48 protein-coding genes and 1 tRNA gene are annotated in these 50,348 nt (G+C 57.6%); 29 read left to right on the top strand and 20 right to left on the bottom strand.

Annotated elements, in window-relative coordinates; all coding sequences use genetic code 11:
• Positions 1-135: 135 nt before the first annotated feature.
• A complete protein-coding gene (locus tag ACLBXN_RS19005) occupies positions 136-2,523 on the top strand; it encodes a membrane-bound PQQ-dependent dehydrogenase, glucose/quinate/shikimate family (RefSeq protein WP_447613174.1) in 2,388 nt (795 codons plus the stop codon).
• A gap of 167 nt (positions 2,524-2,690) precedes the next feature.
• Here ACLBXN_RS19005 and ACLBXN_RS19000 read toward each other — a convergent pair whose 3' ends face one another.
• Positions 2,691-3,461, bottom strand: coding sequence for a DsbA family protein (locus ACLBXN_RS19000; RefSeq protein ID WP_447613173.1), 771 nt, complete (start codon positions 3,459-3,461; stop codon positions 2,691-2,693).
• Positions 3,462-3,606: 145 nt separating this feature from the next.
• Between ACLBXN_RS19000 and ACLBXN_RS18995 the strand changes: the two genes are divergently transcribed.
• Both ACLBXN_RS18995 and mnmH read left to right on the top strand, forming a co-directional pair.
• Positions 3,607-4,149 carry a retropepsin-like aspartic protease family protein gene (locus ACLBXN_RS18995; protein WP_043003794.1) on the top strand — a complete coding sequence of 181 codons (543 nt, stop codon included), beginning with the start codon at positions 3,607-3,609 and terminating at the stop codon, positions 4,147-4,149.
• 329 nt (positions 4,150-4,478) lie between these two features.
• On the top strand, positions 4,479-5,534 hold the full coding sequence (gene mnmH / locus ACLBXN_RS18990) for a tRNA 2-selenouridine(34) synthase MnmH (protein WP_447613172.1): 1,056 nt from the start codon (positions 4,479-4,481) through the stop codon (positions 5,532-5,534).
• Between the two features lie 39 nt (positions 5,535-5,573).
• Here mnmH and ACLBXN_RS18985 read toward each other — a convergent pair whose 3' ends face one another.
• Complete coding sequence (locus ACLBXN_RS18985) at positions 5,574-6,101, bottom strand: N-acetyltransferase family protein (protein WP_447613171.1); 528 nt, start codon at positions 6,099-6,101, stop codon at positions 5,574-5,576.
• Between the two features lie 9 nt (positions 6,102-6,110).
• Positions 6,111-6,728, bottom strand: coding sequence for a LysE family translocator (locus ACLBXN_RS18980; protein WP_043003791.1), 618 nt, complete (start codon positions 6,726-6,728; stop codon positions 6,111-6,113).
• Positions 6,729-6,862: 134 nt separating this feature from the next.
• Here ACLBXN_RS18980 and ACLBXN_RS18975 point away from each other — a divergent pair, with 134 nt between their 5' ends.
• A complete protein-coding gene (locus tag ACLBXN_RS18975) occupies positions 6,863-8,350 on the top strand; it encodes an aminotransferase-like domain-containing protein (RefSeq protein WP_447613170.1) in 1,488 nt (495 codons plus the stop codon).
• A gap of 101 nt (positions 8,351-8,451) precedes the next feature.
• Positions 8,452-9,243, top strand: coding sequence for a hypothetical protein (locus ACLBXN_RS18970; RefSeq protein ID WP_447613169.1), 792 nt, complete (start codon positions 8,452-8,454; stop codon positions 9,241-9,243).
• A 7-nt stretch (positions 9,244-9,250) separates the two neighbouring features.
• Here the strand turns inward: ACLBXN_RS18970 and ACLBXN_RS18965 are convergent, their stop codons facing one another.
• The gene (locus ACLBXN_RS18965) at positions 9,251-9,586 is read right to left on the bottom strand and encodes a cupin domain-containing protein (RefSeq protein ID WP_447613168.1); all 336 of its coding nucleotides are present in this window, start codon (positions 9,584-9,586) and stop codon (positions 9,251-9,253) included.
• A 482-nt stretch (positions 9,587-10,068) separates the two neighbouring features.
• Here ACLBXN_RS18965 and ACLBXN_RS18960 point away from each other — a divergent pair, with 482 nt between their 5' ends.
• From ACLBXN_RS18960 to ACLBXN_RS18940, 5 genes are all read left to right on the top strand, one after another.
• A complete protein-coding gene (locus ACLBXN_RS18960; RefSeq protein ID WP_447613167.1) occupies positions 10,069-11,055 on the top strand; it encodes a Bug family tripartite tricarboxylate transporter substrate binding protein in 987 nt (328 codons plus the stop codon).
• 1 nt (position 11,056) lies between these two features.
• Positions 11,057-12,343, top strand: coding sequence for a CaiB/BaiF CoA transferase family protein (locus ACLBXN_RS18955; protein ID WP_447613166.1), 1,287 nt, complete (start codon positions 11,057-11,059; stop codon positions 12,341-12,343).
• Positions 12,328-12,720 carry a cupin domain-containing protein gene (locus ACLBXN_RS18950; RefSeq protein ID WP_003075812.1) on the top strand — a complete coding sequence of 131 codons (393 nt, stop codon included), beginning with the start codon at positions 12,328-12,330 and terminating at the stop codon, positions 12,718-12,720. The genes ACLBXN_RS18955 and ACLBXN_RS18950 overlap by 16 nt, the downstream gene beginning before the upstream one ends.
• Positions 12,721-12,802: 82 nt before the next feature.
• Entirely contained in the window at positions 12,803-13,966 is a 1,164-nt protein-coding gene (locus ACLBXN_RS18945; protein WP_019042041.1) for an acyl-CoA dehydrogenase family protein, read from the top strand.
• Positions 13,967-14,823: 857 nt separating this feature from the next.
• On the top strand, positions 14,824-15,741 hold the full coding sequence (locus ACLBXN_RS18940) for a LysR family transcriptional regulator (protein ID WP_447613165.1): 918 nt from the start codon (positions 14,824-14,826) through the stop codon (positions 15,739-15,741).
• A 57-nt stretch (positions 15,742-15,798) separates the two neighbouring features.
• Here ACLBXN_RS18940 and amaB read toward each other — a convergent pair whose 3' ends face one another.
• From amaB to ACLBXN_RS18865, 15 genes are all read right to left on the bottom strand, one after another.
• Positions 15,799-17,319, bottom strand: a complete 1,521-nt coding sequence (amaB, locus tag ACLBXN_RS18935; protein WP_447613164.1) for an L-piperidine-6-carboxylate dehydrogenase — start codon at positions 17,317-17,319, stop codon at positions 15,799-15,801.
• A gap of 34 nt (positions 17,320-17,353) precedes the next feature.
• On the bottom strand, positions 17,354-18,442 hold the full coding sequence (locus tag ACLBXN_RS18930) for a saccharopine dehydrogenase family protein (RefSeq protein WP_447613163.1): 1,089 nt from the start codon (positions 18,440-18,442) through the stop codon (positions 17,354-17,356).
• Between the two features lie 258 nt (positions 18,443-18,700).
• The gene (locus ACLBXN_RS18925; protein ID WP_447613162.1) at positions 18,701-19,033 is read right to left on the bottom strand and encodes a cupin domain-containing protein; all 333 of its coding nucleotides are present in this window, start codon (positions 19,031-19,033) and stop codon (positions 18,701-18,703) included.
• A 4-nt stretch (positions 19,034-19,037) separates the two neighbouring features.
• Positions 19,038-19,934: a 3-hydroxyisobutyrate dehydrogenase gene (gene mmsB, locus ACLBXN_RS18920; protein WP_407713335.1), complete on the bottom strand. Its 897-nt coding sequence runs from the start codon at positions 19,932-19,934 to the stop codon at positions 19,038-19,040.
• 72 nt (positions 19,935-20,006) lie between these two features.
• Positions 20,007-20,426: a DUF488 domain-containing protein gene (locus ACLBXN_RS18915; protein WP_447613161.1), complete on the bottom strand. Its 420-nt coding sequence runs from the start codon at positions 20,424-20,426 to the stop codon at positions 20,007-20,009.
• A gap of 18 nt (positions 20,427-20,444) precedes the next feature.
• Positions 20,445-20,960 (bottom strand): TfoX/Sxy family protein, encoded by a 516-nt coding sequence (locus ACLBXN_RS18910; protein WP_447613160.1) that lies wholly within the window; start codon positions 20,958-20,960, stop codon positions 20,445-20,447.
• Positions 20,961-20,991: 31 nt separating this feature from the next.
• On the bottom strand, positions 20,992-22,158 hold the full coding sequence (locus ACLBXN_RS18905; protein ID WP_447613159.1) for an acyl-CoA dehydrogenase family protein: 1,167 nt from the start codon (positions 22,156-22,158) through the stop codon (positions 20,992-20,994).
• Positions 22,159-22,214: 56 nt separating this feature from the next.
• Positions 22,215-22,643, bottom strand: a complete 429-nt coding sequence (locus tag ACLBXN_RS18900; RefSeq protein ID WP_447613158.1) for a lysozyme inhibitor LprI family protein — start codon at positions 22,641-22,643, stop codon at positions 22,215-22,217.
• A gap of 59 nt (positions 22,644-22,702) precedes the next feature.
• Positions 22,703-23,176 (bottom strand): lysozyme inhibitor LprI family protein, encoded by a 474-nt coding sequence (locus ACLBXN_RS18895; RefSeq protein ID WP_447613157.1) that lies wholly within the window; start codon positions 23,174-23,176, stop codon positions 22,703-22,705.
• A gap of 82 nt (positions 23,177-23,258) precedes the next feature.
• Positions 23,259-24,782, bottom strand: a complete 1,524-nt coding sequence (locus ACLBXN_RS18890; RefSeq protein WP_019042050.1) for a CoA-acylating methylmalonate-semialdehyde dehydrogenase — start codon at positions 24,780-24,782, stop codon at positions 23,259-23,261.
• A 292-nt stretch (positions 24,783-25,074) separates the two neighbouring features.
• Positions 25,075-25,743, bottom strand: coding sequence for a hypothetical protein (locus tag ACLBXN_RS18885; protein WP_211456636.1), 669 nt, complete (start codon positions 25,741-25,743; stop codon positions 25,075-25,077).
• A gap of 386 nt (positions 25,744-26,129) precedes the next feature.
• The gene (locus ACLBXN_RS18880; RefSeq protein WP_447613274.1) at positions 26,130-27,104 is read right to left on the bottom strand and encodes a Bug family tripartite tricarboxylate transporter substrate binding protein; all 975 of its coding nucleotides are present in this window, start codon (positions 27,102-27,104) and stop codon (positions 26,130-26,132) included.
• Between the two features lie 136 nt (positions 27,105-27,240).
• Positions 27,241-27,885, bottom strand: a complete 645-nt coding sequence (gene maiA / locus ACLBXN_RS18875) for a maleylacetoacetate isomerase (protein WP_447613155.1) — start codon at positions 27,883-27,885, stop codon at positions 27,241-27,243.
• Positions 27,886-27,897: 12 nt separating this feature from the next.
• Positions 27,898-28,605, bottom strand: coding sequence for a fumarylacetoacetate hydrolase family protein (locus tag ACLBXN_RS18870; protein WP_447613154.1), 708 nt, complete (start codon positions 28,603-28,605; stop codon positions 27,898-27,900).
• Positions 28,606-28,746: 141 nt separating this feature from the next.
• Complete coding sequence (locus ACLBXN_RS18865; protein WP_447613152.1) at positions 28,747-29,874, bottom strand: cupin domain-containing protein; 1,128 nt, start codon at positions 29,872-29,874, stop codon at positions 28,747-28,749.
• A gap of 273 nt (positions 29,875-30,147) precedes the next feature.
• On the opposite strand from ACLBXN_RS18865, the gene ACLBXN_RS18860 reads away from it, so the two are divergent.
• From ACLBXN_RS18860 to ACLBXN_RS18840, 5 genes are all read left to right on the top strand, one after another.
• Positions 30,148-30,696, top strand: coding sequence for a MarR family winged helix-turn-helix transcriptional regulator (locus ACLBXN_RS18860; protein ID WP_447613273.1), 549 nt, complete (start codon positions 30,148-30,150; stop codon positions 30,694-30,696).
• Between the two features lie 23 nt (positions 30,697-30,719).
• Positions 30,720-31,622 carry a LysR family transcriptional regulator gene (locus ACLBXN_RS18855; protein WP_050871650.1) on the top strand — a complete coding sequence of 301 codons (903 nt, stop codon included), beginning with the start codon at positions 30,720-30,722 and terminating at the stop codon, positions 31,620-31,622.
• A gap of 283 nt (positions 31,623-31,905) precedes the next feature.
• Positions 31,906-32,226: a heavy metal-binding domain-containing protein gene (locus ACLBXN_RS18850; RefSeq protein WP_043373436.1), complete on the top strand. Its 321-nt coding sequence runs from the start codon at positions 31,906-31,908 to the stop codon at positions 32,224-32,226.
• A gap of 123 nt (positions 32,227-32,349) precedes the next feature.
• Positions 32,350-32,426 (top strand) — tRNA-Gln (locus ACLBXN_RS18845).
• Between the two features lie 766 nt (positions 32,427-33,192).
• Entirely contained in the window at positions 33,193-33,669 is a 477-nt protein-coding gene (locus ACLBXN_RS18840) for an Lrp/AsnC family transcriptional regulator (RefSeq protein WP_043003769.1), read from the top strand.
• A gap of 120 nt (positions 33,670-33,789) precedes the next feature.
• Here ACLBXN_RS18840 and selD read toward each other — a convergent pair whose 3' ends face one another.
• Positions 33,790-34,860: a selenide, water dikinase SelD gene (selD, locus tag ACLBXN_RS18835; RefSeq protein WP_447613151.1), complete on the bottom strand. Its 1,071-nt coding sequence runs from the start codon at positions 34,858-34,860 to the stop codon at positions 33,790-33,792.
• Between the two features lie 522 nt (positions 34,861-35,382).
• Here selD and ACLBXN_RS18830 point away from each other — a divergent pair.
• The 14 genes from ACLBXN_RS18830 to ACLBXN_RS18765 all read left to right on the top strand — a co-directional run.
• Positions 35,383-36,222, top strand: coding sequence for an ABC transporter permease (locus ACLBXN_RS18830; protein ID WP_447613150.1), 840 nt, complete (start codon positions 35,383-35,385; stop codon positions 36,220-36,222).
• Positions 36,219-36,890, top strand: a complete 672-nt coding sequence (locus tag ACLBXN_RS18825; protein WP_447613149.1) for an ABC transporter ATP-binding protein — start codon at positions 36,219-36,221, stop codon at positions 36,888-36,890. Before ACLBXN_RS18830 ends, ACLBXN_RS18825 begins: the two co-directional genes overlap by 4 nt.
• On the top strand, positions 36,887-38,017 hold the full coding sequence (locus tag ACLBXN_RS18820) for a chain-length determining protein (RefSeq protein ID WP_447613148.1): 1,131 nt from the start codon (positions 36,887-36,889) through the stop codon (positions 38,015-38,017). Before ACLBXN_RS18825 ends, ACLBXN_RS18820 begins: the two co-directional genes overlap by 4 nt.
• A 22-nt stretch (positions 38,018-38,039) precedes the next feature.
• Complete coding sequence (locus ACLBXN_RS18815) at positions 38,040-39,761, top strand: polysaccharide biosynthesis/export family protein (RefSeq protein ID WP_447613147.1); 1,722 nt, start codon at positions 38,040-38,042, stop codon at positions 39,759-39,761.
• Between the two features lie 7 nt (positions 39,762-39,768).
• Positions 39,769-40,290 (top strand): hypothetical protein, encoded by a 522-nt coding sequence (locus ACLBXN_RS18810; RefSeq protein WP_447613146.1) that lies wholly within the window; start codon positions 39,769-39,771, stop codon positions 40,288-40,290.
• Positions 40,242-41,015: a rhamnan synthesis F family protein gene (locus tag ACLBXN_RS18805; protein ID WP_447613145.1), complete on the top strand. Its 774-nt coding sequence runs from the start codon at positions 40,242-40,244 to the stop codon at positions 41,013-41,015. Before ACLBXN_RS18810 ends, ACLBXN_RS18805 begins: the two co-directional genes overlap by 49 nt.
• Before the next feature lies 1 nt (position 41,016).
• Complete coding sequence (locus ACLBXN_RS18800) at positions 41,017-42,255, top strand: hypothetical protein (protein WP_447613144.1); 1,239 nt, start codon at positions 41,017-41,019, stop codon at positions 42,253-42,255.
• A 5-nt stretch (positions 42,256-42,260) separates the two neighbouring features.
• The gene (locus tag ACLBXN_RS18795; RefSeq protein ID WP_447613143.1) at positions 42,261-44,129 is read left to right on the top strand and encodes a rhamnan synthesis F family protein; all 1,869 of its coding nucleotides are present in this window, start codon (positions 42,261-42,263) and stop codon (positions 44,127-44,129) included.
• 10 nt (positions 44,130-44,139) lie between these two features.
• Complete coding sequence (locus ACLBXN_RS18790; RefSeq protein WP_447613142.1) at positions 44,140-45,951, top strand: hypothetical protein; 1,812 nt, start codon at positions 44,140-44,142, stop codon at positions 45,949-45,951.
• 40 nt (positions 45,952-45,991) lie between these two features.
• The gene (locus ACLBXN_RS18785; protein ID WP_447613141.1) at positions 45,992-46,654 is read left to right on the top strand and encodes an acylneuraminate cytidylyltransferase family protein; all 663 of its coding nucleotides are present in this window, start codon (positions 45,992-45,994) and stop codon (positions 46,652-46,654) included.
• On the top strand, positions 46,654-47,352 hold the full coding sequence (locus tag ACLBXN_RS18780) for an inositol monophosphatase family protein (protein ID WP_447613140.1): 699 nt from the start codon (positions 46,654-46,656) through the stop codon (positions 47,350-47,352). Before ACLBXN_RS18785 ends, ACLBXN_RS18780 begins: the two co-directional genes overlap by 1 nt.
• A gap of 1 nt (position 47,353) precedes the next feature.
• Positions 47,354-48,898: an N-acetylneuraminate synthase family protein gene (locus ACLBXN_RS18775; RefSeq protein WP_447613139.1), complete on the top strand. Its 1,545-nt coding sequence runs from the start codon at positions 47,354-47,356 to the stop codon at positions 48,896-48,898.
• A gap of 24 nt (positions 48,899-48,922) precedes the next feature.
• Positions 48,923-49,993: a dTDP-glucose 4,6-dehydratase gene (rfbB, locus tag ACLBXN_RS18770; protein WP_447613137.1), complete on the top strand. Its 1,071-nt coding sequence runs from the start codon at positions 48,923-48,925 to the stop codon at positions 49,991-49,993.
• The coding region (locus ACLBXN_RS18765) for a sugar nucleotide-binding protein (protein ID WP_447613136.1) at positions 49,990-50,348 on the top strand (359 nt) is incomplete at its 3' end. The genes rfbB and ACLBXN_RS18765, both read left to right, overlap by 4 nt.

Here is a 50,348-nt window from a genome sequence, read left to right as displayed (position 1 = left end):
CGGTGCGTCTTTTTTTGCGCGCGCGAATTCGCGCTTGTAGTCCTGAGGCTGGCGTGCAAACCCTCGAAAGTATGTCGATGTGTATCGGCGTTAAGGCGTGCAATACACAAATGGCAATTAATTTCAGGTGAGGCTATGGCTCCTTCATCCAATGACGGGCGCTGGTACTGGCTTGTGGTGGGGCTGCTGATGCTGCTGATGGGTCTGTACATGACCATAGGCGGCGGCATTCTGCTCGGCAAGGGAGGCAGCTGGTACTTTGTGCTAATGGGGCTGGCGCTGCTGGTCTCGGCGGCATTGCTGCTGGCGCGGCGCAGGGCCGGTGCCCATCTCTATGCGCTGGCCTTTGTGCTGACCCTGATATGGGCCTGGTGGGATGCGGGCTGGGAGTTCTGGCCGCTGGTTTCGCGCCTGATGGTGTTTGCCGTGCTGGGCCTGCTGGTGGCCCTGGGCTATGCACAGCTTGAAGCGGGCAAGCTGGTCATGAATGACTATGGACGCCTGGGCGCTGCCGTATCGGTGGTGGTGCTGGGCCTGGCCATCATCGCGACGGCCGTCAGCGCTTTCTCGCCCAAGGGCGTGATCGCCCCCGAGGTCACCGAGCTGCCATCGCTCGGCTCCATGGAGATCAAGGCCTCGGACTGGACGGACTGGGGGCAGGGCCCCGCAGGCCAGCGCTTCGCAGCCGTCGAGCAGATCAGCCGCAACAATGTCGACAAGCTGGCCGTGGCCTGGACGGCACGCACCGGCGATGTGCCCCAGAGCACGGGCTCGGGCGCCGAAGACCAGAACACGCCGCAGCAGATCGGGGACCGCTTGTATGTCTGCACGGCCTACGGCAAGGTGCTGGCGCTGGATGTGGACACGGGCGAGGAGAAGTGGAAATTCGACCCCGAGGCCAAGTCGCCCAACTGGCAGCGCTGCCGAGGCCTGGCCTACTTTGACGGTAACGAGGCCGCGCCCAGGGCATCGGGCGCGTCCGGCAGGTCCGGTGATGTCGCTGCGGGCTGCCGACGCCGGCTGTTTCTGCCCACCATCGATGCGCGGCTGATTGCGCTTGATCCCGATTCGGGCAAGCCATGCACCGACTTCGGCAAGGACGGTGTGGTGGATCTGACCCAGGGCATGGGCGAGGTCAAGCAGGGCTGGTATCAGCAGACCTCGGCACCGCTGGTGGCCGAGAACCTGGTGATCGTGGGCGGCCGCGTGGCCGACAATTTCTCGACCGACGAGCCCTCGGGCGTGGTGCGCGCTTTTGATGTGCTCAGCGGCAAGCTGGTCTGGGCCTGGGATCCGGGCAATCCCGACATCACCGGGCAGCTGCCGCAGGGGCAGACCTATACGCGCAATTCGCCCAATGTCTGGGGCGGCATGTCCTACGACGCCAGATTGGGCCTGGCCTATCTGGGCACGGGCAATGCGACGCCGGACTTCTATGCGGCCCAGCGCACGCCGGAGATGGAGAAGAACAGCTCCGCCATCGTGGCCATGGACATCAGGACCGGCAAGCCGCGCTGGCTCTACCAGACCGTGCACCACGATCTGTGGGACTTCGACATTCCGTCCCAGCCCGCTTTGGTCGATGTGACCAATGCCCAGGGCGGGGTGGACCCCGCGCTGCTGCAGGTGACCAAGCAGGGCATGATCTTCATGCTCAACCGCGAGACCGGCGAGCCTCTGGCAGAGGTGCAGGAGCTGCCCGTGCCGCAAGGCCATGTACCCGGCGAGCGCTATGCGCCGACCCAGCCACATTCCACGGGCATGCCCAATATCGGCAACCAGACCCTGAAGGAGTCCGATATGTGGGGCGCCACGCCCTTCGATCAGCTGCTGTGCCGCATCGCCTTCAAGGACATGGATCATCAGGGCGTGTTCACGCCGCCGGGCATGGGGCCGACGCTGCAGTTCCCGGGTTCGCTGGGCGGCATGAACTGGGGCAGCGTCTCCATAGACCCGATCACCCAGACCATGTTCGTCAACGATATGCGTCTGGGCCTGGCGAACTACATGATTGCACGCGCTGATATGAAGCCCGGCGCCAGTGGCATCGAGATGGGGGCCGTGCCCCAGGAAGGCACGCCGTTTGGTGCCATGCGCCAGCGCTTTCTGTCGCCGCTGGGCATTCCCTGCCAGAAGCCGCCTTTCGGCACCATGACGGCCGTGGATCTGAAATCGCGCCAGATCAAGTGGCAGGTGCCCGTGGGTACGGTGCGCGACACCGGCCCTCTGGGCATTCCCATGTGGCTGACTATTCCCATCGGCATGCCCACGCTGGGGCCTTCCATGGTCACCAAGTCGGGACTGGTGTTCTTCGCGGGCACGCAGGACTTCTATCTGCGTGCCTTCGACAGCGCCAACGGCAAGGAGATCTGGCGCTCGCGCCTGCCCGTGGGCAGCCAGGGCGGGCCGATGAGCTATGTCTCGCCCCGAACCGGCAGGCAGTATGTGGTGATCACCGCCGGTGGCGCACGCCAGTCGCCCAAGCGCGGTGACTATGTGATCGCCTATGCCCTGCCGCAATAGCGAAGGCAATGGCGACAGGGTGCGGAGTGGTGGGCAGATGGATTAAAAAAAGATAGCTGCTTGCGCTTGATAGATAAGGAATTCAGGTTGAATAATGCCTGAAATCTTTAAATAGCAAGCGCTTTGAGCTATGAATAAAAGAGTATCTGCCACGCTGGCCGCGCCGCTCAGCGCGGTGGTAGCTCGCAGCCGTCGGGGCCGCAACTGGGGTCGCCACTGGCGTCGGTATCGCCGGCCTGCTGCTGGTTGAGCTCGGCAATCTGCTCGGCCCAGTCGGCCAGCTGCTGCTTCCAGCCGTCGACATCGCCCAGCCATTCGCCGATCTCGATGCGCTGCACGGCGCGTTGGCCAGCCTGCTCGGGGTGGTCGAACTCCAGCGCCAGGGTGGGGAAGCCCTGGCCCTGCACCATGCCCAGCCATTCGCGGCTTTCGGCGATATGCTTTTGCGTGGCCGCGCCGCTTTGCTCGGCGTAGGCCGCGTCATAGGCTGCGCTGTCCAGACCGATGCCGGCTGCCAGTTCGCGCAGCACGGCGGGCTCGCTGATGCGGCGGCCCTCCACGTAATGGGCTTTCTGCTCGGCAGCCAGCATCTCCAGGCCCTTGCCGGCCAGCGCTTCGGCGGCCAGCAGGGCCGTGGTCGGGGGCTCGGAATCCAGCGGCGCGCCGATGTCATTGAGCAGGCCGTTGAGATAGGCATCGCCAAAAGGCTGGCCCGTCATTTCGGCAATGCGCTGGTCGCTGGGCATGACTTTGTCGCGCCAGTCTGCGGTGATGGTGCGCGTGTGGGCACCGGTCAGCATGCCGCCAGCATGCCATTGCACGGCGATGCCGGGCACTTCGCGCGCGGCCTTGACCAGCGGGGCGGCGGCATAGCACCAGCCGCACAGGGGATCGAAAATATAGTGCAGCACCAGAGCGGGCAGCTGGGATGTGTTCATGGTTGGACGACCTGCAAGGCCGTTGGATTTTGCAAACAAGCTTCAATGTAAGCGCTGCTCGGGCCGCAGTGTCGCAACCCGGGGGATGACCTTGGCGCCGGTCTTGGCAAAATGGCTGCATTGTCCTCAGCTTCTTTGCCTGTCCATGCGCCTGAATGTCACGCCGCCGCCCCAGTCCTCGCCAGAGTCCGAGCCTTCCCCGCAATCCGTGGCACGGCGCAGCACCATGCTGTTTCTGCTGTTCTGGCTGGTGGTCATGGCCGCGATGTATCTGGCCATGCAGCATTTCCTCAAGCCGGCCCAGGCCAAGGTCCTGGCCGATGGCACGGTGCGCATAGAGCGCGGCATGGACGGGCACTTCCGTGCCAAGGGCTACGTCAACGATCAGCCAGTCACCTTTCTGGTCGATACCGGGGCCACCTCGGTCAGCGTGACCGATGCGCTGGCCGAGCGTGCCGGGCTGGAAGGCGGCGAGAAAGTGCGTTTTCGCACGGCCAACGGCGAACGTGACGGCCGCATCGTCACGGCCGACGAGGTGCGCATTGCCAGCCTGCGTGTGCGCGATGTGCGCGTGGGCACGGGCTACACCGGCGACGACAGCGAAGACGCCTTGCTGGGCCAGAACTTTTTGCGCTTCTTCGATGTTCAGATGAGCGGCGACGAAATGCTGCTGCGTCCGCGCAAGTGAGCAGCGTCAGAGCTGGATTCGGTCCAGGCCCGGGTGCGCCGGGTTTTGCTTGCCGGCGCTGAAGCAGGTCGCCACATCTGCGAAAATGCAGCACACAGGGAATGACCGCAGCGGGCAAGCTTGCCGCAGCGGTTGTGCGTATCGAGGCTCGATCCACGCCCATGCTTCGTGGCCTGCCGGGCTCCATCGTTGGATGAGGCGGCAGGTTTTTCATGTTGCCGAGCCTCAAGTCGAATCGCAGCCCATCGCGATTGCCGCTTCACGCCCGAGCACACGCCATTTGCCCGGCGGCCATGCAGGCCGTCAGGCGCAGCCATGGATAGTCTGCCGTGTCCCACCGCCAGCCCGTTCGCGTTCCTGAACGCCACCAGTTCGATGCCCTGATCGATGCCCGCTCGCCGGCCGAGTTCGCGCTTGACCATATTCCGGGCTCCATCAACTGTCCGGTACTGAGCAATGCCGAGCGCGCCGAGATCGGCACCATTTACAAGCAGGTCAGCCCCTTCGAGGCCAAGCGTCTGGGCGCAGCCTATGTGTCGGCCAATCTGGCGCGCCATCTGCGCGAAACCTTTGCCGACAAGCCCGCCAACTGGAAGCCCCTGGTCTATTGCTGGCGCGGCGGCCTGCGCAGCGGCTCCATGGTGACCTGGCTGCGTCTGGTCGGCTGGGATGCCCAGCAGCTGGCCGGCGGCTACAAGGCGTTTCGCGGCCATGTGATCGCGCAGATCGAAAGCCTGGTGCCGCAGCTGCAGATGCGGGTGCTGTGCGGCGCCACCGGCTCGGCCAAGACGCGCGTGCTGCATGCGCTGGCCCAGAGCGGCGAGCAGGTGCTGGACCTGGAGGGCTATGCCAGCCACAAGGGCTCCTTGCTGGGCGGTCTGCCCGGCATAGAGCAGCCCAGCCAGAAGCGTTTCGAGACCCTGATTGCCGAGCAGCTGGAGACCTTCGATCTCTCGCGCCCCGTCTATGTGGAAGGCGAGAGCGCCAAGATCGGCCGTGTCGGCTTGCCGCTGGTGCTGGTGCAGCATCTGCACAAGGCGCCGGTCATCGAGGTGCGTGCCACGGCTGCCGCACGGCTGTCCTATCTGCTGCGCGACTATGCCTATCTGGGCGACGATCCCGAAATGCTGGCCACCAAGCTGGGCTGGCTCAAGGAGCTGCAGGGCAAGGAGGCCGTGGGCCGCTGGCAGCAATGGGCGCGGGCCGGGGAGCTGTCTGCGCTTTTCGAGGAACTGATGCAGCGCCACTATGACCCGCACTACGAGCGCTCCCAGTCGAATCACTTCGAGCAATGGCCCAAACGCCAGGTGCTGGAGACCGACCAGCTCTCGGACGAGGCCATCGCCGGTCTGGCGCAGCAGATCATTGCGATGCAGGCCCGCTGAGTCAGGTCGCCTGTTCACTGCAAGCGGCTTGACCAGCCGTCAGGGGCTGGCCTGAGGCTGGCTCAGCTCCTGCACCATCAGCACTTCGTCAAAGTACTCGCCGCCCACATAGAGGGCCGCAGGCTCTAGCCCGTAGGCGCGAAAGCCCGCTTGTTCGTACAGGCGCAGCGCCTTGTCGTTGCCAGCATTGCAGCCCAGCATCAGCTGGCGCAGCTTCAGCACTCTGCCGTGGGCCACGGCCACCTCTAGCAGATCGCGGGCCAGGCCCCGAGCACGCGCCGGTGCAGCCACATACATGGCAAAGAGATGGCCTTTGTGCGCGGTCTTCTCTCCCTGGTCGCGATGCAAGCCCAGGCTGGCGCAGAGTCTGCCGTCTGCATCAAAGCCTCCCCACATGGCTTGGCCCAGGGCGCCGCTGAAGCGGCTCAGCAGCTGCGCATCGCCGAGTGCCTGCTCGGTTGCGGGCGTGGCGCCGAAGGCTTCGGGGTATTCGGTCAGAGCCTGCAGTCGCAGGGCTCGATAACTGCAAAGATCGGACTCGCTCAGCTGGCGTATGGCATAGGACATGGGCCGAGTTTAGACATGCTCGGCAAAGATGGGCACCAGCGACAGCAGCAGCAGGCCGGCCATCACGCCGTTGAACATGCGCAGGGCCTGTGGCGTGCGCAGTGCGCGCCCCACGGTGCTGCCGAACAGGGTCCAGACGCTGATGCTGGGGTAGTTGACCAGGCCCAGCACCAAGGCCGACAGCATCAGATTGACAAAAAAGCCTTCGCGCGGCGTGTAGGTTGCGACCACACCCACTGCCATGATCCAGGCCTTGGGGTTGACCCACTGGAAGGCAGCGGCCTGCCAGAAGCCGAACGGACGGTTGCCCGACTGGCCCTGGTCCACGCCGCCGGCACGGGCGATTTTCCAGGCCAGCCAGATCAGATAGGCCGCGCCCACATATTTGAGCAGGGTGTAGATGCGCGGCTCGGCCTCGAACAGCTTGCCCAGGCCCGCGCCGATCAGCAGCACCATGATGACCACGCCCAGGCAGATGCCCAGCATATGCGGCACGCTGCGGCGGTAGCCGAAAGTGGCCCCCGAGGCCGTCAGCATCACATTGTTGGGGCCGGGCGTCACGGAGCTGACAAAGGCAAACATGGCCAGTGGCAGGATGAAGGCTGAGGATTCAGGCAGGAATGACATGGTGAACCTTGGGGCGACAGAAGCGTTGTGCCTCTATGCTAAGCTTGGATATCAGTACACTATCAGTGCACTTTTGCAGGCCAGTTGATGAGCTGGCCTGCTCTAATTGACCTGACACTTTGAGAAAGCGCCCGATGCTGGATGCACAGATCGACGGCGGGGCAGCGGCCCCGGCAACATTGCCCGTGGCCGGGACGGGATCCATGGGCTGGCAACCCATGCGCTCCAGTGCGGTGGGACTGGTGGATCAACTGGTCGAGCATTTCGGAGGCCTGATCCGCAACCATGGCCTGCGCGTGGGCGTGCGCCTGCCTTCGGTGCGGGCGCTGGCGGAAAACGCCGGTGTCAGCCGCGACACCGTGGTCCAGGCCTATGACAAGCTGGCGGCCCAGGGTCTGCTGCAGTCGCGGCGCGGCAGCGGCTTTTATGTGGCGGCCCAGCGCCGTGTGATGGAGCCTGCGGCCGCCGCTGCAGCGTCGGCGCAGCCGGCGGACTTTGACACCGCCTATCTGCTGCGCGGCATTTTTCGCGACGATAGTGCGGGCACCGGAGGCGCGGGCTGTCTGCCTTCGAGCTGGATGGATCAGGGTCTGATCACCGGCGCCATGCGCGCCATCACCCGCAACAATGCGCGCGCCGAGCAGAGCTTTCTCAGCTATGGCCACCCACAAGGCTTTTTGCCGCTGCGTCAGCAGATCGCCTCGAATCTGCAAGCCCACGAGGTGCCGGCCCATCCCGAGGCCAATCTCATGACGGTAGGCGGGGTGACCCATGGCCTGGATCTGGTCGTGCGCTGTTTTCTCAAGCCCGGCGATACCGTGCTGGTCGAAGACCCGGCCTGGTTCCTGATCTTCGGGCGGCTCAAGTACATGGGCGTGAATGTGGTCGGCGTGCCGCGCCTGCCCGGCGGGCCCGATGTGGCGGCCCTGGCATCGCTGGCCCAGAGCCACAAGCCAAAGCTCTTCATCCTCAACACGGCGGTGCACAACCCCACGGGGCTGAGCCTGTCTGCCGGCGTGGCCCACGAGGTGCTGCGCATTGCCGAGCGCCATGATTTCCTGCTCGTCGAGGACGATACCTATGCCGAGTTTCTGGGCGCCATGCCGCTGCGGCTGGCGGCCATGGACAGATTGCAGCGCGTGATTCTGGTGGGCGGCTATTCCAAGACCTTGTCGGGTGGCCTGCGCGTGGGCTATATCGCGACCAAGCCCGAGTATGTGCACCGGCTCACCGACATGAAGCTGCTGGCGGGGCTGACCTCTTCGCTGCCGGCGGAGCAGATCGTCCACCATATTCTGGCCGACGGTTCCTTTCGCAAGCATGTGGACCGGTTGCGTGAGCGCGTGGACCGTGCGCGCGGGCGCTGTCTGCGCAAGCTCGAAGCGCTGGGCTGTCATGCGGAGTACGAACCCGTGGCCGGCACCTTTGCCTGGGTGGACTGCGGCGTGGATACCGAGGTGCTGGCGCGTCAGGCGGCGCTGAGCAATCTGCTGCTGGCACCGGGCCTGCTGTTTTCGCCGCAGCAGGCAACGAGCAGCAAGCTGCGCGTGCCCGTGGCGATGGCCGACCAGGCCGAGCCGTGGCGGGTGCTGGAGCAGATCCTCAGGCAGCTACGCAAATAGCGTCCTGGCCGGTGAGCAGGCCCGGGCCTTGTTCACGATTGATAACAATCGCGCGCCTTCGGCGTGACTGAGCCGGCAGCATCTGCTGTTATGTTTGTAGCATGACAGCAGCACGAGCTTTGCCCCTTGCCGCCGCAGGCCACTGCACGCGCGATCCTCAGCGCGGCGGCTCGCGCATGGGGCTGCGGCTGCTGTCAGGGCTGGTGCTGTGCAGTCTGGCTGCTTGTTCCAGTGCCCCCACGAATCATGGCGAAGTAAAGGGCGAGAACTTTCACTCGCGCGAGCTGCTGCAGTCCGACAGCAACCGCATGGCGACGCTGGCCATGAAGGAGAACCTGGAGAGCCTGTTCCTCATCATGGACAAGCTCTACCGCCGCAATCCCGCCGAATGGAGAAAGACCGCCTCCAGCCGGGAAGCGGCCATGACCTATGTGCGCATTGCCGTCATGGAGCGCCAGCCCTGGCATGAACTGCAGGACAAGCGCGACGTGGCGGCGCTGTCCCTGGCCTTGCAGCCCGAGTTTGCCGGGGACCGGGTCGCGGCCTTCGTACATGCTGCCGCCGATATGCTGATCACCGCGCATGGCGGGCGAACCAGCTTCACGCTGATCGACGGGCTGGACCCGCAGCATGTCTTCAATGCGGCGCGCAATCTGGAGATTGCCAACTGGATCCTCAACTCGCGCAAGGCCCCCGGCGGAAAGCCCTTGCTGCTATCGAACCAGATAGCAGAAGAGGGGCGCAATCTGAGCTTCGAGCGCGAGATGGGCAAGATCATCGGCCGGCTGGATCTGGTGGCGGACTACACCACCGAGCGCTACCGGCGCTCCGTCATCGGCTATGCCCAGGGCCTGCTTGCCGGCCCGTTCATGCAGTTTTTGCCTGTTCGATAGAAATTCTTCAGGCCTCACAGAGCACGATGGTGGCAATCGCAGACGAGTCTTCCATGGCACGCACGGCGTGGGGCATATTGGCTGGCAGATGTATGAGTTGCTTGGGGCCCAGTTCATGTACGGTCTGACCGATGAGAACCTCGAGCCGACCTTCCAGGCATTGCAGGCTGACGCTGCCAGGTACGCGATGCGGCGGCAGCGACTGGCCCGAGCGCAGCACGACGCGAATGACTTCCAGATCTTCCGCCTTGAAGAGCACGCTCGAGTGAGCGGCTGAAAGCCTGGCTCCGTAAGGAGCGACATCCAGAGCTTGGTGGGTGGGCGTGGAGTGGATATGGTCCATGACAGCACCTGAGCGAAAGCGGTAATAACGCATTCTCCCCCGAGCGTGGCCCAAGTTCAATCACCGTTTTGTGACAGCGCTGTAGGGCATCAGGCCTTATCGCCTCGCTTCGTTGCTCATCAGCGCTGGTCAGTGCATATCACCCAGGTCCGGGGGCGCTCGCTGCGATCATGCAACTGCCGTAGATTCTCTGCAGGCATGGGACTGAAGCCCGATCTAGCATTGATCGCAGGCCGAGCACGGGTTGCTGCGGCCACCCCAAAGGCATAAGGGCTGCGGACGCAGGTACGGATCCGGCTCATTTCGCCCCGGAAGGGGAAGCGAAGCGCCGCGTCCAGCGGGAGCGAATGCACAGCAGGAGTGAGTGATTGGCAAATCGAATCATTCACTCTGTTTAAACAATTGGACTTGAATGCTTGAACGCCTCAGCATGCACAGCAGGCACCGGATACAGGTGCCGCAGCCTGAACAAGGAGACAAGCATGAACAAGCGATTCTTACTGCGCGCCTGTGCCAGCGCAGCCCTGGCAGCCACCATGGGCATTGGCCTTGCGGGGACGGCGCTGGCGCAGGAGGGCTATCCGGCGGCCCCCATCACGCTGGTGGTGCCGTTTGCCGCGGGCAGCGGCACCGATGCGGTGGCCCGCGTGGTGGCCAACAAGCTGGGCGAGCGGCTCAAGCAGCCCGTGGTGGTGGACAACCGGGCCGGGGCCAATGCCCAGATTGCAGCCGCGCATGTGGTCAAGGCCAAGCCGGACGGCTATACGCTGTTCATGACCACCAACACCTCGCATTCGGCCAACCCCTGGCTGGCCAAGGGCCTCAAGTACGACCCCATCAAGGACTTCACGCCCGTGGCTCGCGTGGGCGAGCTGCCATTCGCGCTGGTGGTCCATCCCTCGGTGCCTGCAAAGACTGTGGCCGAGCTGATTGCCTATGCCAAGTCGCATCCGGACAAGCTCTCCTACGGCACGCCCAACAGCACCTCGCTGGTGGCTTCGGAAACCTTCAAATACATCACCGGTACGCAGATCACCGGCGTGCCCTACAAGTCCAGCCCGCAGGCATTGACCGATGTGATGGGCAACCAGATCCAGATGTATGTGGCCGACCTGGGTTCGGCCTGGGGCACGCTCAAGACCGAGCGCGTGCGCACGCTGGCCGTGACGGCGGCCAAAGGATCGCAGCTGCTGCCCAATGTGCCGGCCATCGGCAAGACGCTGCCGGGTTTCGACATCACCTCGTGGAATGGCATCTTCGGCCCGGCCGGCATGCCCAAGGCCATAGCCGAGCGCATCAACGGCGAGCTGCAGCTCATTCTCAAGGACAAGGCCGTGCAGGAGCAACTGGCCCAGGTCGGCTTTGAAGTCTGGCCCACGGCCACGCCCGACGAGTTCGCGCTCTATGTGAAGGAGCAGCTGGCCAAATGGGGGCAACTGGTCAAGCAGGCCGGCATCGAGGCGCAGTGATATGACGAGCATGCACAGCGATAGCCGTCAGGCTGTGGGTACTTCAGCCGGGCCATTGGCAGGCGTCAGGATCGTGGACATGACCTCGGTGATCATGGGGCCGTTTGCCACGCAGATTCTGGCCGCCCTGGGCGCCGATGTGATCAAGGTGGAGTCACCCGAGGGCGACAACATGCGCCATGTAGGCCCCATGCGAAACCCCGGCATGGGCCCCATTTTTCTGCAGGCCAACCAGGGCAAGCGCTCGGTGGTGCTGGATCTCAAGCAGGCCGAAGCGCGCCAGGCGCTGCTGCAACTGCTGGCCGATGCCGATGTCTTCATCAGCAATGTGCGGCCTCAGGCCATGGCCAGACTCGGCCTGGACTGGCAGACACTGGAGCAGAGCCATCCGCGGCTGATTCATGTGAGTTGCTGCGGCTTCGATCAGGCCGGCCCCTATGCGGCCAAGCCGGCCTACGACGACCTGATCCAGGGCGCGACTGGCGTGCCCTGGCTGGCCCAGCAGTACGGCGGTGGCGAGCCGTCCTATGCGCCCATGACGCTGGGCGACCGGGTCACGGGCCTGCATGCGGTCTATGCGGTCACGGCTGCGTTGTATGCGCGCGAGAAGAGCGGCCAGGGCCAGGCGGTGGTCGTGCCCATGTTCGAGGCCATGACGCAGTTCATCCTCGGCGATCACATGGCGGGGCTGAGCTTCGAGCCGCCGCTGGGCGATGCCGGCTATGCGCGGCTGCTGACACGCCATCGCAAGCCCTACCGCACCAGCGACGGCCATCTCTGCGTGCTGATCTACAACGACAAGCACTGGCACAGCTTCTTCAACGCCATAGGGCAGGGCGAGCGCATGCGTGAGCCCATGTTTGCCACCCACGGCCAGCGCGCAGCGAATATCGATGCCGTCTATGCCGAGGTGGCAAGCCTGATGCGCGAGCGCAGCACGGCCGAGTGGCGCGCGCTGCTCGATGCGGCCGACGTGCCGAATATGCCCATGGCCTCGCCCGAGGACTTGCTGGCCGACCCCCACCATGCGGCCACGGGCTTTGTGCGCGAGATCGAGCATCCCAGCGAGGGGCGGCTGCGCACCACGGCCAATCCCACGCAGTGGAGCGCAACGCCCCCGGGCCGCGAGGCCAGTGCGGCGCCGCAACTGGGCCAGCACACGCTGCAGGTGCTGCGTGAAGTGGGTCTGGACCAGACGCAGATCACCGCGCTGCAGGCCAGCGGTGGCTGCATGCAGGCTTCATCATCCAACGATAAAAGAGAGACAGACATATGCCCCGCTATCTGATCCGCGAGCAGGACGTACAGGGATACAGCCCCGCCAACCACCACGGCACGGTGAACCGGCGCCTCGTCAGCCAGGCCAATGTCGGTGCGCAGCATATGGAAGTGGTGCTCGGAACGCTGGAAAAAGGCGGCGGTGCGCTGCCGCATGCCCACCCGGGCATGGAGCAGGCCTGCTATCTGCTGGACGGCACGGCCGAGGTGGAGGTGCAAAGCCAGGGCCAGACCGAGCGCTTTGCCATGCAGGCGGGCGATACCTGCTTCTTCCCTGAGGACTGCATGCATGTGTTTCGCGTCACCAGCGACACGCCCGTGCGTCTGCTGGTCATCTACAGCCCGCCCTATGGCGAGAATCCGGCACGCGTGCGCCGGCCTGATTGATAAAAATAATAGCTGATAGCGCTTGTACGACGGGCGTTTGAGGCGGATTTCATTGAAATTTAACCGATAGAGAGAAGCCGCCATGGATTTTTTATGGAGCGCCGAGCAGGAACAGATCCGGGATGCCGTGCAGCGGGCCTGCGCGCCTTTCGACGATGACTACTGGCTGAAGAAGGACAGGGACGGCGGCTTTCCGCACGACTTCCACCAGGCCCTGGCCGAAGCCGGCTGGCTGGGCATTGCCATGCCCGAGGAGTTCGGCGGCGCGGGTCTTGGCATTACCGAAGCGGCGCTGATGATGCACACCATCTCGGCCACGGGTGCGGGCCTGTCGGGCGCATCGGCCGTGCACATGAATATCTTCGGTCTGCACCCGGCCGTGGTCTTCGGCACGGACGAGCAAAGACAGCGCTGGCTGCCGCCGCTGATCGCGGGCCGGGACAAGGCCTGCTTCGGCGTGACCGAACCCAATGCCGGACTCAACACCCTCAAGCTGCAGACCCGTGCCGTGCGCGAAGGCGATGTCTATGTGGTGCACGGGCAGAAGGTCTTCATCTCCACGGCCCAGGTGGCCAACAAGATATTGCTGCTGGCTCGTACCAGGCCCGTGGAGGAGTGCAAGGGCACCGAGGGCCTGTCGCTGTTCTACACCGACCTGGACCGCAGTCGCATCGCCGTGACCGAGATCGAGAAGATGGGTCGCAAATGCGTGGACACCAACCAGCTCTTCATCGACGGTCTGCGCATCCCGGTGCAGGACCGCATTGGCGAGGAGGGCAAGGGCTTTTCGTACATCTTGCACGGCCTCAACCCTGAGCGCATCCTGATCGCGGCCGAAGCCGTGGGCCTGGGCCGTGCGGCCCTGGCGCGTGCCACACAGTATGCGAACGAACGCGTGGTCTTCGACCGGCCCATAGGCCAGAACCAGGGCGTGCAGCACCCGTTGGCCCAGGCCTGGATGGGCCTGGAGGCCGCACACCTGATGGTGCAGAAGGCCGCCTTCCTCTACGACAAAGGCTTGCCCTGCGGCGCCGAGGCCAATGCCGCCAAGTACCTGGCCGCTGAAGCCTGCGCCAAGGCCTGCGAGACCGCCATCTTCACGCACGGCGGCATGGGCTATGCCAAGGAGTTCCATGTGGAGCGCTATATGCGCGAGTCGTGGATTCCGCGCCTGGCGCCCGTGAGCCCGCAGCTCATCATGTGCTTTATTGCGGAGAAGGTGCTGGGATTGCCCAAGTCGTATTGATGGGCCGAGCGGCAGGGGATGGAGGGTCGAGCCAATGACCCGATTGACCTTTCTTCGCCAAAGTCAGAGGGCGGGTCTCGGCCCGCCAGCCGCCTCACTTTCTTGCTTGTGACGGAAGGCCGCCCCCAAGAAAGTAAGCAAAGAACACAGCCCCGCTGCCCCGTCCCTGCGGGCAACCTGCGTCGTCAAGCTCTTGCGGCTGTGCGGCCCAACTCGCTGCGCGTGCCTTGCACGCTTCGCTCAGACAGACGGCCGCAGATTGGATGACGATGCAGCTGCACTCTGCGGTGCAACTGGGCGCCGCAAGAGCTTGTCGTTGCAGGCGTGGGCACAAGGGGCGAGACCAACAACCGGCTTCGTCCCAATTCTTACAGGCCGCCCGTATCCACCCGTGTGTCTGCGCCTGCGGCACGCGGTTCAGGCTGCGGGCAACACTGTCGCAGGACAGCGTTGCATCGTGAACTGGCTTGCCGCCGTCTGTCTGAGCGAAGCGGGGTGCCGCGCGGCGAGTTGGGCGGCACCGCAGCCTGAATGGCGTGACGCAGGTTTGCCCGCAGCGAAGCGCAGGGACGCTGACGGTAGGGAGGCGCTCTTTGCTTACTTTCTGACGCGTCAGAAAGTAAGTCGCCCGCCGGGGCGAAATCCCGGCGTGGCTGGCAAGGCTCTGTCGTTGGCGACAAATCTGCTGGCTGTTTTGATAGCTGCTTGCGCAAGCTGTGAAAGGGCTAGAGGCTGAACTGAATTTTCTATTGCAGCTACATGACCGCAGGAGATGGTGAGCGAGACACATGACCCACCGAGGCGAACTCCCGGTGTCTTGCCGCATCGAGTATGGTCTTGGCCAAACTTTGCGAATCATGATGAAAACCCATTTGCTGCGTTACTTTGTGGTTCTGGCCGAGGAGCTGCACTTCGGCCGGGCCGCCCAGCGCCTGTGCATCACCCAGCCGCCGCTGAGCATGGCGCTCAAGGCGCTGGAGCAGGACCTGGGCACGGTACTCATGGAGCGCGACGCCAAGAACGTGAAGCTCACGCCGGCAGGCGAGGCCTTTTTGCATGAGGCGCGCAAGGTGCTGGCCCAGCTCCAGCATGCGGCCGAGGTGGTGCGCGGTGTGGCCCAGGGCTTGCAGGGGCGGCTGGACATCGGAATCACGGGGTCCATGGTCTACCGGCAGGTGCCTGGGTTCTGCCGGGCCTTTCGCGCCGAGCGCCCGCTGGTCGAGCTATGCCTGCACGAGATGTCGACGCGCGACCAGCTGCAGGCCATTGCCAGCGGGCAGATCGACTGTGGCTTTCTCAACATCGGCACGCCGCACGACGATATGCGCACGATGTCCATAGGCGAGGAGCCTTTTGTCTGCTGCCTGCCCAGCGACCATGCGCTGGCCCAGCGCGGCGAAATCGATCTGCGCGAACTGGCCCAGGACACTTTTGTCATGTTTGCGCGCGAGGTGGCGCCGGCCAACTACGACAACGTCATCGCCTGTCTGCAGCAGGCCGGCATCCATCCCCATACACGCCATGCCGCGCGCCAGTGGCTGACCGTCATGGCTCTGGTTTCGGCCGGGCAGGGGGTGGCCCTGGTGCCTGCCTGCATGCAGACCGTGGGCATGAACGGCGTGCGCTTTGCGGCGCTGCGCGGCAGCCGGGTGACCACGCCGGCCGTGCTGGCCTGGCGGCCACAGGGCATGCCGGCCGTGCTCGAGGCCTTTGTGGCCAGTGTTCAGAACCTGGTGGAAGCCGGGCAGCCAGGACTCTTGAACGGAGTCCGTTAACCCCGGAATCCGCGTTGCATGGCCTCCCTGGCACTCAAGGGCTGCGGTACCTGTGGTTCACCCGAATTGAATGCCCTGGGCCAGCGGCAGCTCGCGCGAATAGTTGATGGTGTTGGTCGTGCGGCGCATGTACTGCTTCCAGGCGTCGGAGCCGCTTTCGCGATCGCCGCCAGTCTCTTTTTCACCGCCAAAGGCGCCGCCGATCTCGGCACCGCTGGGCCCGATATTGACATTGGCCATGCCGCAGTCCGAGCCGGCCGCGCTCAAGAACAGCTCCACCTCGCGCAGATCGTTGGAGAAGATGCAGGACGACAGGCCCTGAGGCACATCGTTGTTGAGCGCAATGGCCTGCTCCAGCTCGTCGTAGCCCAGCACATAGAGCAGGGGGGCGAAGGTCTCGTGCCGAACGATGCCGGTCTGGGCCGGCATGTCCACAATGGCCGGAGCCACATAGAAGCCCTGTGGAAACTGCTGCTCCAGCTGGCGCTGGCCGCCCGTCAGCAAATGACCTCCGTCTTTCAGTGCCTGGCTCAGCGAGTGCTGCAGCGCTTCAAACGATGCCTCGTTGATCAGCGGGCCGACCAGGGTATCCGGCTGCAGCGGGTTGCCGATGCGCAGGCTGCGGTAGGCCGGCAGCAGCCTGTCCAGCAGCGGCTGTTTGACATCACGGTGCACGATCAGGCGGCGCAGCGAGGTGCAGCGCTGGCCGGCCGTACCCACGGCGCTGAAGACGATGGCGCGCACGGCCAGATCCAGATCGGCTGCGGGCGTGACCACCATGGCATTGTTGCCGCCCAGCTCCAGAATGCGCTTGCCAAAGCGCGCTGCGACCTTGGGGCCCACGGTGCGGCCCATGCGGCTTGATCCCGTGGCCGAAACCAGCGCAATCCGGGGGCTGTCCACCAGCGCCTCGGCGGCAGCTGCGCCGCCCAGCACGATCTGCGCCAGACCTGCCGGAGCCCGGTCGCCAAACCGGGCAATGGCCCGCTCCAGCGCCTTGAAGGTGGCGAGGCCCGATAGCGGTGCCTTGTCGGAGGGCTTGAAGATCACCGGATTCCCGCAGACCAGGGTAATCGCCGCGTTCCATGCAAACACGGCACTCGGAAAATTGAAGGCTGTGATGATGGCCACGGGCCCCAGCGGATGGTATTGCTCCATGATGCGGTGGCCGGGACGCTCGGAAACAATGGTCTTGCCATGCAACTGGCGCGACAGTCCCAGCGCAAACTCGCAGATGTCCACGCCTTCCTGCACCTCGCCAAGGCCCTCCTGCACGATCTTGCCGACCTCGCAGCAAATCACATGGCCTATATCGGCCTTGGCGCGGCGCAGCTCCTCGCCCCAGAGCCGCACCAGCTCGCCGCGCACCGGGGCGGGCACCAAGCGCCATTGCTTGAAAGCCTGCACCGCGTGGTCTATGACCGGCGGAATCTGGGCACCAGGCAGGGCGGCAAGACTGGCCAGTTCCGTGCCGTCGATGGGCGAGTGCACTCTGATGTCCTTGCCCTCAAGGGCCTGCAGCACTATGCCGCAGCGGCTCAGCACGGTCTGGAAGTCTGTTGCGGAGATGGCAGTCATGGCGTTCCCTCCTGATGGGTGTGAGATACAGGCCTCAGCCGAGCAGGCCTTCGAAGTAGGGGGCCTCGCGGGTGCTCGAGAGTGCGGCCAGCGTGCATTGCTCCTGGCGCACAAAGCCCTGTTGGGGCAACTGGCCCGTGGCGAACAGCTCCACGGCGGCCAACATGCCGGCCGAGGTCGTCAGCTCTATGGCCGTGCGCTGCTTGCCGCGCAGTGCAGCGCCAAAGACACGGGCGCCGCGCGTCAGCTGCTCGAGCCGGCCCGCGCGCATGCCGCTGGCCATGGCGGCAATCACCACCATGTCCTCGCGGCTGTGGGGCACCGCGCCTTCCAGCACCTGACGTAGCAGATCGCGTCGCTCGATCAGGCGCAGTCCATGCAGCAGCAAATGCATGGCATCGCGGTGTCCGGGGTGGCGTATGGTCTTGTAGTTGAGGTTGCGCACGCGGCCCAGCAGCGTCTCGCACAGCGTGCCCAGGCCGCCCGAGGTGTTGAAGGCCTCGAAGTTCTCACCGTCCAGAATCAGGGGCTCGACCCCCTCCAGCGGCGGCACCAGCATGGGCTGTCCGTTGACGATGGTGTTGCAGGGCTTGCAGTACTCGTTGATGACGCCGTCCACGCTCCAGGTGAAGTGGTAGCGCAGCGCATTCGTCGCATGGCGCGTGAGCGCGCCCACGCGCAGCTGCAGATCGAACAGCTCGTCGAACTGCTGGGCCAGATGGCCGCCCAGCATGCCGATCAGACCCGGCGCCAGTCCGCACTGTGGCATCAGCACCGAGCGCGCCTGCGCCGCCATCTCCTGTATGGCGCGCATGGCCGCCACATCCTCGGTCAGATCGAAGTAATGCACGCCCTGCCGCGCCGCAGCCCGGGCCACGCGCTCGGCACAGAAGAAAGGCAGGGCATTGATGACCAGCGAGTGCTGCTGCAGTGCGCGGTTCAGAGCCGTATCGTCGTCGATGTCCAGCTGCAGGGGGCGGATCTGCGGGTCGCTGCCGGGCGGGGGCTGCATATCGGCCAGTGTGACGGTGGCTTCATGCAGCTCGGCAGCCATGTCGGCGATCGTTGAGCCGATCTTGCCGGCGCCGAGGATGAGAATGTTGTGTCCAGTCAGCTTCATCATGGAGAACTCCTTGAGAGCAACGCAGCGATCACTTCCTCTGGGGCCATCTTAAACACAGGGCAGCGATTTGCACCACTGTGGCAAGCGTCAGCAGGAGTCGATTTGCGTGGGCAGACAAGAAGTCTTCTGACTTCAGAAACAATAGCCGCCAGCGCTTGCCGGATAGGCGCTGTCAGCTTGACGCCCTCATGCCAGAGGCTGGCGCAGACATCCGCCGGGGCCGAGCGGGGCTGGACGGTCGGCTGCGGCAGCCAGCAACTAGTGGCTGTGCAGCACGATGGTGATCAGGGCCGAGGAGTCGAACTCAGCCTCGACCTCATGCATGGTTTGGGCGGGCAGAAACAGCAACTGCCCCGCGCTCAATGTCTGGCGGCTTGCGCCCTGAATGACGGTGAGCTGCCCCTCCAGACATTGAATCGTCAGTTCGCCTTGCACCTGATGCGCAGGCAGGCGCTTGCCTGCCATCAACACCAGACGTATCACTTCCAGGGTGTCGGACTTGAACAGTGCAGCGGTCTTCTGGTTTCCCAGCGAAGTGCCGTAGGGCTGCACTTCGACGGGAACCCCGGGCTGAGCGTGGGGCAGGGCCATGGCCTCAGGCCTTTTTCTGCAGCATCTTGATGATGCTGGAAAAGTCTTCGCCGCCGTGGCCGGACAGGCTGTGCGCCGCATAGATGGAGCGCGCCATGCCGCCCAGCGGCGTGCTGGCGCGATTGGCCGTGGCATTGTCCTGCGCCAGGCCCAGATCCTTGAGCATCAGGTCCGTGCCAAAGCCGCCTGCATAGCCCTTGCTGGCCGGTGCGTTCTCATGCACGCCGGGGAAGGGGTTGTATTTCTCCAAAGCCCAGTTGCCGCCCGAGCTGCGGCGCATGATTTCGGACAGCACTTTGGGGTCCAGGCCATTGGCCACGCCCAGTGCAATCGCTTCGCTGGTGCCCACCATCAGAATGCCCAGCAGCATGTTGTTGCAGATCTTGGCCGTCTGGCCCGCACCCACAGCGCCAGCGTGGAAGATATTGGCGCCCATTTTTTCAAGCAAAGGCTGGGCGCGTGCCAGCTGCGCATCGCTGCCGCCCACCATGAAGGTCAGCGTGCCGGCAATCGCACCGCCGGTGCCGCCCGAGACCGGGGCGTCGATAAAGTCGATGCCTGCCGCCTGAGCCGCCTGCGCCACCTTCTGGCTGGTGGCTGCGGCGATGGTGGAGCTATCGATGACCAGTGTGCCCTTGGCGATATGCGCGAGCAGTCCGGCCGCGCCCTCGCGGCCCAGGAACAGGCTCTCCACATGCTGGCTGGCGGGCAGCATGGTGATGACGGCTTCGGCGCCTTGTACGGCATCCTGAGCACTGGAGGCTTGCTGGGCACCCGCGGCCACGACCTTGGCGATGGCCTCCTGGCTCAGGTCAAAGGCCTTGACGCTGTGGCCGGCCTTGGCCAGATTGATGGCCATGGGTGCTCCCATATTGCCCAGGCCGATAAAAGCGATTTGCATGTCTGTCTCCTTGCTGTTATTGAATTGATAGCGTCTAACGCTTTATCCATAAGCGATTGATCGGTTTTTCGCTTAATCCTTGAGAGTTGCCCCTCTGTCCGCGAGCAGGCTGCGCAGGATGCTTCGGTGGCAATGCGCCTCGTCGTCGCAGTAGCAGCCCAGAGAAAAGGCGCAGCTATGCGACAGGGCCGCAAGCAGGCCCAGTGTGCGATCGGCGGCGGGCTCGGCCAGTTGCTTGCGAAACTGCTTTTCAAACTGCTTCCAGAGCTTGTCGGCCTGTGCCTCCTGGCCTGCCTTGCGCAGCTTGATGGCTTCCAGGGCCTGCTGCATCAGCTCTGCCTCGGGCGAGAGCTCGGGATACCAGCAGTCGTAGTAGTTGCGGCTTGCGAACTCGGCCTTGGGCACGCCGCGCGGCGGTCTGCGCACCGTACCTATGCGCAGGCCCTCGTCGGGGGCGCGTTCGCTGCCTAGCTGGACTATGCGTATGGCCATGAGGTCGGTCCTTTGTGCTTATTCGCTGTCGAAAATGGGGTGCTTGCGGGGGGCGTTGGTATCCAGCGTCTTGGGCGACGGCTTTGAGCGCTTGCGTGCGCTGCTCGCGCGTGGAACGCCAGGGCTTTCTTCGGCGGCTGGCTTCCTGCTATCGGCCTTGTTCGCGGCCTTGCTGGCTGTCTTGCGTTTTGGCGTGGCCTTTGCCAGCGGGTTGAAGGCCAGGGCCTCGCCTATCCAGTACAGCCATTGATCGCGCCTGGCATAGGCCGTGGGGCCGACGAGAAAGTAGCCGTCCATCAGTCCGCGCGAGGACAGCGGACGCACGCCCGGCATCTCCGCAATCTGCGCATGACTGGCGGGGGGCAGGCGTACCAGCAACTCGTCGTTTTCCACGCCCAGGCACATCTTGCCGTCGACCATGAACACATGGCAGCCGAACATGGTCTTCTCTTCCACGGCTGTGCAATCGAGCAGCGCATCGCGCACGGCGTCTATGAGCTGCAGGGTTTCAGGGGCGATGGGTTTGGCGGGCATGGCAGTCCTTGCTTGATATGACAGCTGCAGCTTAGCGAATGAGCTCCGGTGCATCGCCCTCCAGCATGCGCCTGGCAATGATGACGCGCATGATTTCGTTCGTTCCCTCCAGGATCTGGTGCACGCGCGCGTCGCGCATCAGGCGCTCCAGCGGGTATTCGCGGATGTAGCCATAGCCGCCATGCAACTGCAGGGCCTCGTTGCAGACCATGAAGCCGGCGTCGGTGGCAAAGCGCTTGGCCATGGCGCAATAGGTCGAAGCGTCGCGCGCGCCGGCGTCCAGCTTGGAGGCCGCCAGACGTACCATCTGGCGTGCCGCGACCAGCTCGGTCGCCATGTCTGCCAGCTTGAACTGCAGGGCCTGGAAGCTCGCAATGGCCTTGCCGAACTGCTTGCGCTCCTGCATGTACTGCTGCGCCTGGGTCAGCGCACCCTGGGCAGCGCCCACCGAGCAGGTGGCGATATTGATGCGACCGCCATCCAGGCCCTTCATGGCGATCTTGAAGCCTTCGCCTTCGCGGCCCAGCAGGTTGTGCGCGGGAACGCGCACATTGTCGAAGCTGATGACACGCGTGGGCTGGCTGTTCCAGCCCATCTTCTCTTCCTTTTTGCCATAGCTCACGCCGGCCGCATCGGCAGGCACGGCAAAGGCCGAGATGCCCGAAGCCCCGGAGCCGGCATCGCCGGTTCTTGCCATCAGCACCAGCACATCGGTGCTGCCCGCGCCGCTGATGAAGGCCTTGCTGCCGTTGACGATGTACTCGTTGCCCACCAGCTCGGCGCGGGTCTTGAGCGAGGCTGCATCCGAGCCTGCGCCGGGCTCGGTCAGGCAGTAGCTGGCCAGCTTGCTGCCGCTGGTCAAGGCCTCGCCCCACTGGGCGCGCACGGTATCGGTGGCCCAGGTGCCCAGCATCCAGGTCGCCATATTGTGGATGGTGATGAAGGCCGTGGTCGATGGGTCGACGGCCGCCATTTCCTCGAAGACCAGGGTCGCATCGAGTCGCGGCAGGGCCAGGCCGCCGATGCTCTCCGGAGCATAGAGACCGCAAAATCCCAGCTCGCCTGCCTTGGCAATGGCCTCGCGCGGGAAGATATGCTCGCGGTCCCACTCTGCCGCATGCGGCGCCAGCTCGGCCTGCGCAAAAGCACGGGCGGTATCGGCAAAAGCGCGTTGATCTTCGCTGAGTTCAAAGTCCATTTCATGTCTCCTTTTTTGTTCTATGCGCCGGCTGGCCCTGCTGGTGCAACCGGCTCTCAGTCCGGTGGACCCTGGTGCAGCCAGCGCTTGAGCACCGCATCGCGGGCCGTGATCTGCTGCACCAGACAGCCGTGGTAGCGGCTGGGCCAGTCGGGCTGCGCTTCAAAGGCCTTCGTGGCCTGCTTGCAATGGGTGACGCGATGGCGGCTCCATTCGCCTTGCTCCTTGCGCAGGGAGGGGCGCTCATGGGCCGATAGCGCACGCATCACATCGCCGTAAAGAATCTGGTGGTCGGTGTCGGCCTGCTGAAAATCCTTGATGGCGCAGGCATTGGTCTGGGCCGTGGTGCCGCCGGGCACGCAGTCGGCACCGGCCTGGGCCAGTGCGTGCTGGCTCAAGCTGGCTGCCATCAAAAGAGCTGCAAGCGATTGGCTGGCAACGGCTGCAGGCCATGTGCGCCTGCTTTGGGGAGTGCGGATCGTCATGCCCGCATCATCGCAGCCCATTGGGGGCTGCAGGCGCTGTCGATGTGGAATTGCCCGGTTCATGGCTGCTCGCCGCCTTGCGCGTTTTTGGCCAGCGGATGCCACTGGTTCTTGAAGACCACGACCCGACTCAGGGCCATGCCGATGCGGCAGGCAGCCATGTCTTCTGCCTCATGGACATAGCCATTGGGCTGGCAGCGTCGGTCGCGCTCCTTTGTCCAGTCTTCCTGCTCGGTCTGCAGAGCCTGGGCGCTGGCCTGCGGCAGCCGGCCCTGCAAAGACAGATAGAGCACCTGCATGCTGCGTTCTATGACCTGGGCCTGCTGCTGCAGGCAGGCAAGCGACAGCGGCTGGCCGGATGGGCAATGCGGTGGGGTCTGATCGCCATCCTGGGCTGCAGTTGCAGGCAGATGGATGAGCAGCAGGCTGCTGACGGCCAGGGCGCAGAGCCGGGCCAGCGGCCGGGCGGCAATGCCGGCTGTGCCGATGGCAGAATGCAGAGATGGGAAACGGGACAATTCTTGAACGTACATGCCTGCCATCATCGGCAAAGCCGCCCAGTGCAGCCCGGGCCTGGCAAGAGGCAGGGCTGCACTGTCGGGTTTCATGGCCGGCTTACTTCAGGCTGATGGTGGTGTTCACGCCGTGGCTGGTGGTGCTGTCGTCGAACCAGCGCGCCGTGATGGTCTTGGTCTGGGTGTAGAACATCACCACCTGCTTGCCGTAGGGGCCCAGATCGCCCAGCTTGGAGGCTCGGCTGCCCGTGAACGAGAACAGCGGCACGGGCACGGGAATGGGCACATTGATGCCGACCTGGCCCACATCGATGTCTTCCTGGAATTTGCGCGCGGCCGCACCCGACTGGGTGAAGATGGCCGTGCCGTTGCCATTGGGGTTGGCATTGATGAACTCGATGGCCTGATCGATGTCCTCGGCCGCGACCAGACACAGCACGGGGCCGAAGATTTCCTGCTCGTAGATGCTCATGCCGGGCTTGACGCCGCTGAAGATGGTGGGGCCGACAAAATTGCCCTTGGCATAGCCGGCCACCTCCGGTTTGCGGCCGTCCAGCTCCAGCGTGGCGCCGTCGGCCAGGCCGCGCTCGATCAGGCCTTCGACACGCGACAGGGCCGCGCAGCTCACCAGCGGGCCGACATCGGTGCCGGGCTCGGTGCCGCCATTGACCTTGAGGGTCTTGGACTTGGCCACCAGATCGGGAATCCAGTTGCGGGCTTCTCCCACCAGCACCGCCACGGAGACCGCCATGCAGCGCTGACCGGCAGCACCGAAGGCCGCTCCCAGCAGTGCGTTGAGCGACTGTTCCTTGTTGGCGTCGGGCATGACGATGGCGTGGTTCTTGGCGCCCATCATGCATTGAACGCGCTTGCCGTTGAGGCTGGCGCGGTTGTAGACATGGGTGCCGACCTTGGTCGAGCCCACGAAGCTGATGGCTTTGATATCGGGGTGGTCGCAGATGGCGTTGACCACGTCTTCGCCACCGTGGATCACATTGAGCACGCCGGGAGGCACGCCGGCTTCCAGTGCCAGCTCGGCCAGGCGCATGGTGACGATGGGGTCCTGCTCGGAGGGCTTGAGGATGAAGGTATTGCCCGTGGCGATGGCCATGGGGAACATCCACAGCGGAATCATGGCCGGGAAGTTGAAGGGAGTGATGCCTGCGCACACGCCCAGCGGCTGGTTCAGCGTATAGGTATCGACGCCGTTGGCCACATTGTTGGCCAGCTCGCCCAGCTGCAGCGTACCGATATTGGCCGCATGTTCCACGACTTCTAGGCCGCGGAAGACATCGCCTTCGGCGTCGGGCAGGGTCTTGCCCTGTTCGGCCGTCAGCAGGGCGGCCAGCTCCTTCATGTTCTCGCGGATCAGCTGCTGCAGCTTCAGAAAGATGCGCGCACGTGCGCCGATGGGGGTCTTCTTCCAGGTCTTGAACGCCTGCTTGGCATTGGCCACGGCAGCGTTGACCTCGTCGGGCGTGGCGAACGGCACGCGCGCCAGCACTTCCTGGGTCGCAGGGTTGACCACATCGCGCCACTGAGTGGTTTTGGATTCGACCATCTGCCCGTTGATGAGCAGCTTGACCGTGGGCGCCAGAACCTTGGCGGAAGTCGGTGCGTTCATGAGGTGTCTCCGTTGGTGAATTTGTTCCTCATGGTAGGTGTGCGGATTTGCTCTAGCAATAGCAAACACTGCACATAGGGTGTGCAAATGTGCACGAGTGGATGCTATGTCTGCCAGCGCTTTGGGGCTTGTGCTGCAGGCATGGCTGCCGCGCCTGCGGGGGCAGAATGCAAAACGGCCCGGCCCCGCCCCAGGCATTGCTCCAATGCTTGCGGGTGGGCCGGGCCGCGAAGGCCGAGCCGCGGAGGCCGGGCCACATCAGACTGAGCTCTTTCGCAGGGCTCGGACGCTCTTAGAGTTCGCTGAACATCTCGTCAAAGGCTTCGCTCGCGAAGTCGTTGCGCCATGCCTTGTCCTTGTCCTTGGGCACCATGCCCAGAGACAGCGTGCCCTCGTAAGTGTGGTTTGCGGGAACCGAGTAGGCAGCCTGCAGCTTCTTGAGCTCGCCCTGAACCTGATCTACGCTGAGCTTGTTGCGCGCCATGCGCTGAATGCCTTCGGCCCAGGTCTCGGGAGTCTTGACCAGCTGGCAGCTGAACTTCACCTCGGTATTGAGCACGCCATGCTTGTCAAGCTTGGGCTTGCTGGCGGAGACGGTCTTGCACTGCGATTGCTGGCGTGTCTTTTGCACCGTGCTCATCAGGCTTTCCACGGGCGCGCGCAGGGCATTGCGCTGAGCTTCGGGGAACAGTGGCAGGGCCACATCGGCGATTTCGCGCGGGAAGTCCTTGTCGGCCTCTTTCAACTCGGCTGCATTGGCATAGTCCGCGCTGCGGCCCGAGCGCAGGCGGTCGGGTCGCAGATAGTCATTGAGCTGGCTGATGGCCTGCTCGTCGTGATTGACCAGGGTGCGGATGTACAGCTCGGCCGCAGCAATGGGCGAGGGCGGCTCGGCAGCCTGTGAGGCTGCAGCCAGAGGCAGCAGCAAAAAGGCGATGGCTGTCTTGATGGAATTGTTCATCTTTTTATAACGATTTGAAGGGTCTGAATCGCGTGGAGTCACGTGAAAACAGAAAGAAGCCCGGCGCTGCGGCCTGGGCGGGAAGCTGCCTTGAGAGCGGGCCTGCCGCGGATCGGCTGCAGCCTCTTGGCATGCGGGCGCTCCAGAGTCTGGATGCAAGTCCGTGGGAGCGCCTCGCAACAAGTGTAACCCCGGCTTGCTAGCATTTTTGCAGGCCTGCTGGAGCTGAGCTGCAACGGGGTCGAGAACTGCCGGCCGTGCGCCGCAACTGTTGCCCAGTGTCGGTGCGGCAGGCAAAAAAGCCCCGTTCAGCCAATGCTGACGGGGCTTTTGAGGGCTGGGGGGATGTGACCGGGCCGCGCTTTCGGAATGGCCGCAGCCGGCTCTCAGTCGAGGCTGATCTGGGCCTTCTCGATCAGCAGCTTGTATTGCTCGGACTTCTTCTTGGCAAATTGCTGCATCTCGGGCACGGTGAAGCTCATGGGCTGGAAGGCGAAGGTGGAGAACTTCTCGCGCACCTGGGGGTCCTGCAGCACGGCCACCACATCGGTGCGGATCTTGTCGCGCACGGCGGCGTCCACGCCCTTAGGGCTGAGCAGGGAGACAAAGGAGTTCACATCCAGCTCGGCAGGGCCGCCCGCTTCGGCGACCGTGGGCACGTCCGGCATTTGAGCGATGCGCTTGGGGGCGGCCACGGCCAGATAGCGGATCTTGCCGCTTTTGTAGATGCCCTGGCTGGAGGGTAGGCTGGCAAAGCTCCAGGTCGGGTCGCCATTGGCGACCGAGGTGAACAGCTGGCTGACCTCGCGATAAGGCACATGGGTCATCTTGCTGCCCGTCAGATAGTCCAGCCATTCGCCGCCCAGATGACCGGGGCTGCCGACGCCCCAGGAGCCGTAGCTGATCTTGCCGGGTTCGGCCTTGGCGGACTTGATCAGATCGCCCATGTTCTTCCACGGCGAATTCGTGGGGACGGCCACAAAGAAAGGAGTCAGGAACAGTGGCGCAACAGGGTCGAAGTGGCTCAGCGTGTTGAAGTTCTTGTTCTTGTAGAGATAGGGCAGGGCCGAGATATGTTCGCTGTCCAGTTGCAGCAGGGTATAGCCGTCGGGCTTGGCGCGGCGCGCGTACTCGATGGCGACAAAGCCGCCTCCGCCGGGGCGGTTGTCCACGGTCACGCCCTGCTTCCAGCGCTGGGCCAGCTTTTCGCCCACGATGCGCAGCACGGCATCAGGGCCGCTGCCCACGGCAAAGGCCGTGACAACGGTCACGGGGCGGTTGGGATAACCGGACGCATCGCCCTGAGCCAGCGCAGGGCCGGCTACGGCCAGCAGAGCGGCTGCGGAAACTATGGTTTTAATAGCTGTTTGCGTATGTGTGGATTGGCTTTTTGGCTGATTTTGCTCGTGTTTCACAGTTTGTCTCCGGTGGGTGTTTTTTAGGGACTGCAAAGCGTTGCTGGGCAGCCGCGTCTGGGCGCGGCCGCACGGGAAGGGTCTAGTGCGGAGCGTCGGGCTGGGCCAGAGGTGCTGCCTGGGCAAAGGCGGGCAGGGCGCTGCAGGCCGCATCGACGGCGCTGATCAGCGGCCAGCGGGCGAGATCCACGCCAAAGCGGCGTGCGCTCTCGACCTGCGGAATCAGATAGACATCGGCAAGGCTCGGTGCATGGCCAAAGCAGAAGTGCCCGCGTGTGCCGTCCTGTGCCAGCAAGGCTTCGATGGCGTCGAAGCCGGCCGTGATCCAGGTGGCGCACCAGGCGTTGATGGCGGTTTCGTCGGCACCGAACTGCTGGCGCAGGGTCTGCAGGATGCGGCGGTTGTTGATGGGGTGCACATCACAGCCCACGATGGCCGCCAGGGCGCGCACATGGGCGCGGGCCTTGGGGTCGGCGGGCAGCAGCGCGGGCGTGGGGTAGCGCTCTTCCAGCCATTCGATGATGGCCGGCGACTGGATCAGCGTCTCTCCGCTGTCCAGCGTCAGCGCGGGCACCAGGCCTTGCGGGTTGATTTGCCTGAACGGCGCTTCGGCCTGCTCGTCCACGCGCAGATCGACAGGGAGGTAGTCGGGCGTAAGGCCCTTGAGCTTGAGGGCGATGCGCAGACGATGCGAGGTGCCGCTGCGAAAAAAACTGTAGAGCTTCATGGTCTGCGCGCCTTACTCGGGCTGGCCCACGCTCAGTGCAACCTCGCCCACGCCTTCCACGCGGCCCGTGATCCGGTCGCCGGGCACTACCGCCCCCACGCCCTCGGGCGTACCCGTGTAGATCAGGTCGCCGGGTTGCAGGTGATAGAACAGGGACAGGTCGGCAATGATTTCGCGGATGTTCCAGATCAGCTTGTTCACATCGGACTGCTGTTTGACCTGACCGTTGACGCTCAGCTCGATCAGGCCGGACTCGATCACCTTTCCGGCCATGGGCACGATTTCGCTGGAGACGGAGGACTGCTCCACATCCTTGCCCAGATCCCAGGGGCGTCCCTTGTCGCGTGCCACCAGCTGGAGATCGCGGCGCGTCATGTCGAGGCCGCAGGCATAGCCGTAGATATGTTCATGGGCCTGGCTGGCAGGAATGCGAAAGCCCGCTTTGCCGATGGCCACGACCAGCTCCATCTCGAAGTGGTAGTTGGCGGTTTCGGGGGGATAGGCCACGCAGGCACCCGATTCGGTCAGCGTCTGCGGGGCCTTGGTGAAGTAGAAGGGGCGCTCGACGCTTTTGTCCACGGGGCGGCCCATCTCCACCGCATGGGCGTGGTAGTTGCGCCCCACAAAGAACAGGCGGTTGACAGGCAGGCGCTGCTCGCTGCCGCGCACGGGCAGAGATTGCACCGGGGACGGCGCCCAGAGATAGTTGGCTTGGGTCATATGTGATTCCTGATGGGTATTGGTGACTAGGTGCTTGAAAAAGACACGTTCTATGGGTGAGGCAGCCAACAAGGGCCTAGGCGGCCCCGCCGCCCCACAACAAGGGCTGTTGTCCCCTTGAGGGGGAAGACGCGAAGCGGTTCAGGGGGTCTCCACCCTGTACGCATGGACGGACTCGAAGATCGGCGTATCCGCAAAGCGGAACAGGTCCAGCTGCGGTTGATCGACATCGCATTGCACGCTGAACAGCTGCCAGGAAGGCACGACGAACATGTCGCCACGGCGCACCTGCCATTGGCGCTCGCCTACGGTCACCGTCCCCTGGCCGTCAAAGACCTGGAAGACGGCAGAGCCCACTTCGCGCTTGGCCCGGGTGCTGGCGCCGCGAATCACGCGGTGCATTTCGCAGCGTATGGTGGGCAGCACATCGCGGCCATTGCAGGGATTGGTGTAACGCACGGCGGCATGGCCGGGACTGACCGTGGCGGCGCAGCCTTCGGCTTCGAGCGCTAGTTGCTCGGTCAGCGCGCGGTCGGTATCCACCCAGCGGTAGGCCAGCAAGGGCGTGCTCGGGCTGTCCTGCAGGTGAGCCACAGGGCACAGCCCGGGGTGAGCCCAGAGGCGCTCGGAGCGCGAGAACTCAGGCGTGATGCGCTCCTGCGGGTCCAGATGCAGGCGGCCATGCTCGAAGAACTGGGACTCGGTGTAGTAGGCAAACGGAATATCCAGTCCGTCTATCCAGGCCATGGGCTGGCTGGCCGCATTGTGGTGGGCGTGCCAGTTCCAGCCGCCCTGGGGCAGGAAGTCGCCGCGCGACATGCGGATCGAGTCGCCGTTGACCACGGTCCACACGCCTTCGCCTTCGACCACAAAGCGGAAGGCATGCTGGGTGTGGCGATGCTCTGGCGCATCTTCGCCGGGCATCAGGTACTGGATGGCAGCCCATAGCGTGGGGGTGGCAAACGGGCGGCCGCCCAGAGCCGGATTGGCCAGCGCAATCGCACGGCGCTCGCCGCCCCGGCCCACGGGCACGATGCGACCGGCTTCATCTGCAAGCTTGAGCAGATTCTCCCAGCGCCACAGATGCGCGGCGGCCTGGCTCTTGGGGTGGGCGGGCATCAGGCCGCCGATTTCCGTCCACAGCGGCACCAGCATTTCCTGCTCGAAGCCCCGGTACAACTGCTCCAGCGCAGCGGTGGGTTCGGGTTGGCCGGGTGTGTTGCGGGCCGTGAGCTTGACCGGTGAGGGTTGGGCTTGCACAAGGCTCATGGTTTGTCTCTTTCTTTGGTATCTGCCGGGCAGTGCGTTGCTGCCTTGCTTCAGGTTCTGGCGGCCTTGAGTTGGGCCAGGAAAGGCTGTGAATCAAATAAACAGCACACTGATGATTAGCATAATGTTGATCTGCATCAGCGTTGATTGGGTGAAACCCGGTACCGGACTTAGCGCGAATCGGGGCGGCAGTCGTGCGAATATCGGGGTCTTTCAGTCATGGCCTTTCAACTGCCGCGCGGCAGGGCGGGCCCCGGCGTCGGCCCTCAAGACATGCAATACCAACCCGCAGAACTAGAAAACTATCCCGGCTATCACATCCGCAGGCTGCAGCAGATCGCGGTGGCCGTGTTCATGGAAGAAACCGAGGAGTTCGGCGTGACGCCCGTGCAGTACGCAGCCCTGTCGGCCGTGCTGCGTCAGCCGGGCATCGACCAGCGCACGCTGGCACGCAATATCGGCTTCGACACCTCCACCATAGGCAGCGTGATCGACCGCCTGGAAGCGCGTGGCCTGATGGCGCGCAACGCCAGCCCTGCGGATCGACGCGTGCGTTTGCTGAGCCTGACCGAAGAGGGGCGCGATCTGCTGGTCGCTGCCGAGCCTTCGGTGTTGCGTGCCCAGCGCCGCATGCTGGAGCCTCTTGCCGATGACAAGCGGGCGCAGTTCATGGAAATGCTGTCGCTGCTGATTCACGAGAACGACGAGTTCGCGCGCGCCCCGAGCGCAGTCGCCCAGCGCAGCGCCGAGCGCAAGCGCAGTGCTGCGGTAAAGGCAGTCAAGGGCCTCACAGGCAAGGCGCAGGACAGCGGAAACGACTGAACCACGGATCGCAAGGAAAGACATTGGACTGGGACCATCTGCGTTTTTTTGGCGAACTGGCCCGCAGCGGCAGCATGGCTGCGGCTGCGCGGCGCATGGGAGTCGAGCACACCACGGTCTCGCGGCGCATTCAGGCGCTGGAAAAGCAGCTCGGTGCCGTGTTGTTCGCGCGCGAAGGCGGGCAGTGGCGGCTGACCGAGGCCGGGCGTCAGTTGCAGGAAGTGACCAACACCATGCAAAGCGCAGTGGACGGCCTGGAGCGAGGCCCGCTGGCGCATGCCGCCGCCGCTGAGGGGCCGGCCGGTCTGGTGCGGGTGGGGGCCACCGAAGGCTTTGGCACGCAGATGCTGGCCTCCGAACTTGCCAGGCTCACACTGCGCTACCCGCTGCTCAGCGTGGATTTGCTGGCGCTGCCGCGCATGCTGCATCTGTCTAGCCGCGAGGCCGATATCGTCATCTCGCTGGAGCGGCCCAAGCGAGGTTCGGTCGTCGTCACCAAGCTGACCGATTACCGGCTTTATCTCTACGGCCAGCGCGAATATCTGGCGCGCAAGCCATTGGTGGCCAGAACCGAGGACCTGCGGCACCACAGCTTTGTGCACTATGTGGACGATCTGCTGTTCACGCGCGAGCTGCAACTGCTGGATACCTTGCACCGGCCCGAACGTTTTGCGCTGCGCAGTACCAGCATCACTGCGCAATATGAGGCCGTGCGTGCCGGCGCCGGTCTGGCCGTGCTGCCTGCATTTGTGGCCGACAAGGACCCGATACTGAGCCGTGTATTGCCCGAGCAGGCCTGTTTTACGCGCACTTTCTGGATGAGCATGCCTGTGGAGTCGCGCCAGATTCCACGCATAGCCACGACCTGGAGCTTTCTGCGCGACGCCGTGCAAGGCATGCAGAAGCTGCTGCTGCCGGACTCATGAATATTTGATAGCGCCTTTCGCTTGATGGTATTGCGATTGAGCGGCATTTGATGCTGAATATCGACGCGAGATAGATGCAGCTTGGCATTGCTGCATTGACGTTTTGCACGTCCTGAAAAGTGGCTAGCCATGGTGCATGGTTTACATGTCTATACTGGGCTTGGCGGATTGCACCGATCCTGCTGCCAGGCCCGTCTGCATCTGCTGCATCAGGGGCTCTGAGCAATACCCAGTAGTGCGGACGCGCACCGATCTCGGTGTGCTGTTTTTTTGAAAGCCCAACATGATTGTCACCACCACTCCCTCCATCGAAGGCAAGCGCATCACCCGTTATTGCGGAGTGGTGGCGGGCGAGGCCATTCTGGGCGCCAATGTGTTTAAGGACTTCTTTGCCGGCATCCGCGATATCGTGGGCGGGCGTTCGGGAACCTACGAGCGCGAGTTGCAGAAGGCGCGCGAGATTGCCCTCAGGGAACTGGAGCAGCGCGCTGCCGAGGCCGGAGCCAATGCGGTGGTTGGCGTGGATCTTGATTTCGAGGTACTGGGCCAGGGCAACGGCATGCTCATGGTCTCGGCCAGCGGGACGGCTGTCGTGGTGGAATAGGCGGCCTGGTCCTGAACCTGCTGGATGGCTGGGCGGCTGCAAACCTATTCCATGTGCAATTGCACATTTTTTGGCTACTTCGAAATTTGTAGCGGAAACTCGTTGTAGAATTCGTTCCATCGTAGGGGAGTCGCCAAGCTGGTTAAGGCACTGGATTTTGATTCCAGCATGCGAAGGTTCGAATCCTTCTTCCCCTGCCAAAATTCAAAACCCTGCTCATCACCGTGAGCGGGGTTTTTTGTTTGTGGACTCAGCGATGCATGCCCTGCGTTGGTCGCGAACCCCGAGTTTTCTGGCGTCTGCCCTGGGCACAAAGGTGCACCATCCGGCGGTCGGCCGCCCTGCCGGATACAGGGCTGCAATGATTGAGGGTAGCCATGTTGTCTGGCGGAGTCGGGCATGAAAGAAAACGACGCGTAGGCTCAACGAGTTGCCTAGGGTAAGTACTTACCATTTGCAGATAGTTGTGCTAAACCAGCCAAACTTACCGAGCGATTTCGCCGTATCGTCGGTGGTTTGAATGGGTGCGGGAAAACAGCCGGTAGACTCTTTGCTCTTTTGTGTCGCTGTTATTCAATGAGCGCTCCTGGGTCTTTGTGAACGAGCTGGAATGCTCGTTGCAGAAGCCTGACTTTGGCAGTAATCCGGCTGAAGGTATCGCAGCGCGCTCTTGCCCTGGCCACAAGCACAGGCAAGTGCAGATATGTTGAATATCTTGCCTGGATGAAACAAATGTATACAGACTTGCCATCTGAAAAGACAAGCTCGCTACCAAACTGGGTTAGCTGACACAATCATTGGCAGTTGGGTGCAACTGATGCTCGCGCCAAGCGTTTGGCCGATAGCAAACAGGAACACAAGCCACTTGGCAAATGAATGGCTGCAGTTGCTGGCAGAGAGTTCTTGGGGATGAGTGTCTGGCGCAGCGTTTGCGTAAGAGCACGGCAAGATTTGGATAGACAAGGTATGGAATATCGACTGGATGAAACGGACCGCCAGCTGCTGCGCCTGCTGCAGACCAATGCGCGCGCCTCGACCGCGCACTTGGCCCGGCAGATGAATCTGGCGCGCACCACGGTGGTCGCTCGCATCGCCAAGCTGGAGCAGGAAGGCGTGATCGCCGGGTATGGCGTTCGCCTTGGCTCTCGCATGGAGCAGTCCGCCGTGCGTGCCTACTGCGGTATCCGTGTCCAGCCCAAGACCGCCACTTCGGTGATGCAGGCGCTCAACCGCTTCACCGAGGTGGAAGAAGTGTCGGCTGTCAGCGGGCAGTACGACTACATGGTGTTTGTGCGCTGCGAAAGCAATGAAAAACTGGATGCGCTGCTTGACCGCATCGGCCTGATCGACGGCATTCAGCAGACCTATACCTCGGTGGTGCTGAGCCGCAAGATCGATCGCCGCACCACGGCCGAGGTAGTCGGTGAGACTTCGGCGCCCTGAATTCATCAGGCGCCTCCATGCAAAAACGCCCGGTCTATGCCGGGCGTTCTGCATTCAGCGGGAGATGGAAGCAGGAGGGCTTGTGTCCCTTCGTCCCGTTTTTCCGATTTCCAGTCGCGCTCAGTCAACAAAGACCTTGGGTGCGCCTGCTTCCATGCGTCCAATCACTGCGGCATCGGCAAACCCGCTGTCGGCAAAGACTTGGAGCACTTGCTGGACGGCATCTGCGGTACAGGAAACCAGCAGGCCGCCGGAGGTCTGAGGATCGGTCAGCAGTGCTTTCTGAGCATCGGTCAGAGACGAAGCCAGCTCGACATGTTCGCCGTAGGATGTCCAATTGCGTCCCGAAGCACCCGTGAAAATGCCTTGCTCTGCAAGCGCTTGAACACCCGGAAGCACAGGCAGCTTGGCACTGTCAATGCGTGCGCTGAGCTGGGCACCACGGGCCAGTTCCAGGCCGTGGCCCAGCAGGCCGAAGCCCGTCACATCGGTCAGCGCATGCACGCCGTCAAGCTTGGCAAGTGTCGTGCCGGGGCGGTTGAGCTTGGTGGTTGCATCCACCATGGCACGGTAGCCCGCATCGTCGAGCAAATTCTTCTTGAGCGCTGCCGAGAGAATGCCCACGCCGAGGGGCTTGCCCAGAATCAGCACATCGCCGTCTTTGGCATCGGCATTGCGCTTCATCTGCCTGGGATTGACGATGCCGATGCCGACCAGGCCGTAGATGGGTTCGACCGAATCGATGGAATGGCCGCCCGCCAGCGGAATGCCGGCATCGCGGCAGACCGATTCGCCGCCTTCCAGAATCTTGGCGATGACATCGTGCGGCAAGACATTGATGGGCATGCCCACGATGGCCAGCGCCATCAGCGGCGTGCCGCCCATGGCATAGATATCGGACAGCGCATTGGTGGCGGCAATGCGACCAAAGTCATAGGGATCGTCGACGATGGGCATGAAAAAGTCCGTCGTCGCCACAATGGCCTGCTCGTCGTTGATCCTGTAAACGGCCGCATCGTCTGCGGTTTCCGTGCCTACCAGCAGATCGGGGAAAAACTGCTTGGGCAGATTGCTTTTGGCCAGCAACTGCGACAGCACGCCGGGCGCAATCTTGCAGCCACAGCCGCCGCCGTGAGACAGAGATGTCAGGCGCGGTGTCGCGGGGGAGGCGGTTTGTTGAGTAGTGTTCATATCAATCCAGACGGCAAGCAGCTCTGATGTTGCTGCGGTGACGGTAGCGATGTTTGTGCTCGGTCAGAAGTTCATCCTGATTGCACAGTAGGCTCTCATTATTGACTGCCTGGGGTGTTGGTCTGCAGTCTATTGTCGATTCTCTTTGGGGAGTACTTGGAGATGCATCAAGATGGCTCCGCTTTGTACTTGGCGTTGTGGAATATTATTTTTTGAACATTCGATAACTAGATTTTAATGGTCAAATGCCAGGAATCTAGGTTTTTTATTATTGACTGATATTTTCGGAAATCGGTGCGAGAGATGAATGGCATATTCATACGCTAATTTACTCCTCAGATTGAAAAAATTTCAGCTGACTGCCTTTGCATTGAAATACTAAAATAGTCAAAATAAATTGAACTCATATGTTCAATAGTTTATTTGTAATGTAATTGAATGTGAAACGGGTTAGATGGCTGGTTGTAATAAGGTTTTGCTTATGTTTTCATTTACAATCATCCGATTGGATTTCAGTGCGTCTTGAGTCCAAAAGAACGAGGATTTATTTTGGACTCAGCCCCGTCTTCTGGTGAGAACTCTACTCCACGCGGTTCACTTTCCGTTACTTTTGCGGTATGGAACGCACTTTTCCTGCGCGAAGCCGTTGCGCGCCTGAGTGCCACGCGCGGTGCCTGGGTACTCATCGTGCTGGAGCCCGTGTTGCATACGGGGTTCATGCTACTGGTCTTCACGGCTTTGCGCGCCCATAGCATGATCAATGCAGACACGGCTGTCTGGCTGGTGTTGGGACTGTCTAGCTATTTCACTGTACAGAATGTGTTCCAGCGCGCTATGGGGGCCATTGATGCCAATAGGGCGCTGTTTGCTTACAGACAGGTGAGGCCCATTGATACGGTAATTGTGCGGTCCAGTCTTGAGGCTCTGCTGGGCTTGATTATTTTAGTATTTTTGCTTTTGATCTTGGGCTATCTGGGCCATCCCATCATTCCCGACCAACTACTAGAGGCCTGTGCTGCCTTTGTCGGGTTGATGCTGTCTGGATTAGGGGTAGGCCTAGTTTTGTCAGTGGCCAGTCATTTAGTTCCGGAAATTGGTAGTCTGATGAATTTCTTGTTCAGGCCGCTGTATTTCATATCAGGTGCGGTAATACCTCTCTCGATTATTCCTGTTAATTATCGTGAGTGGGCATTCTGGAACCCCTTTGCGCATGGGATCGAGTTGTTGAGAAAAAGCTATTTCCCTGTATATCACGCCGCTCCCGAAGCTAATTTCGAATATCTATATACATTTGCGGTCGTCTCAATATTTTTGGGGCTGGTTCTGCAACTGCGTTTTGCACGGCAATTGAGGGCGCAATGATTATTGTGAATGACGTACACAAACGCTACCGATCTCCTCAGGGGGTTGGGCGCTGGGTGCTCAATGGAGTAAATATCACTATCCCATCCAATGTGAGTGTGGGGTTGGTGGGGCGTAACGGGGCTGGTAAGTCGACGCTGCTGAATATGATTGGCGGGGTTGATACCCCGACGCGAGGTTTGGTAGAGAGGCGTTGCCGTGTTTCCTGGCCAATGGGCTATGGCGGTGGGCTGCAAGGCTCCATGACGGGCAGGCAGAATGCCAAATTCGTCTGTCGTATCCATGGATTCGATACTTCGGAGGCCATAGCAGAGAAGATTGCCTATATTGAAGACTTTGCAGAACTCGGATCTTCATTCGACGAACCTGTGCGCACCTATTCATCCGGAATGAGGTCACGGCTGCAATTTGGTCTGTCTTTGGCATTTAATTTTGATGTTTATATTTCCGATGAGGCAACCTCTGCGGGGGATGCGGCATTTAGAAAAAAAGCATCTGATGCATTCAAACACATCGCAGATCGTTCTGGCTTGATTATGGTTTCGCACAGTGACGGAACATTAAGACAGTTTTGTCAGGCCGGTATTTTGCTGCATGAGGGGCAGGCTCATTGGTTTGACGATATTGAAGATGCTCTGAAAAACTATAAAGACAGTACTATTAAATGACCGATTTTTTGAAAAAAGAGCGCTTCAAGGGAATTTGCCGATCCATTCTTCGAATGAAGATCCTTGCTATTGCAATTTGGGCTTCCCTGCTGGCCATGATTTATTGGGCCGTAATTGCCTCGGATCGTTATGTCTCCGAGGCTCAAGTATTGATTCAGCGAACCGACATGGCTTCTTCGCAGGCCCTGGATTTCACTTCTTTGCTTAGCGGTGGAGATGGTGTATCTCGCTCGGATCAGATGCTGTTGCGAAACCGTCTGCTGTCGCTTGATATGCTGCAATTGCTGGATAAGGAACTTGGCCTGCGTGAGCACTACAGCAGCCATGATCACGACATCCTCTCTCGGATGTTCTTTCATGACGCTTCGTTGGAGTTTTTCCATAAGCATTTTCTCTCACGCGTGAGCGTTGAGTACGACGAATATGCGGGCGTGCTGGTCATTCAGGCTCAGGCATACGATCCCGAGATGGCGCAGAAAATCACTGCGGCTTTGGTTCGTGAGGGCGAACGCTTCATGAATGCCATGGGGCACCAACTTGCGGCAGAGCAGGTGAGCTTTCTGGAAAAACAGGTCAAGCAGCGTGGTGAACATGCGCTGGATGCGCGTCAGCGCATGCTTGCCTTCCAGAATGCCAAAGGCCTGATTTCACCGCAGTCTGCTGCTGAAAACCTGGCTGCAGTGGTCAACAAGCTTGAGGCACAGCTTACCGAGCTCAATGCCCGCAAGGCGGCGTTGTTGGGCTACCTCGCTCCCTCTGCGCCAGGTGTTGTTGAGGTGGATCTACAGATTCAGGCGGTGGAAAAGCAGATCAAGGCTGAGCAGACACGGTTGACCAGTGCCAAAGGGCAGTCTTTGAACAAGACGGTGGAAGAGTACCAGCGCCTGGAGCAAGAAGCCTTGTTTATGCAGGATGCCTACAAGAGCGCCTTGGTGGCACTGGAAAAGGGCCGGGTTGAAGCCACGCGCACATTGAAAATGGTGCTTGTTTTGCAAAGCCCGTCTTTGCCTGAGTATCCCATGCAGCCTAGGCGTCTGTACAACATTGTTTCGTTTCTGATTGGTGCGCTGCTGTTGGCAGGACTGGCACAAATTCTGTTGGCGATCGTGCGTGATCACCGAGACTGACCGTTAAAAAATACCAAGTACTATGCATCGTTTGATATTCAGCTATTGCCTGGGATCAGCAGTAATGCTGGCAATGGCGCCCCTGCATGCTCAAAGTGACACGGATCCATTGCAGCTGCGCCAGGCTTTGGGCCTGAGCGGAAGCGCTGTTTCACTGACGGCAGCCCGTAGTGAGGGACCCGTTGCCGCACAGGTGCCTAATTTACCGCAGGCGCCACAGACTGCAGATTACACAGCGAATCTCGAAAGTGATGTATTTGGTGCAAACCTTTTCACCGGGAATTTCGCGCGTGCAGGTGCCACCCAGTTCAATCCCGATTACCTTGTGGCAGTGGGCGATCGCATCCATGTTCGGCTCTGGGGAGGTTTCACTTTTGATGAGACCGCTACAGTTGACCCGCAAGGCAATATCTTTTTGCCTCATGTAGGTCCTGTGAAGGTATCGGGCATGCCTAACAAAAATCTGCAACTGCAGATCGAAGCAGCAGTGCGGCGGGTGTTTCGTGCCAATGTCTACAGCTACGCCAGTCTGGCAGCAGCTCAGCCTGTTCGTATCTTCGTGGGCGGAAATGTCATGCGCCCAGGCTTGTACGGAGGCACCAGCATGGATAGCCTGCTCAATTACCTCGATCAAGCCGGCGGTATCGATCCTGAGCGCGGCAGCTTTCTGGCTGTACAGGTCAAGCGTGGCGCCACTGTTCGCGCTACCTTCAATCTCTACGACTTTTTGCTCAACGGACAACTTCCGCTTTTACAACTCAGTGATGGTGACGTAATCTTTGTGCCCCCTGCAGGTGGCAGAGTCCGTGTTTCAGGTTTGGTCAATAACGCCAAGCGCTTTGAATTCGCCAGTGGTTCTGAAACGGTGGCCCAGCTCATGCAACTGGCCAAGCCCAAGGCGCAGGCGACGCATCTGCGCATCACGCGCAATACCGGCACCGTCAGAAATACCGAGTACTACCCGCTTCAGCAGGTTCAATCTTTGGCGCTGCAAAGTGGCGATGAGCTTGAATTCACTGCCGACAAGAAGCCCGGCACGATTACCGTTCGCGTCGAAGGCGAGCATATGAATCCGCAGGAATATGTTCTGCCATATGGAACGCGCCTAGGGTCTTTGATGCAGAGCATTGAAACGGCACCCGATGCCGAGCCTGAGAGCATTCAGCTTTTTAGGGTTAGTGTGAAAGATCGCCAGAAAGAATTATTGGCGACCAGTCTGCGCAGTTTGGAAACGGCCTTGCTTACGGCCCGCAGTGGAAGTAGTGACGAGGCAAGGCTTCGTCAGGAGGAGGCTAACTTGGCTCTGCAATGGGTGGAGCGCGCCAAAAAAGTGGAGCCTTCCGGCCAAGTGCAGATCGCCCAGGCCGCCCAACGCGACAACATGCTGCTGGAAAACGGCGATGTCATTCGTATCCCGCGTAAAGATGGTCTGGTGCTGGTGAGCGGTGAGGTTCTGTTTCCGAACGCTGTGGCATTCGATGGTTCACTCAGCCTCAAGAACTATATCGACCGCGCCGGCGGATTCACCCAGTCTGCAGATGCTGCTCGCGTTGTGATCGCGCATAGAGATGGGGCTTATGAGCAGGTGGATACCGGCAAGCTTTTTGAGAACACGCGGCTCAAGGCGGGCGATCAGGTGCTGGTATTGCCCAAGGTGGATGAGAAAAAGCGTCAATTCTGGAAAGACATGACCCAAATCATGTACCAGATCGCTATCAGTGCAAAAGTTGTTTTAGGTCTTTGATTTGTTTATGACTAAAAAAAGAAATTTAAAGGCTAATCAGCCAGAGTTGCTTGGTGAAGATTTTCGAGCGAATGAAAGTAATTCTAAAAATTTGGAAGAGCTTCAAAAAGAAAATGATATTCTTCTGAAACAACTGCATTTTTTACAAGAAAAAATTGAAAAAATGTATGCTGAGGATTACCTTGCCAAGAATCAGAAAAAACCTTTATATGGTGCAGGCGAGAGAGTTAAAAGTAGCTTGAGTTATCGGGTTGGCAATACATTGGTAAAGAGATCAAAGAGTATCGTAGGTATTCTGCTTTTGCCTTCCGCTTTGCTGAAAGAGGTGAGGGTGTACAGGTTAGAAAATGAAAAGATGGCTTTTAAAAATATGCCACCACTAGAAGATTATTCTGATTATGCATTGGCATTAAAAGCTAAGAAGCACCTGTCCTATAGGGTAGGTGAAGTTATAGTCGGAAATTGCTCGAGCATATCTAAATGGCCATCGATGCTGAAATCCATATTTTCCTTAATGATAAAAAAATGAATAAGAAAAGCGCATTAGTAGTTCATGTTTTTTATGAAGCTATATGGGAAAAGATTCTTGATTATTTCATTTACAATAACTTGGAAAAGTATTTTGATATTTTTATAACAACGCCTACAGTATGTAGTGAGTGGGTGAAAAAATCAGTAATTGGCAAGAATTATGTGAAGTCCGTTCATGTTTTTGAGAACAAAGGAAAAGACATTCTTCCATTTTTGAATGTCATTGGCGAAATATCGGAGAATTACTCTGAGTTTTGTAAAATACATACAAAGAAGGGCGAAGATCAGCCTTCTAGATGGAGGGCATCTTCAGCTGCACAAATTCTAGGTTCGAGTGAACTAATACATAAGATTCAACTTGATTTTCGTGCACGGCCTGATTTAGGGATGATCGGTGCATCTGCACGCTATTTTGATCTCGAAGAGAAGATGTATAAAAATAAGGAAAATTTTGAGAAAGTAGTTTCCGCCGTTTATGGTGAGACAACTAATGAGATCGAAGATATGGGATTCTTTGGGGGTACTGTATTTTGGGGAGATGCTCAAATTTTTTCAGACTTCTCTAAAAGATTTCTTTCGAAAGATTTTGAATTTATTGAAAATGATGAGAAAGATGGCATGCTTGAGCATGCTATCGAAAGAGTGTTCGGTATTTTGCCAAAGATATATGGCTGTGAAACACGACTTGTTGTAAATAATTCTGTGATTTTGGGGGCGTATTGAAATGAAGCTTTTGTCACTGCGATATGCCAATCAAAAAATGCGCCAAGGTCAATACGAGGATGCTCTATTTATTTATGAGGAAATAAATCAGCGTGAACCATATATATATCCAATAATAAAATTCAATATTGATTACTGCAAGTATAAAGTCGGTAAAAATAAACAATTTCTTAGCAACTCATCTGAGTCCTTTGGGGAAGAAGGTGCTGAGACTGCAACGTTGAGAAATTTTGGCGGGGCTTTGTTAGGGCCCTTGATTTTGATGTTCTTCCAAAGGTTGGAGAAAGCAAATTTTGATGGAGCAAAGAAAATATTCTTCTTTGGTCGAGAAGGTTTTTTCCTAACCAAAGCCTATGATGAATTGATAAAAAAAAGAAAAGGTACATCATTGGAGGCGGTTTACCTGAATATATCTAGACGATTTTTGTTTAAATTATGTCTCTGTAGGTCTGAGATGGTTAGTATGAGTCTTGAACGCTCATACACGGGAAGCGTTGAGGATTTTCTTGAAGATCGTTACGGATTCTCCGCTCAGGAAGTGGAAATCCTTTCCCCTATTTTTCACAGATGTGGTGTATTCTCCCTTGCACTTCCAGTAGATGCAAAAATGATAGAGGGAATAATTTTTGAAAATAGAGCTATTTTTGAAAAAATTGTATTGCCGAAGTATTTGGCTTATAAAGATTACTTGAGAAATCAAGGTCTGTTCGACACGAATACGGTTAACTGCTTAGATCTTGGTTATTCTGGAACAACTCAGAAGATCCTTGGTAGATTGTTTGGATTTTCCACTATCGGTCATTATTTCTTTACTACCGAAAATGCAGTTGACTCCGAAAAAGAAAAATATATAGGATATATATTGCATCGAGACAAAATTTCGAGTGGTAATGCACTTATTGAGCGCTCATCTTATGTCGAGGCTGTGTTGACAGCCCCTGTTGGAACATTGTTGGATATTAAGCGCAACGAAAATTCAATAGAATTTGTGTATGACAAAAAAATGCGACCTCAAATATATTTTGATGCCATTGAGAATATGGCCGAAGGTGCAATTGAATATGCAGTGAAAAACTTCGATTACAAAAATCCAATGGATTACGCTGAATTACATAACTACTATACTAATTTCGTAAATTCAAGGAATAATTTCCCTCAAAGAGCTCAAGATATTCTGGAAATGGATGATGCCATCTCTGGGATAGATAATCTTAATCCTGTGAAATATTTTTTGGGGTAAGTTAGATGAATAGTAGTTTGAAGAAAGCCATTGATATTGGTGTTTTTGACTCTGAATGGTATAGCCAGCTAAGGGGTAGGCAATTCAAGTCTGCTGAAGATGCATTTAACGATTATTCCCGTATCGGTGTTTTTTCCGACGTTCCCCCATCCGCGAACTTTGATGGGGTGCAGTATCTTCAGCACAACTTTGATGTTTACTTGCATCAAATGAATCCTATGATTCATTATGTTTCCTATGGAAAAGAAGAGGGGCGTTATGCTGGAGCACCGAAGAAAGAATGGCTGCCTCAGAGTTCCATTGATGTCAGTACTCCCCCTATAAGGCATGAAGTCGATTTAGCGATTGTGTTGCATATCTACTATGAAGATTATGTAGAGAGATACGCGAAAATTCTATCTGAATATTTTATAGATTTCACACTTTATATAACCACTCCATTTGTAAACGTAGTAAAGAAAGCCGAAATGGCTTTTGGAAAATGTGGACGTGCTAAGGCGGTAAAGATAAAACAAGTTCCTAATAAAGGTCGGAACTTTGGTCCTTTTCTGGTGGAGTTTGCTGATGATATTTTGAAGCATGAGTACATGATTCATTTACATTCAAAAAAATCTCTCCATTCTGGGCGCGAACAAAATCATTGGGCGAATTACCTTACTGAGTATCTTTTGGCCGATCAAATCCATATCGCAAAAGTTATTGATATATTTGAGAAACATAAAGATTACGGCTTATTTTACCCTAAGTCATTTTGGAATATGCCATCTTGGGTGAACCATTGGCTCAAAAACAAGGGGCGTGGCGTAAATTATTTACGTGAGAAAGTTGGTATTGAATCTCACAGTGATTTTTTTGCCTATCCCGTTGGCGGAATGTTTATGTGTCGAGTAAAGGCCTTAGAAAAGCTGCTTAGACAACGGTGGACGCACGATGATTGGCCAGATGAGCCTTTACCCGCTGATGGAACAGTTCTTCATGTGCTTGAGCGCGTACTACCGTTTTACGCAGAAGAGGCTGGGTTCAAACAATTCTTCTTCGATGCCCGAACGGGGAGTTATACGGAAGATGATTCATTTATATTCTCATATTATTTGAATGATAGCTATGAAAAACTGAAAGCGACAATTTCAACCAGGCCAGTTATATCATTTGATATCTTTGATACCTTATTATGTCGAGATAGCCACCAACCAGATCTACATAAGAAGTCTGTCCCTGCAAAATTGGGCCTGAAGATTGATGGTGACGCTTATCATGAACTGAGAGACCGTTCTGAAACTGAGTTGCGGCGCAGGAATGGATGGTCTGGTGACGTAGATATTCTTGAAATATGTGAAGAGGTCGCAAAGATATTAGCTGACGACGTTGATGCGCATATGCTTGCTGAAGCCGAGTTCGACTTAGATTTTGCTCGAATTCAGTCTAAACCAGAAATGGTGGAAATGCTGAACTCTTGTTTGCAGGAAGATAAAAAAGTCTTGATTGTTTCTGATACTTATTACAATGAGTCTCAGATTCGGAAAATATTGAAACATATTGGTGTCTTGCCCGGCTATGAGCTTTTTGTTTCATCTAATCTTAAGCGTCGTAAAGATCGTGGCGATCTATGGGATTACATCGCGAAAGAAGTCTTGACAGAACGCCTAAAGCTAACCGATTTGACTGGTCAGTTTCTGCATATTGGTGATAATGTTTGCGCTGACGCTCAAAATGTGGGTGATCGCAGAATGGGATTTTTTCATATATTGAATCCTATTGATAAATGGCAAGCAATGCAGACATATAAGAAGCAAGGTAAAAGAAGTGTAGATGCGGATTACTGGCGATACTGGGGACCTTTAGTCACTGCGCAAGGTCGAAATCCATTTCTCTAAGAGGTCCCAGATGAAGTACTTTATTCGGAAGCAAGATTCTCTTCCTGATTATCTGGAGCGTATTTGCCTAGACTCTCCATCGCTCGAAAACTACGCTTATGAAGGTGAGCGTTTTTATATATCGGGGTGGATTCTCGCAAGAAAGCCTGGAGTCCAAATTTTTTTGGAAAACTCTATGGGCGATGACTTTGAGATTTCTCTTAATAAATTACGTCCAGATGTACTGAGGAAGATAAAAAAAATAGATATCTCAGCTATTGATGATGAGAATTCAAGAATAGGATTTAATCATGAATTTTTATTGCGTGGGAACTTTTCAATTGTAATTAAGTATAAAGAGCATAAATTTGTATGGATTAATGGAACTGTTTCTTTATCTCAAGACATTATTGATTTTTGGCAGCGGGCTCGTTCTAATCGGAAGTTGGATGTTCGGTTAAGAGATCAAATTTATAAAAATATTAATAAGCATCAAGGATTCTCTAAAGAAGTCGTGGCGCGAACATTTGGTATAGATTATTGGGATTCATGTAAAAAATTTGAAGGTAAATTCAATAATTTTTCTAATTATGTAGATTTATTAAATAAAATTGAGGAAGGAAAATTCCCATTTATTATTGAATCTTCTAATTCAAGAGTAGTCAGTAATTTTTTGCATGCTGGATATAATTATATTTTTGTGTGTAATGGGGATGTTGAGTATTTTCATATTCAACATGTTTCGTCTGCAGATGCAATATTTTTTCCGGCGACCAATGATCTCGTTTTTTTGAGCGACTATATTGATGCATCAGCAATCTTCCATCTTCTGAACATTGCAAATGACAAATTTTATATAAACAAAGGATTAATAGAAAAACCTATCGGATATGCTTTTGGTTTTTCTAGGCCATATCATTTTCTATATGATCAGTATCCTGTGGTTAATTTTCTGCTGGAGTATGGAATTATTGAGAGAAAGAAATGCTTTTTTGTCAGAGAAAGTCATAACTTTCTCTCTTTAAAGAATAGTCATTCTCTTGATAATTTGTGTGTTTATGATAGTGATGAATTAATAAATGGAATTATAGAATCGAAGAAAAGCTATGTTTTTAAGTTAGGTTTTAGCTTTCAGCATGGAGCCATAAATGCTGAGAAAATTATTTCTATCGGAGCAGGTGATAAAAATCTGTTGAAAATTGCTAGCAGTAATTATGACTCTGAAAAAGGTTTAGAGTCTTTTAGAAATTGTGACTTTAAATTGTGGGTAGGCATAACTGGTCAGAAGCGTTCGTGGTTGGAGCAAGTAGAAGGTAGTATTAAAATAATTAATTATATTGCCGAAAAATATAAAAATCCATGTATTGTGATAGATGGTTGGACCTCTGTCTTGCATGAAAACATGACTGATACCTTGGAAATTGAGAATGATATGAAGATATTTAGAAAAATTTCTGAAGGAGTTAGATCGAATGTTCAAATTCTGAATTTGATTGGCGAAAGTATTTTGAAAAAAATATATGTAGCATCCCATGTTGATTTTTTCGTTAGTAATGCACTTACTGGATCAATAAATGTTGCCAGAATTTGTGCTAAGCCAGGCGTAGCTCACTATAGCAAAGTGACACTCCCTATTGTGATGAAGCATCATATTCATCCGCGCACTTTTTTGCCGAGTACTAATATAATTGAAGATGTGCCAGATGAAAATAATAGTCGAGTGGACTTTTGTAGCTATAGTATAGATACCGATGCTTTTCTGGAGTTTTTTAAGACTTCACTGAAATCCGCGCAAGCTAATGATTTTTCATTAGCTACTTCCTATAGAGATATTTTGAATTGATTTATCTTTCTAGCATTTCTAGATTTACCAGAGTGAATATATGAAAAAAGTTATTGCATTTGTCCCCCTTAAGCTGAACAACGAGCGCTTGCCTGGAAAAAATACAAAATTATTTTCCGATGGTGTTCCACTGGTCAATTGCATTCTTTCGACATTGAAAGAGGTTAAGAATATTGATGAAATCTATGTCTATTGCAGTGATCCAAGCATCAAAGAATTCTTGCCAGAAGGCGTGATTTATCTCTCTCGATCCAAGAGCTTGGATCAGTCCTCGACGAAAATTAATGAGGTGCTTTCTGCTTTCGCTAAAGACCGGCCGGCTGATATCTATGTCCTCGCGCATGCCACAGCTCCGTTTATAAGGTCTGAAAGCATAGAGGTTGGTGTCGATAAAGTGCGATCTGGAGCGCATGATTCTGCATTGACAGTCCATAAAATGCAAGAATTCATGTGGCGTGATGGTATGCCCATGAACTACGATCTTGCTGAAATTCCTCGCACACAAGATCTAGAGCCAGTGTATGTCGAAACGACAGGGCTTTATATTTATAAGCAGGAATTAATTAATCAACAGAATAAACGTATTGGTGAAACTCCATTTTTGGTGGAAGTGTCAAAAATAGAAAGCGTAGACATTAATGAACCGATTGATTTTGATATTGCTAACGCAATATATATGCAGGGTTTAACGAAGGAGTCTTGATGCTTGCAGCACATTGCTTGGCAATTGTATCTATCATCAAAGGTCGACTTGATGAGGTCCTGGGCTTGCGTTCTGATTTCCAGGAAAAGGAAGATGGAAGCTATGTCAGTAAAGGTGACTTGCTGGTTCAGTCATTGATTTTTGATTATGTCAAGGATAATCTGCCAGGGCATCATCTGATTTCAGAAGAGCTAGCTCCATTTCCCAATATGGAATGGAACGAAAATGGGTCCTACGTGGTTTTGGACCCCATTGATGGAACTGAAAATTTTGTTTCGGGCTTGAAGGAGTGGGGCGTGGGTGTCTCTATCTACACCAATGGAGCCCACCAAGAGTCATTAATATATCTTCCGGAACTGAATGATTTTTTGTCGACGGGAATGAGTGCTAGGAAATTCAAATCAAGAATTATTGGACTTTCTTCATCACTGAAGACAGATGATTTGCTGTCTCTTCCCATCGGCGATTTTGAATTTCGTATCATTGGATGTTCCATGTACAACACGTTGAGTGCTGTGCGTGGAGCATTTGCAAGATTCGAGAATGTCAAGGGTGTGAATTGTTGGGATATACTGCCAGGCTTGAACTTGGCTTTGGAGCATGGCTGTTCTGTCTGGGTTGATGAGGTTCCTTATTGCGGAGAAATCTTATTCCCAATAAAGAAGTACAAAATACGAATTTCTAATATGGAGAACTGAAATGTACGATGCTTTGAAGCAAATTGCTCAGTCCAAGGATGACAAGGATATTGTTATTATTGGTAAAGGGCCTAGCCTTGATAAATTGGATCTAAGCTTGTTGGATGACTGTATTGTCATTAACACGAATGATTCGGAGCTGGTGTATCCTGGAGATATAGCTGTTTTCCATCACGGCTGGGTTCTGGATATCTTTGATATTGAGCCACCTAAATGTAAGCTTTATATTTCAGATAAGGAGATTCCTGCAGGGGCTAGGAGCATCAAAGCTGAGTACATTCCTTATAATCCTGAATCTGCAGATTTTCTACTTCATCGTTTCTTCTCTGATGAAATTTATATTGAGCATGCAATTATTGTTAGTGCATTGCGAGTAGCTAATGAAATTGCGAAACAGAGTGGGAAAAGTAAGAATGTTTACCTTATTGGATTTGACTTCACGACCAAGCATGGATTTACAAAAAGAATAAGCAATGCGGCCGCACACAGCACCGATGATGCGCTTACTGAAAGGCTTGTTAGCAGTCAGGAGAAGCTTCTTCAGATGATATTGGGGGAGAAGCAGAGATTATCTGTTAATATCTTCCATGTGGGAGATAAGCCATACAGTGTATATTCTTCCGAGGCTTTCTTAAAAATATTCTCTGCTCGAAAAAAAGGAATATCTCTTGGTGATATAACAAAAGAAATTCCTAAAGAAAGTTATAAAGTCAAGGTTATTGCAGAGATAACTACCAATCACTTTGGTGATATGGATAGATTGCGATCCATGATTGTTGCTGCGAAGCAATCCGGAGCAGATTATATCAAGCTGCAAAAGCGTGATGTTGACAGTTTCTATTCTGCGGAAAAGCTTCAGAGTGCATACAAATCCCCATTTGGTACCTCATTTAGGGACTATAGGATGGGAATTGAGCTCGATCGTGAGCAGTTCAAATTTGTTGATGAATTCTGCAAGGAAATAGGCATTGGCTGGTTTGCCTCTATTTTGGATATGCCATCCTACGAATTTATTCGTGAATTTAATCCTGAGATGATTAAATTGCCTTCGACTATTTCAGAGCATAAAGAATATTTGAGCGCGGTTGCCGCGGAATTTGACAAGGATGTTGTAATATCAACTGGATATACTGATGCGGATTATGAGGAATTTATTTTAAGTACCTTTAAAAAAGCGAGAAACATTTATCTCCTTCAATGCACATCTGCCTATCCAACTCCGACAGAGGACGCTCAAATAGGTGTGATTAGGCATTATTATAATCTTAGCAAGAAAGATCGTAGAATCATTCCTGGTTTTTCAAGTCATGACATTGGTAGCGTGTGTTCAATGATGGCTGTTGCTGCTGGCGCTCAAATGATTGAAAAGCATGTGAAGTTTGGCGATGTTTCATGGTCTCATTTTGATGAGGTGGCTGTTGATTTGGTAAATGGTGAGTTCGATAAATTGGTGGCAGATATTCGTCTTGCTGAACGAATAGTCGGTGCAGAAACCAAAGAAGTAAAAAAATCGGAGCACCATAAATACTGGCTTCCCCAGAATTAAGAGTTATTTTTGAAAGAGAAATAGATGATTTTTGTAACCGGCGGTGCAGGCTTTATCGGCGCCAACTTTGTTCTCGACTGGCTGGCGCATGTGAACGAGCCCGTGGTCAATATCGACAAGCTGACCTATGCGGGCAATCTGGAGAATCTGGCCAGCCTGAAGGGCGATGCCCGTCATGTGTTTGTGCAGGCCGATATCGGCGATAGCGCAAAGCTTGCGCAATTGCTGGCGCAGCACCAGCCTCGCGCCGTGGTGAACTTTGCGGCCGAGTCGCATGTGGATCGCTCCATTCATGGCCCCGAGGATTTCATCCAGACCAATGTGGTGGGCACTTTCCGCCTGCTGGAAGCGGTGCGCGCCTATTGGAATGGCCTGGAAGGTGAGGCCAAGGCCGGCTTCCGTTTTCTGCATGTCTCCACCGACGAGGTCTATGGAACGCTGGCGCCCACGGACCCTGCGTTTACCGAAGAGCACAATTACGAGCCCAACAGCCCGTACTCGGCCAGCAAGGCGGCTTCCGACCATCTGGTGCGGGCCTGGCATCACACCTATGGACTGCCGGTGCTGACGACCAATTGCAGCAACAACTACGGCCCGCTGCACTTCCCCGAAAAGCTGATCCCGCTGGTCATTGTCAATGCGCTGGCAGGCAAGCCGCTGCCCATCTACGGCGACGGCATGCAGGTGCGTGACTGGCTGTATGTGCGAGACCATTGCAGCGCCATCCGCCGTGTGCTGGAGGCCGGCCAGCTGGGCGAGACCTATAACGTGGGCGGCTGGAACGAGAAGGCCAATATCGATATCGTCAAGACCGTGTGCAGCTTGCTCGACGAGCTGCGCCCGCGCGCCGACGGCAAGACCTATGCCGAGCAGATCACTTATGTGACCGACCGTCCCGGCCATGATCGCCGCTATGCGATCGATGCACGCAAGCTCGAGCGCGAGCTGGGCTGGAAGCCTGCCGAGACCTTCGAGACCGGCATCCGCAAGACCGTGCAGTGGTATCTGGCCAACCCCGAGTGGGTGGCCAATGTGCAGTCGGGCGCCTACCGTGACTGGGTGCAAAAGCAGTACACCGGCGAGGCTTCGGCATGAAGCTGCTGCTGCTGGGCAAGAACGGTCAGGTCGGCTGGGAGCTGCAGCGCAGTCTTGCCCCTCTGGGTGAGGTGATTGCGCTGGACCGGCAGAGCGTGAATGTGGATGGAAATGGCCTGTGCGGCGATGTCAGCGATCTGCAGGCGCTGGCGCAGACCATTCGCAGCGTACGCCCGGATGTGATCGTCAATGCCGCGGCGCATACGGCAGTGGACAAGGCCGAGAGCGAGCCGGATCTGGCCCTGCGCCTGAACGCCGAAGCCCCCGAAGTCATGGCACAGGAAGCCAAAAGCCTGGGCGCCTTGCTGGTGCACTACAGCACCGACTATGTCTTTGATGGCTCCGGCAGTGCGGC

The organism is Comamonas sp. C24C (genome assembly GCF_053345995.1).
Note: the sequence above shows the minus strand (reverse complement) of the source record. Positions and strands in the feature narration are given on the sequence as shown.

Bases quoted from the DNA above. Each gene is read 5' to 3' on its own strand.
- ACLBXN_RS18985 (WP_447613171.1), bottom strand. From the start codon at position 6,101: ATGTCCTATGCCATACGCCAGCTGAGCGAGTCCGATCTTTGCAGTTAT.
- ACLBXN_RS18885 (WP_211456636.1), bottom strand. From the start codon at position 25,743: ATGAACAATTCCATCAAGACAGCCATCGCCTTTTTGCTGCTGCCTCTG.
- ACLBXN_RS18825 (WP_447613149.1), top strand. From the start codon at position 36,219: ATGATTATTGTGAATGACGTACACAAACGCTACCGATCTCCTCAGGGG.
- ACLBXN_RS18810 (WP_447613146.1), top strand. From the start codon at position 39,769: ATGACTAAAAAAAGAAATTTAAAGGCTAATCAGCCAGAGTTGCTTGGT.
- ACLBXN_RS18785 (WP_447613141.1), top strand. From the start codon at position 45,992: ATGAAAAAAGTTATTGCATTTGTCCCCCTTAAGCTGAACAACGAGCGC.
- ACLBXN_RS18905 (WP_447613159.1), bottom strand. From the start codon at position 22,158: ATGGACTTTGAACTCAGCGAAGATCAACGCGCTTTTGCCGATACCGCC.
- rfbB (WP_447613137.1), top strand. From the start codon at position 48,923: ATGATTTTTGTAACCGGCGGTGCAGGCTTTATCGGCGCCAACTTTGTT.
- ACLBXN_RS19005 (WP_447613174.1), top strand. From the start codon at position 136: ATGGCTCCTTCATCCAATGACGGGCGCTGGTACTGGCTTGTGGTGGGG.
- ACLBXN_RS18820 (WP_447613148.1), top strand. From the start codon at position 36,887: ATGACCGATTTTTTGAAAAAAGAGCGCTTCAAGGGAATTTGCCGATCC.
- ACLBXN_RS18910 (WP_447613160.1), bottom strand. From the start codon at position 20,960: ATGCCCGCCAAACCCATCGCCCCTGAAACCCTGCAGCTCATAGACGCC.
- ACLBXN_RS18930 (WP_447613163.1), bottom strand. From the start codon at position 18,442: ATGATGAAGCTGACTGGACACAACATTCTCATCCTCGGCGCCGGCAAG.
- ACLBXN_RS18980 (WP_043003791.1), bottom strand. From the start codon at position 6,728: ATGTCATTCCTGCCTGAATCCTCAGCCTTCATCCTGCCACTGGCCATG.
- ACLBXN_RS18925 (WP_447613162.1), bottom strand. From the start codon at position 19,033: ATGGCCCTGCCCCACGCTCAGCCCGGGGTTCCCGTCGAAGTGCAGCCC.
- ACLBXN_RS18850 (WP_043373436.1), top strand. From the start codon at position 31,906: ATGATTGTCACCACCACTCCCTCCATCGAAGGCAAGCGCATCACCCGT.
- ACLBXN_RS18870 (WP_447613154.1), bottom strand. From the start codon at position 28,605: ATGACCCAAGCCAACTATCTCTGGGCGCCGTCCCCGGTGCAATCTCTG.
- ACLBXN_RS18815 (WP_447613147.1), top strand. From the start codon at position 38,040: ATGCATCGTTTGATATTCAGCTATTGCCTGGGATCAGCAGTAATGCTG.
- mmsB (WP_407713335.1), bottom strand. From the start codon at position 19,934: ATGCAAATCGCTTTTATCGGCCTGGGCAATATGGGAGCACCCATGGCC.
- ACLBXN_RS18895 (WP_447613157.1), bottom strand. From the start codon at position 23,176: ATGTACGTTCAAGAATTGTCCCGTTTCCCATCTCTGCATTCTGCCATC.
- selD (WP_447613151.1), bottom strand. From the start codon at position 34,860: ATGAACACTACTCAACAAACCGCCTCCCCCGCGACACCGCGCCTGACA.
- ACLBXN_RS18940 (WP_447613165.1), top strand. From the start codon at position 14,824: ATGATGAAAACCCATTTGCTGCGTTACTTTGTGGTTCTGGCCGAGGAG.
- ACLBXN_RS18915 (WP_447613161.1), bottom strand. From the start codon at position 20,426: ATGGCCATACGCATAGTCCAGCTAGGCAGCGAACGCGCCCCCGACGAG.
- ACLBXN_RS18840 (WP_043003769.1), top strand. From the start codon at position 33,193: ATGGAATATCGACTGGATGAAACGGACCGCCAGCTGCTGCGCCTGCTG.
- ACLBXN_RS18960 (WP_447613167.1), top strand. From the start codon at position 10,069: ATGAACAAGCGATTCTTACTGCGCGCCTGTGCCAGCGCAGCCCTGGCA.
- ACLBXN_RS18805 (WP_447613145.1), top strand. From the start codon at position 40,242: ATGGCCATCGATGCTGAAATCCATATTTTCCTTAATGATAAAAAAATG.
- ACLBXN_RS18860 (WP_447613273.1), top strand. From the start codon at position 30,148: ATGCAATACCAACCCGCAGAACTAGAAAACTATCCCGGCTATCACATC.
- ACLBXN_RS18775 (WP_447613139.1), top strand. From the start codon at position 47,354: ATGTACGATGCTTTGAAGCAAATTGCTCAGTCCAAGGATGACAAGGAT.
- ACLBXN_RS18955 (WP_447613166.1), top strand. From the start codon at position 11,057: ATGACGAGCATGCACAGCGATAGCCGTCAGGCTGTGGGTACTTCAGCC.
- ACLBXN_RS18965 (WP_447613168.1), bottom strand. From the start codon at position 9,586: ATGGACCATATCCACTCCACGCCCACCCACCAAGCTCTGGATGTCGCT.
- ACLBXN_RS18790 (WP_447613142.1), top strand. From the start codon at position 44,140: ATGAAGTACTTTATTCGGAAGCAAGATTCTCTTCCTGATTATCTGGAG.
- ACLBXN_RS18890 (WP_019042050.1), bottom strand. From the start codon at position 24,782: ATGAACGCACCGACTTCCGCCAAGGTTCTGGCGCCCACGGTCAAGCTG.
- ACLBXN_RS18975 (WP_447613170.1), top strand. From the start codon at position 6,863: ATGCTGGATGCACAGATCGACGGCGGGGCAGCGGCCCCGGCAACATTG.
- ACLBXN_RS18950 (WP_003075812.1), top strand. From the start codon at position 12,328: ATGCCCCGCTATCTGATCCGCGAGCAGGACGTACAGGGATACAGCCCC.
- ACLBXN_RS18800 (WP_447613144.1), top strand. From the start codon at position 41,017: ATGAAGCTTTTGTCACTGCGATATGCCAATCAAAAAATGCGCCAAGGT.
- ACLBXN_RS18780 (WP_447613140.1), top strand. From the start codon at position 46,654: ATGCTTGCAGCACATTGCTTGGCAATTGTATCTATCATCAAAGGTCGA.
- maiA (WP_447613155.1), bottom strand. From the start codon at position 27,885: ATGAAGCTCTACAGTTTTTTTCGCAGCGGCACCTCGCATCGTCTGCGC.
- ACLBXN_RS18900 (WP_447613158.1), bottom strand. From the start codon at position 22,643: ATGACGATCCGCACTCCCCAAAGCAGGCGCACATGGCCTGCAGCCGTT.
- ACLBXN_RS19000 (WP_447613173.1), bottom strand. From the start codon at position 3,461: ATGAACACATCCCAGCTGCCCGCTCTGGTGCTGCACTATATTTTCGAT.
- ACLBXN_RS18795 (WP_447613143.1), top strand. From the start codon at position 42,261: ATGAATAGTAGTTTGAAGAAAGCCATTGATATTGGTGTTTTTGACTCT.
- ACLBXN_RS18995 (WP_043003794.1), top strand. From the start codon at position 3,607: ATGCGCCTGAATGTCACGCCGCCGCCCCAGTCCTCGCCAGAGTCCGAG.
- ACLBXN_RS18945 (WP_019042041.1), top strand. From the start codon at position 12,803: ATGGATTTTTTATGGAGCGCCGAGCAGGAACAGATCCGGGATGCCGTG.
- amaB (WP_447613164.1), bottom strand. From the start codon at position 17,319: ATGACTGCCATCTCCGCAACAGACTTCCAGACCGTGCTGAGCCGCTGC.
- ACLBXN_RS18865 (WP_447613152.1), bottom strand. From the start codon at position 29,874: ATGAGCCTTGTGCAAGCCCAACCCTCACCGGTCAAGCTCACGGCCCGC.
- ACLBXN_RS18970 (WP_447613169.1), top strand. From the start codon at position 8,452: ATGACAGCAGCACGAGCTTTGCCCCTTGCCGCCGCAGGCCACTGCACG.